The organism is Bacillus paranthracis, assembly GCF_001883995.1.
Lineage (GTDB): Bacteria > Bacillota > Bacilli > Bacillales > Bacillaceae_G > Bacillus_A > Bacillus_A paranthracis.
The window spans coordinates 57,672-113,136 of record NZ_MACE01000074.1 but is presented as its reverse complement, the minus strand read 5'-3'; the positions used below and the strand labels follow the sequence as shown (position 1 = coordinate 113,136).

The following is a 55,465-nucleotide window of genomic DNA, read 5'->3' as shown; positions in this document are numbered from 1 at the left end:
CCCCCACCTCAAATTTCAGCGGAAGCAAAGAAGCTAGGTGGGGGTCTTACTGCCCGTAAAAGCCCGATTGGTGAGGGTTGATTAAAGTTTCACTTTATATAAAAGCATACAGAATTAATATACAAACCGTTTTGTGTATGGTAGATCTCTAGAAATATATATTCTAATTGCTTATCCTTCTTGTATATAGTTACAATTATTCTTTTGAATATAACTAAAACACGAACGTTATTGGTTAGTAATAAAAAAATATTCGATTATTTGTTGACATTGTTTATAAAATATTGTTAATATAGCCATAGAAAGAATAATATATAAGACCTCATATAATCGCGGGGATATGGCCTGCAAGTCTCTACCTAACGACCGTTATTCGTTAGACTATGAGGGAAAGTCACTCGGTATTTTTCTATTCACAAGGGATACGTATGCCTGAGTAGAGCGCTTTCTCTCATAGTAAAAGAGAAAATGTTCTATTTCAGGCTTTTTTTATTTGAATCGGGGGGATTCTAATATGAAATCACTAGTTGGAGTCATAATGGGAAGCACGTCAGACTGGGAAACAATGAAATATGCTTGTGACATTTTAGATGAATTAAATATACCGTATGAGAAAAAAGTTGTATCCGCTCATCGGACTCCGGATTATATGTTTGAATATGCAGAGACGGCTCGTGAACGTGGATTGAAAGTTATTATTGCTGGAGCTGGTGGAGCAGCGCATTTACCAGGAATGGTTGCAGCGAAGACGAATCTTCCTGTCATCGGAGTGCCAGTTCAATCAAAAGCGTTAAACGGCTTAGATTCATTATTATCCATCGTCCAAATGCCAGGAGGGGTTCCAGTTGCAACTGTTGCAATTGGTAAGGCTGGTTCAACAAATGCTGGTTTACTTGCTGCACAAATACTTGGATCATTCCATGATGACATATATGATGCATTAGAATTGAGAAGAGAAGCAATTGAAAAAGATGTGTGCGAAGGTAGTGAGCTAGTATGACGAGAATCATTTTACCTGGAAAAACAATCGGTATTATTGGAGGCGGCCAGCTAGGAAGAATGATGGCATTGGCAGCTAAGGAGATGGGATATAAAATTGCTGTTTTAGATCCTACAAAAAACTCACCATGTGCACAAGTTGCTGATATTGAAATTGTTGCATCATATGACGATTTAAAAGCAATTCAGCATTTAGCGGAGATCAGTGATGTTGTCACATATGAATTTGAGAATATTGATTATAGATGTTTACAATGGCTTGAAAAACATGCTTACTTACCGCAAGGCAGTCAGTTGTTAAGTAAAACACAAAATCGTTTTACAGAAAAGAATGCGATTGAGAAAGCAGGATTACCAGTAGCAACGTATAGATTAGTTCAAAATCAAGATCAGCTTACTGAAGCAATCGCTGAATTATCATATCCTTCCGTCTTAAAAACGACGACAGGCGGATATGATGGGAAAGGGCAAGTTGTTTTAAGAAGTGAGGATGACGTTGATACAGCGCGAGAGCTTGCGAATGCAGCAGAGTGTATTTTAGAGAAATGGGTGCCTTTTGAAAAAGAAGTATCAGTTATCGTAATTCGTAGTGTAAGTGGTGAAACGAAGGTATTTCCGGTAGCGGAAAATATTCATGTAAATAACATTTTGCATGAATCCATCGTTCCGGCTCGCATTACAGAAGAACTTTCTCAAAAAGCTATTGCTTATGCAAAAGTGCTTGCGGATGAACTAGAACTTGTGGGAACACTAGCGGTAGAGATGTTTGCTACAGCTGATGGTGAGATTTACATTAATGAATTGGCGCCAAGACCTCACAATTCAGGACACTATACACAGGATGCATGTGAAACGAGTCAATTCGGCCAACATATTCGAGCAATCTGTAATTTACCTCTTGGAGAAACAAATTTGTTAAAACCAGTTGTCATGGTAAACATTTTAGGCGAACATATAGAAGGGGTCCTAAGACAAGTGAATAGATTAACCGGGTGCTATTTACACTTGTATGGAAAAGAAGAAGCAAAAGCACAGCGGAAAATGGGGCATGTTAATATTTTAAATGATAATATTGAAGTCGCTCTAGAAAAAGCGAAGAGTTTGCATATTTGGGACCATCAAGAACAACTGTTGGAGGGAAAAAGATGATTAGTCGTTATACACGCCCAGAAATGGGTGCAATTTGGACGGAAGAGAACAAATTTAAAGCGTGGTTAGAAGTTGAGATTTTAGCTTGTGAAGCATGGGCTGAGCTTGGCGATATTCCGAAAGAAGATGTTAAGAAAATTCGTGAGCATGCATCATTTGATATTGATCGTATTTATGAAATTGAAAAAGAGACACGTCATGACGTAGTTGCATTCACTCGTGCTGTATCAGAAACACCAGCATTAGGCGAGGAACGTAAATGGATTCATTACGGTTTAACATCTACAGACGTAGTAGATACAGCGTTATCTTACATCTTAAAACAAGCGAATGAAATCATATTAAAAGACTTAGAAAACTTCGTAAGTATTTTAGCTAATAAAGCAAAAGAGCATAAATACACGATCATGATGGGAAGAACACACGGTGTTCATGCAGAACCAACAACATTCGGTTTAAAACTTGGTCTTTGGTATGAAGAAATGAAACGTAACGTAGAGCGTTTCAAACAAGCTGCTAATACAGTTCGTGTTGGTAAATTATCTGGTGCGGTTGGTACATATGCAAATATCGATCCATTCGTAGAAAAGTATGTTTGTGAAAACTTAGGGTTAGAAGCAGCACCAATTTCAACACAAACATTGCAACGTGATCGCCATGCTCATTACATGTCAACACTTGCATTAATCGCAACATCTATTGAAAAGATGGCAGTTGAGATTCGTGGTTTACAAAAGAGTGAAACACGTGAAGTTGAAGAAGCTTTCGCAAAAGGTCAAAAAGGTTCTTCTGCAATGCCGCATAAGCGTAATCCAATTGGATCTGAAAATATGACTGGTTTAGCTCGTGTTATCCGCGGTTATATGATGACAGCTTATGAGAATGTTCCATTATGGCATGAGCGTGATATTTCTCATTCTTCAGCAGAACGCGTAATTTTACCAGATGCTACAATCGCGTTAAATTACATGCTAAATCGCTTTGGTAATATCGTTAAAAACTTAACTGTATACCCAGAGAATATGAAACGCAATATGACAAGAACATACGGCTTAATTTATTCTCAGCGCGTAATGCTTACATTAATCGATAAAGGTATGGTGCGTGAAGAAGCTTACGATATCGTACAACCTAAAGCGATGGAAGCTTGGGAAACACAAGTACAATTTAAAGAGCTTGTAGAAGCTGATGAGCGTATTACGAGCAAGTTAACACAAGAAGAAATTAATGAATGTTTCAACTATGAGCATCATATGCAACACGTTGATACAATCTTTGAACGCCTAGGATTAAACGAAGCGTAAAATTTCATATGGCACAGAATAGAGTCATTCTGTGCCATTCTTTATAAAAACATTATTCACATTTTTCAAACTACAGGGGGCTTGCGAAATGCAAAAGCTAGAATTGCTGTATGAAGGTAAGGCAAAAAGAATTTATCGTACAGAATCAGCAGATATGGTTTGGGTAGAGTACAAAGATAGTGCGACTGCTTTCAATGGGGAGAAAAAAGAGACGATTACAGGAAAAGGTCGTTTGAACAATGAGATTACAACTTTATTGTTCAGAAAGTTACAAGAAGTAGGAATTAAAACACACTTTGTTGAGAAGCTATCTGAAACAGAACAACTTGTTAAAAAAGTGAGTATTATTCCTTTAGAAGTTGTCACAAGAAATGTAATTGCAGGAAGTCTTTCAAAACGATTAGGAATGGAAGAGGGAACTGTACTTGCAGAACCAATCGTAGAATTTTACTTCAAAGATGATGATTTAGGAGATCCGCTTGTAACGGAAGATCATATTCGTGTATTAAACGTTGCATCGCCAGAGCAAGTAAGCGTATTACGAGATATGGCTCTACAAATCAATCAAGTGTTGATTGATCATTTCGCAAGCTGTCGTGTAAGATTAGTAGATTTCAAATTAGAGTTTGGTGTAACGGATGAAGGAGAAATCATTTTAGCAGATGAAATTTCACCAGATACTTGCCGTTTATGGGATGAAACGAGCAATGAGAAGTTTGATAAAGACGTATTCCGTCGTGATCTTGGAAATTTAACAGATGCTTATGAAGAGATTTTAAAACGTTTAGGGGGAATTTCACATGTATAAAGTTAAGGTATATGTAACATTAAGAGAAAGCGTATTAGATCCACAAGGAACAGCAGTAAAAGGAGCACTTCATAGCCTTTCATTCACAGAAGTACAAGATGTTCGAATTGGAAAGTACATGGAACTAACAATTGATAAATCGGTAACTGACTTAGATAGTAAGGTAAAGGAAATGTGTGAAAAACTATTAGCAAACGTTGTAATGGAAGACTTCCGTTATGAAGTTGAGGAGGTTGTCGCACAGTGAAATTTGCCGTAATAGTATTTCCAGGTTCGAACTGTGATGTCGATATGTTCCATGCAATTAAAGATGAGCTTGGCGAAGAAGTAGATTACGTTTGGCACGATACAGAGAATTTAGATGAATATGATGCAATTCTACTACCAGGTGGTTTCTCTTACGGTGACTACTTACGCTGCGGTGCTATTTCTCGCTTTGCGAATGCAATGAAAGCAGTACAGAAAGCTGCTGAGCAAGGAAAGCCAATTTTAGGTGTATGTAATGGATTCCAGATTCTTGTTGAATCAGGATTACTACCAGGAGCATTAATGAGAAATGAAAACTTAAAATTTATGTGTCGAACAGTTCAGTTACGTGTTGAAAATAATGAAACGATGTTTACATCACAATATGAAAAAGATGAAGTAATCAATATTCCAATTGCACATGGTGAGGGGAATTACTATTGTGATGAAGAGACTCTTAAACAATTAGAAGAGAATAATCAAATCGCATTCCGTTACGTAGAAAACCCGAACGGAAGTGTTTCAGATATTGCTGGTATTGTAAACGAAAAAGGAAATGTACTTGGTATGATGCCACACCCAGAGCGTGCTGTAGATGAATTACTTGGCGGTGCTGAAGGGTTAAAAGTCTTTCAATCTATCTTAAAACAGTGGAGGGAAACATATGTCGTTAATGCTTGAACCAAATCCAACACAAATTAAAGAAGAGCGCATATATGCGGAAATGGGGCTAACAGACGAAGAGTTTGCCATGGTTGAAAAGATTTTAGGCCGTCTGCCAAATTATACAGAAACAGGATTATTCTCTGTTATGTGGTCTGAACATTGTAGTTATAAAAATTCAAAACCAGTACTTCGAAAATTCCCAACAACAGGTGAGCGCGTCTTGCAAGGGCCTGGGGAAGGTGCTGGCATTGTAGACATCGGTGATAATCAAGCGGTTGTATTTAAAATGGAAAGTCATAACCACCCTTCTGCTATTGAGCCATATCAAGGAGCAGCAACAGGTGTTGGCGGTATTATTCGTGACGTATTCTCTATGGGAGCACGTCCAGTAGCTCTATTAAACTCACTTCGATTTGGAGAATTACAATCACCACGTGTGAAATACTTATTCGAAGAAGTAGTAGCAGGAATTGCAGGATACGGTAACTGTATCGGTATTCCAACGGTTGGCGGCGAAGTACAGTTTGATCCATGTTATGAAGGAAATCCACTTGTAAATGCAATGTGCGTAGGCTTAATTAACCACGAGGACATTAAAAAAGGGCAAGCGCACGGTGCTGGAAATACAGTAATGTACGTAGGAGCATCAACTGGTCGTGATGGTATCCACGGTGCAACATTCGCATCTGAAGAGTTATCTGAAAGCTCAGAAGCGAAGCGTCCAGCAGTTCAAGTAGGAGATCCATTTATGGAGAAACTTCTTATCGAAGCTTGCTTAGAACTTATTCAATCGGATGCACTTGTTGGAATTCAAGATATGGGTGCAGCTGGTTTAACATCATCTTCTGCAGAAATGGCAAGTAAAGCAGGCATGGGTATTGAAATGTACTTAGATGATGTACCACAGCGTGAAACAGGAATGACACCATATGAAATGATGCTATCTGAATCACAAGAGCGTATGTTAATTGTTGTGAAAAAAGGTAGAGAACAAGAGATAGTAGATTTATTTGAGAAGTATGGTCTTGCAGCCGTTACGATGGGGAAAGTAACGGAAGACAAAATGCTTCGTTTATTCCATAAAGGTGAAATGGTAGCTGAAGTACCAGCAGATGCTCTTGCAGAAGAAGCACCAATTTACCATAAACCATCACAAGAAGCAGCATATTTTGCTGAGTTCCAAGAAATGAAAATGGAAACGCCGAAAGTAGAAAACTATAAAGAAACGTTATTCGCTCTATTACAACAACCGACGATTGCAAGTAAAGAGTGGGTTTATGATCAATATGATTATCAAGTTCGCACAAGCACAGTTGTTACACCAGGTTCAGATGCAGCAGTTGTACGTGTACGCGGTACAGAAAAAGGATTAGCAATGACGACAGATTGTAACTCTCGCTACATTTATTTAGATCCAGAAGTGGGCGGTAAAATTGCAGTAGCAGAGGCAGCACGTAATATCGTATGTTCTGGCGGGGAGCCACTTGCAATTACAGATTGCTTAAACTTCGGTAACCCAGAAAAACCAGAAATCTTCTGGCAAATTGAGAAATCAGTAGATGGTATGAGTGAAGCTTGTCGCACATTACAAACACCAGTTATTGGCGGAAATGTATCAATGTATAACGAACGTAGTGGTGAAGCGGTATATCCAACACCGACAGTTGGGATGGTCGGACTAGTACATGACTTAAAACATGTAACAACACAAGAGTTTAAGCAAGCTGGCGATTTAGTTTATGTTATCGGAGAGACGAAAGCTGAGTTTGGTGGAAGTGAATTACAGAAAATGCTTCACGGCAAAATTTTCGGTCAATCACCAAGTATCGATCTAGACGTAGAATTAAAACGTCAAAAACAAATATTAGCAGCCATTCAAGCTGGCCTTGTTCAATCTGCACATGACGTTGCTGAAGGTGGTTTAGCAGTTGCAATTTCAGAAAGTGCAATTGGTGCTAACGGCTTAGGTGCTACTGTGAAATTAGACGGGGAAGCAACAGCGGCATTATTTGCGGAATCACAATCCCGCTTCGTAATAACTGTAAAACGTGAAAATAAAGAAGCGTTCGAAAAAGCGGTAGAAGCAATTCAAGTTGGAGAAGTAACAAATACAAATGAAGTAACAATTCATAATGAAGAAAATGAAGTATTACTTACAGCAAATGTAGATGAAATGAGAAAGGCTTGGAAAGGGGCAATCCCATGCTTGCTGAAATAAAGGGGTTAAACGAAGAATGTGGCGTTTTCGGAATTTGGGGGCATGAAAATGCGGCACAAGTTTCATACTACGGATTGCACAGTTTACAGCACCGTGGACAAGAAGGCGCAGGCATTGTCGTAAATAATGGAGAAAAAATCGTCGGTCACAAGGGGTTAGGCTTAATATCAGAAGTGTTTTCAAGAGGAGAGCTAGAAGGATTGAACGGAAAATCAGCAATCGGACACGTACGATACGCGACGGCTGGTGGAAGTGAAGTGGCTAACGTTCAACCATTACTATTCCGTTTTTCTGATCATAGTATGGCATTAGCTCATAACGGGAATTTAATTAATGCCAAAATGCTTCGTCGTGAATTAGAGGCAGAGGGAAGTATTTTTCAAACAAGTTCAGATACAGAAGTACTTTTACATCTTATTAAACGTAGTACGAAAGATTCGTTAATTGAAAGTGTAAAAGAAGCTTTAAATAAAGTGAAAGGTGCGTTTGCATATCTTTTACTAACTGGAAATGAAATGATTGTTGCGCTAGATCCAAATGGATTCCGTCCCCTTTCAATTGGAAAGATGGGAGATGCTTACGTTGTAGCATCAGAAACATGTGCTTTTGATGTAGTAGGTGCAACATACATTCGTGATGTAGAACCGGGTGAATTACTTATCATTAATGATGATGGAATTCACGTAGATCGTTTTACAAATGATGTAGAACATGCAATTTGCAGTATGGAATACATTTACTTCGCACGCCCAGATTCAAATATCGCTGGTGTTAATGTCCATGCAGCACGTAAAAACATGGGGAAACGTCTGGCGGCAGAAGCTTCTATTGAAGCTGATGTTGTTACTGGTGTACCAGACTCTAGCATTTCAGCAGCAATTGGTTATGCGGAGGCGACAGGCATTCCATATGAGTTAGGATTAATTAAAAATCGTTACGTTGGACGTACGTTTATTCAACCTTCTCAGGAACTGCGAGAGCAAGGGGTTAAGATGAAGCTTTCAGCAGTAAGAGGTGTGGTTGAGGGGAAACGAGTTGTTATGATTGATGATTCTATCGTACGAGGAACAACGAGTAAACGAATTGTTCGTATGCTTCGCGAGGCTGGAGCGACAGAAGTTCACGTAAGAATAGCTTCACCACCTTTGAAATATCCATGTTTCTATGGCATTGATATTCAAACGAGAAAAGAATTAATTGCAGCAAATCATACGGTAGAAGAAATTCGTGAAATGATCGGTGCAGACTCATTAACATTTTTAAGTGAAGATGGATTAGTAGATGCAATTGGACGTCCATATGAAGGGAAATACGGTGGCCTTTGTATGGCGTACTTCAATGGAGATTATCCAACAGCTCTTTATGATTATGAGCAAGAGCTTTTAGAAAGTATGAAATAAGAAGAAAAAAGCTTCTACTTCTTTTGATGTAGAAGCTAGCTTCTTTCTTAAAACGGCCCGCACAGGATAGGGAGAAATTAAAAGACGAGGTGTAAATAACGATGGCGAATGCATATAAGCAAGCAGGAGTAGATATTGAAGCTGGATATGAAGCGGTATCTCGCATGAAAAAACACGTACAAACAACAATGAGAAAAGAAGTACTAGGCGGTTTAGGCGGTTTTGGAGGTATGTTTGATCTATCAAAATTTGCATTAGAAGAACCTGTATTAGTATCTGGAACAGATGGCGTGGGAACGAAATTGATGCTCGCTTTTATGGCAGATAAACATGACACAATTGGTATTGATGCAGTAGCAATGTGTGTAAATGATATTGTTGTCCAAGGAGCAGAGCCGCTTTTCTTCCTTGATTATATTGCTTGTGGTAAAGCTGAACCTAGTAAAATTGAAAACATCGTCAAAGGTATATCAGAGGGCTGTCGCCAAGCAGGTTGTGCTTTAATTGGTGGAGAAACAGCTGAAATGCCAGGAATGTATTCTACAGAAGAATACGATTTAGCTGGTTTTACAGTTGGGATCGTTGATAAAAAGAAAATTGTAACAGGTGAAAAAATTGAAGCTGGTCACGTATTAATTGGCTTGGCATCTAGCGGTATTCATAGTAACGGTTATTCTTTAGTACGAAAAGTATTACTAGAAGATGGAGAGCTATCTTTAGATCGCATTTACGGACGCTTAGAGCTACCTCTTGGTGAAGAATTATTAAAACCAACGAAAATTTATGTCAAACCTATTTTAGAACTATTGAAGAAATATGAAGTATACGGTATGGCACATATTACAGGTGGCGGATTCATTGAAAATATTCCACGTATGTTACCAGAAGAAATCGGTGCAGAAATTGAATTAGGATCTTGGGAAATTCAGCCGATCTTTAGTTTACTTCAAGAAGTTGGCAAGCTGGAAGAGAAAGAAATGTTCAATATTTTTAACATGGGTATTGGTATGGTAGTAGCGGTGAAGGAAGAAGATGCAAAAGATGTTGTTCGTCTTCTTGAAGAGCAAGGAGAAACTGCTCGTATTATTGGACGCACTGTACAAGGAGCTGGCGTTACTTTTAATGGAGGCACAGCGCTATGAGTAGATTAGCAGTTTTTGCTTCTGGAAGCGGATCTAACTTTCAATCTCTCGTTAATGCAGTAGAAGAAAAAAGATTGGATGCAGAAATTAGTTTATTAGTATGTGATAAACCAGAAGCACGCGCTGTTGGGCGAGCACATTATCATCATATCCCGTGTTTCGCTTTTTCAGCGAAAGCATATGAGTCAAAAGAAGCGTTTGAAAAAGAGATATTAAAGAAGCTAGAAGAGTATGAAATTGATTATGTTATTTTAGCTGGATATATGCGTTTAATTGGACCAACTTTACTAGAAGCTTACGGCGGAAGGATTATTAATATTCATCCATCACTATTACCGAGTTTTCCAGGGAAAGATGCTGTTGGTCAAGCGTTAGAAGCAGGTGTGAAAGTAACTGGAGTAACGATTCATTATGTAGACGCAGGTATGGATACAGGGCCAATTATTGCACAAGAAGCAGTAGTTGTTTCTGAAGGGGATACGAGAGAAAGCTTACAAAAGAAAATTCAACAAGTTGAACATAAATTATACGTAAATACAGTGAATCAAATTGTTCAATCTACGAAAGAACCAACTGTTAACTAACATACAACCAGGGGTGAAGGGTAAATGAAAAAGCGTGCATTAGTAAGTGTTTCAGATAAAACAGGAGTAGTAGAATTTGTTAAAGGTTTACTAGAACAAGGGATCGAAGTTATATCAACAGGTGGTACGAAAAAATTACTAGAAGAAAACGGCTTACAAGTAATCGGTATTTCTGAAGTAACTGGTTTCCCAGAAATTATGGATGGTCGTGTGAAAACATTACATCCAAATATTCATGGTGGTCTATTAGCAGTTCGTGATAATGAAACGCATGTAGCACAAATGAATGAGTTAGGTATAGAGCCAATTGATTTTGTTGTCGTTAACTTATACCCATTCAAAGAAACAATCGCTAAGCCTGATGTAACATTTGCTGATGCAATTGAAAATATTGATATCGGTGGCCCGACAATGATTCGCTCTGCTGCGAAAAATCATAAATTCGTATCTGTAATTGTAGATCCAGTAGATTATGATGTTGTATTAGCTGAATTAAAAGAGAACGGTGAAGTAGCAGAGGAAACAAAACGTAAACTAGCAGCAAAAGTATTCCGTCATACAGCAGCATATGATGCACTAATTTCTAATTACTTAACAGAGCAAATGGGTGAAGAAAGTCCTGAAACATTAACTGTGACATTTGAGAAAAAGCAAGACTTACGTTATGGCGAGAACCCACATCAAAAAGCAACTTTCTATAAAGCGCCATTCGCAGCAACTTCTTCTGTTGCATACGCAGAACAATTACACGGTAAGGAATTATCGTATAACAATATTAATGATGCAGACGCAGCGCTTAGCATCGTGAAAGAATTTACAGAACCAGCAGTAGTAGCGGTAAAACATATGAATCCATGTGGTGTTGGAGTAGGTACGGATATTCATGAAGCATACACACGTGCTTATGAAGCGGATCCAGTATCCATTTTTGGAGGCATTATTGCAGCGAATCGTGAAATTGATAAAGCTACAGCTGAAAAGTTACATGAAATTTTCTTAGAAATTATTATTGCACCTTCTTTCTCAAAAGAAGCTTTGGAAGTATTGCAAAGTAAGAAAAACTTACGTTTACTAACTGTAAATATTGAAAAATCGACAAGCGCGAGCAAAAAACTAACTTCTGTACAAGGTGGCCTTCTCGTTCAAGAGGAAGATACGTTATCATTAGATGAAAGTACAATTTCAATTCCAACAAAACGTGAACCTTCAGAGCAAGAATGGAAAGATTTAAAATTAGCTTGGAAAGTTGTAAAACATGTGAAGTCAAATGCAATTGTTTTAGCGAAAGATGATATGACAATTGGTGTCGGTGCGGGACAGATGAACCGTGTAGGTTCTGCAAAAATCGCAATTACACAAGCTGGTGAAAAAGCACAAGGTAGCGCGCTTGCATCTGATGCTTTCTTCCCAATGCCAGATACATTAGAAGAAGCAGCAAAAGCAGGAATTACAGCAATCATTCAACCAGGCGGATCAATCCGTGATGAAGATTCTATTAAAGTGGCGGATACATATGGGATTGCTATGGTGTTCACTGGCGTACGTCATTTCAAACACTAATAGAGGAAGTTTAAAAAGTCCGGTTAAGATAACCTTCCTTTTTAAACTTTGATTGATATGAAAAAACAAACTAGGAGCATAGCTTCTAGTTTGTACTTATTTAAATATTGGGGGATGAAATATGAATGTTTTAGTAATTGGCCGCGGTGGGCGTGAGCATGCTTTAGCTTGGAAGTTTGCACAATCTGAAAAAGTAGAAAAGGTATATGTAGCACCAGGTAATGAAGGTATGCGTGATGTTGCAACACCAATTGATATTGATGAAAATGATTTTGATGCATTAGTTTTATTTGCGAAAGAGAATCATGTTGAGTTAACTTTCGTTGGACCAGAAATTCCACTTATGAATGGAATTGTTGATCGTTTTAAAGAAGAGGGACTTCGCGTATTTGGTCCGAATCAAGCGGCTGCTGTTATTGAAGGTAGTAAAGCTTTTACAAAAGAGCTTATGAAAAAATATAATATTCCAACTGCAGCGTACGAAACTTTTACAGACTACGAAGAAGCAGTAAAGTACATTGAAAAGGTTGGTGCACCAATTGTTATTAAGGCAGACGGTTTAGCGGCTGGTAAAGGTGTAACGGTAGCAATGACACTTGAAGAGGCATTACAAGCTGTGAAAGAAATGCTGCAAGATGTAAAGTTCGGGGAAGCGAGTAAGAAAGTTGTTATTGAAGAGTTTTTAGATGGACAAGAATTTTCATTAATGGCATTTGTGAATGGAACAACTGTACATCCGATGGTAATTGCACAAGATCATAAACGAGCTTTTGATGGTGATAAAGGTCCAAATACTGGCGGAATGGGTGCATATTCTCCAGTACCACAAATTTCGGAGTCAGCAGTTCAAGAGGCGATTGAAACGGTGTTACATCCAACTGCTAAAGCGATGATCCAAGAAAATCGATCGTTTACAGGAATTTTATATGCGGGACTTATTTTAACAAATGATGGTCCAAAGGTAATTGAATTTAATGCACGTTTTGGCGATCCTGAAACTGAAGTTGTATTACCCCGTTTAGAAAATGATTTAGTGGACGTATGTAACGCTGTATTAGATGAAAGTGAGTTAACGTTACAATGGTCAGAGGAATCGGTAATTGGTGTTGTGCTTGCTTCGAAAGGATACCCGGAAGCATATAAAAAAGGTGAAATTATTAAAGGGCTAGATGCATTGCAAGATGTAATTGTTTTCCATGCGGGTACAGCAATGAAACATGGTGACTTTGTGACAAACGGTGGCCGTGTACTATTTGTTGCTTGTAAGGCGAATAGTTTACAAGAAGCAAAAGATAAAGTATATAAAGAAATCGGTAAAATTGAGAGTGATGGTCTATTTTACCGAAGTGATATAGGATATCGTGCAATTGGGCATGAGATGACGAGAAATTAATATGTGAAAAATCCCGCTGATTCCTCAGCGGGATTTTTTATGCATCTTTATCCTTTTTTAATTTCCCTTTTTGCTTTGCCATTTCTCGAAGTAAATATTCGATGTGTGCATTGACGCTACGAAACTCATCATTCGCCCATTTTTCGATGACTGCGTGTAATTCAGGATCAATACGTAATGGAAAGCTTTTCTTTTTAGCCATAAGGATTTACAACCTTTTAGTATAGGCTTCCTGTATTAATAACTGGTTGCGCACCTTTGTCTGAAACGATGGCAACTAATAAGTTGTTCACCATATTTGCTTTACGCTCGTCATCGAGTTCTAGTACGCCTTCTTCATCTAACATATGGATTGAATCTTTTGCCATCTTCACAGCACCTTCAACAATCTCTTTTCTAGCAGCTAATACTGCTTTTGCTTGTTGACGTTGTAGCATTGCATGGGCAATTTCTGTTGCGTAAGCTAAATGTGTTAAACGAGTTTCTAATACTTCTACGCCAGCAATTTCAAGGCGTGCTTCTAACTCGCGTTTTAATTCTTCAGAGATTTCTTCAGTGTTTCCACGTAACGTAATGCAAGTTTCATCTTGAAAATTGTCATAAGGATATTTCGTTGCAACGTGGCGGATTGCCGTTTCGCTTTGAATTTCTACAAATCGATCATAATGTTCAACGCCGAACATTGCTTTTGCAGAATCAACAACCTTATATACGATAACAGCTGCAATTTCAATTGGGTTGCCGTCGACATCATTTACTTTTAATTTTTTACTATTAAAGTTTTCAACACGTAACGATACAGTTTGACGGAACGCGAACGGAATCGTTAAAAATAAACCGTTTTGACGAATTGTTCCTAAATAATTACCGAAAAACGTAATGACTTTTGCTTGATTTGGCTGAACAATCCCGATACCTGTAGCAAGAACTGCAGCTAAAATAATAGTTAATGCTGCTCCTATGAAAATTTCTTGTACAAGGAAAAATACACCGATAGCGGCTAAAATTAAAATTCCAATAATCCCAAGAAAACCATTAACGTAAAATACTTGTTTTTCTTTCATATGATCGCCTCCTGATATAAAAATGATATCACTTTTATATCATTTTAAGCAAGGGGTTTACACCTAATTTTCTGAATTTTATTGATTATGTATATTTAAATACTTAAAATAAGAATATATGTTCTGTTTCGTGGTAAAATAAAGAAGACTTAACCGCCCACTGCAGCAGCTAAGTCCCTTTGAGAGCATCTTGCATCGTGACAAATGATTCAAAGCGGTTTTGCCAGGATTATATCTTCAATCGCTGACTCAATCTCTTTGTCAGAAGCGTCATAACTTCCATTTGACTGTGGTTTGTCGTGATTGGAGGTTTGATTCGCTTCTTCTTTAGTATGTCCCTTTTTAGCAAAATCCATGCTAGGCATTTTAAATGCCCCCATGTTCATGTATTTTCCGAATTTCCACATTTCAACAATAGGGCAGAAACGAACAATTCCCTCTGCAACTTTCATTGCACCAATCCATAGCAAAATGTTAGACCAAGTGCACCAAGGTTTGCGCACGAGTTTCGTTGCACTACAACCGAAGAGGACAAGTCCGAGTGTAATTCGAATTAGGGCATTTATTGTACCGATATTTTGCTTCATTAGAAAAACACTCCTTTTATGAAAGTTGAAATAGATAATACTATTTCTTTTATTAGTATCCCTTTTGATTTTTCGGATATGTAATCCAACATTTGACGTGGAAAAAGATGTTGGATTGTGCGTGTGTGTAAGTAACTTTTTTTGTTATAATGAAAGAATGCATAAAAGGAACTTCAAAATTAAATCCTCTAGTTTAAAAAATATGGAAGAGGTAATTCCAAACTTAATTCTCCGTTTTAAACAAATATTTAAGATGAAGTTAAAACAATAATGATGAAAATAAACTGTTATTTTAAACAGAAATATATACAACTTGAGAAAAGAAAGGGTGTTTTCATGTACGATATTTCCGGATGGAAACATGTATTTAAGCTTGATCCGAATAAGGAATTAAGTGACGAACATTTAGAAATGATTTGTGAGTCTGGAACAGATGCTGTTATTGTAGGCGGAAGTGATGGGGTGACAATTGATAATGTACTACACATGCTAGTTAGCATTCGTAGATATGCAGTTCCTTGTGTGTTAGAGGTTTCTGATGTGGAAGCAATTACACCAGGATTCGATTTTTATTATATCCCAAGCGTTTTAAATAGCCGAAAGGTGGAATGGGTAACAGGCGTTCATCATGAGGCTTTGAAAGAATTTGGGGATATTATGGATTGGGACGAAATTTTTATGGAAGGATATTGTGTTTTAAATCCTGAAGCGAAAGTAGCCCAGCTTACAGATGCAAAGTGTGATGTAACAGAAGATGATGTAATTGCATACGCGCGTTTAGCAGACAAGCTATTACGTTTACCGATATTTTATTTAGAATATAGCGGTACGTATGGAGATGTTGAACTTGTTAAAAATGTGAAAGCAGAATTGAAACAAGCTAAGTTATATTATGGCGGTGGTATTTCTAATGCTGAACAAGCGAAGGAAATGGCGCAGTATGCTGATACAGTAGTTGTCGGAAATATTATTTATGATGATATAAAAGCAGCGTTAAAAACGGTTAAAGCAGTAAAAGGAGAGTAGGTGCAGGCATATATGAGTATGACAGATAGATTATTAAATGGTTTAAATCCGCAGCAACAAAAAGCAGTACAAACAACGAACGGACCACTTCTATTAATGGCAGGCGCAGGCAGTGGTAAAACACGTGTGTTAACACATCGTATTGCGTATTTACTTGGTGAAAAAGGAGTAGCACCATGGAATGTACTAGCTATTACCTTTACAAATAAAGCCGCTCGTGAAATGCGCGAGCGTATTGATACACTTGTCGGACCAGAAGCTGAAGATATTTGGATTTCTACGTTCCACTCTATGTGTGTACGTATTTTACGACGTGATATCGATCGCATTGGTATTAATCGTAATTTTACAATTTTAGATTCAGGTGATCAGTTAACTGTAGTCAAAAAAATTATGAAAGAGCGCAATATTGATCCGAAGAAATTTGAACCGCGCTCTATTTTAGCTGGTATTAGTAATGCGAAAAATGAATTGTTATCTGCGGATAAATATGCAAAGAAAATTACAATTGCTGATCCATATGAAAAATTAACGAGCGATGTATATACAGAATATCAAAAACGTCTTTTGAAAAATAACTCACTAGACTTTGATGATTTAATTATGACGACGATTCAACTATTTGAACGTGTTCCAGAAGTACTAGAGTTTTATCAGCGTAAATTCCAGTATATTCACGTGGATGAGTATCAAGATACGAACAAAGCGCAGTACCTTCTTGTTAAACATTTAGCAGCACGTTTTAAAAATTTATGTGTTGTAGGTGACTCAGATCAGTCAATTTATCGCTGGCGTGGTGCGGACATTTCCAACATTTTGTCATTCGAAAAAGACTATGAGAATGCGCAAGTTATTCTGTTAGAACAAAATTATCGTTCGTCACAAAATATTTTAAATGCAGCGAATGCGGTTATTGAAAGAAATACGAATCGTAAACCGAAGAAATTATGGACAGATAATGAAGTTGGAAGCAAAATCTCTTACTATCGTGCTGCAACGGAAAAGGACGAAGCATACTTTGTGGCGAAAAAAATTCGCGACGATATTCAAATGGGAAAACGAAAATATACTGATTTTGCAGTGTTATATCGTACAAATGCGCAGTCTCGTATGGTCGAGGAGATTTTCCTGAAATCTAATATTCCTTACAAAATTGTCGGCGGTACGAAGTTCTACGACCGTAAAGAGATTAAAGACATTTTGGCGTATTTACGCTTAATTGGTAATCCAGATGATGAGATTAGTTTCGCACGTATTATTAACGTGCCAAAGCGTGGAATTGGTGCGACTTCTATCGACAAAATTATTAATTACGGTGTACAAAATGGAATTTCATTAACAGCTGTATTCGATGAGATTGAGCATGTTGGAGTAAGTGCAAAGGTTACAAAGGCAGTAAAGGAATTCGCAGGTTTATTACACAACTGGGTAAATATGCAAGAGTATTTATCTGTTACAGAATTGGTAGAAGAAGTTATTGAGAAAACAGGTTATCGCGATATGTTGAAAAATGAGCGTACGTTAGAAGCAGAAGGTCGTCTAGAGAACTTAGATGAGTTTTTATCTGTTACGCAAACATTTGAATCTCAAAGCGAAGATAAGAGTCTTGTTGCATTCTTAACAGACTTAGCACTTGTTGCAGATATTGATCGTGTAGATGAAGACCCAACTGCTGGTGAGGAAGTTATTTTAATGACGATGCATTCAGCGAAAGGATTAGAATTCCCAGTTGTCTTTATTGTTGGTTTAGAGGAAGGAATATTCCCGCATACTCGTTCTCTAATGGAAGAAGATGAAATGCAAGAAGAGCGTCGTCTTGCTTATGTAGGTATTACTCGTGCAGAAGAAGAGTTGTATTTATCTAATGCACAAATGCGTACTTTATTTGGTAGAACAAGTATGAATGCCGCATCTCGATTTATTACAGAAATCCCGACAGAACTAGTGGAATCATTAAATGAAACAGCGCCGAAGCGTGAAACTTCGTTTGGTGCAAAAGGAAGAGTGGCAAGTAGCAGTAAAACGACAACTACAACACGTTCTCGCTCAGCTTTCGCGCGTCCTGCAGCTAAGACGACAGGCGGCGAACAAATCGGCTGGGCAGTAGGCGATAAAGCTTCCCACCAAAAATGGGGAATCGGTACAGTTGTAAGTGTAAAAGGTGAAGGTGATGCAAAAGAATTAGATATTGCGTTCCCAAGCCCAATTGGTGTTAAACGCTTGTTAGCAAAATTTGCACCTGTGACGAAACAATAGGAAAGGAATGAGGATATGTCAAAAGAGATAGCAAAAAAACGTATAGAAGAACTACGTGATTTGTTAAATACATTTAACTATCAATATCACGTGTTAGACAATCCTTCTGTTTCTGATGCGGAGTATGACCGTAATATGCAGGAGCTTATAAAATTAGAAGCAGAGAACCCAGAGTTTATGAGTGAAGATTCTCCCTCCGTTCGCGTTGGGGGAACGGTTCTTGATATATTTGAAAAAGTAACACACAAGTCACCGATGTTAAGTTTAGGAAATGCATTTAACGAAGGAGATTTACGTGATTTTGACCGACGAGTACGTCAAGGAATTGATGATGCGAATGTAAGATATATATGCGAATTAAAAATTGACGGACTTGCAGTTTCACTTCATTATGAAAAAGGACGCTTCATTCAAGGGGCAACACGTGGTGATGGTGTAACAGGTGAAGATATTACTCAAAATTTAAAAACGATTAAAGCAATCCCGCTTCGTTTAAATGAAGAAGTAACGTTAGAAGTACGAGGCGAAGCTTACATGCCGAAGCGTTCATTCGTTAAGTTAAATGAAGAAAAAGAGCAAAATGGTGAAGATGTATTTGCAAATCCGCGTAATGCGGCAGCAGGTTCAATCCGCCAACTTGATCCGAAAATTGCAGCGAAGCGTAACTTATCTATGTTTGTATACGGTCTTGCGAATGTAGAAGAAAAAACAATCCTATCACATAGTGAATCGCTTGATTTCTTAGGTGAACTTGGATTCAAAACAAATCCAAATCGACGCACATGTGAAACAATTGAAGAAGTTATAGCTTATGTAGAAGAATGGCAAGAAAAACGTCCGCATCTTGATTATGAGATTGACGGGATCGTTATAAAAGTAGATGATGTTGCTCTTCAAGAAAGTCTAGGCACTACAGCAAAGAGTCCAAGATGGGCAATTGCTTATAAATTCCCAGCTGAAGAAGTTGTAACAAGATTAACAGGCATTGAATTAAGTGTTGGTCGTACAGGGGTTGTAACACCGACTGCAGAGCTAGAGCCAGTGCGAGTGGCTGGTACGATCGTTCGTCGTGCTTCTTTACATAACGAAGATTTAATTCGTGAAAAAGATATTCGAATTGGTGACTACGTTGTTGTGAAGAAGGCTGGAGATATTATTCCTGAAGTTGTGAATGTTATTTTCGATAAGCGTACTGGTGAGGAAGAAGAATATCATATGCCAACGCATTGCCCAGCGTGTGAGAGTGAACTAGTTCGTTTAGAAGAAGAGGTAGCACTTCGTTGTATAAATCCAACTTGTCCTGCTCAAATTCGAGAAGGGTTAATCCATTTCGTTTCAAGAAATGCAATGAATATTGATGGACTTGGAGAACGTGTCATTACACAACTCTTTGAGGCAGATTATATTCGTACATTTGCTGATTTATATTCGTTGACGAAAGAGCAATTATTACAGCTAGAACGATTTGGAGAAAAATCAGCAACGAATTTAGTACAAGCAATTGAAAATTCTAAAGAAAACTCATTAGAGCGATTATTATTCGGTCTTGGTATTCGCCATGTTGGAGCGAAAGCGGCACGTACATTTGCAGAGCATTTCGAAACGATGGATGCGCTTGTGAAGGCAACGGAAGAAGAACTAAAAGCAATTAATGAAATTGGTGAAAAAATGGCTCAATCCGTAGTAACGTATTTCGATAATGAAGACGTATTAGAGTTATTACAACAATTTAAAGAATACGGCGTGAACATGACATATAAAGGCATGAAAATTGCTGATTTACAAAACGTTGAGTCGTACTTCGCAGGAAAAACTGTCGTTTTAACAGGGAAATTAGAAGTTATGGGACGTAGTGAAGCGAAGAAAAAGATTGAGGCATTAGGTGGAAAAGTAACAGGAAGTGTTAGTAAAAGTACAGATTTAGTTGTTGCAGGTGAAGCGGCAGGTTCGAAATTAGCACAAGCGGAGAAACATAATGTCGAGGTTTGGAATGAAGAGAGGTTCTTACAAGAGCTAAATAAGTAAGAGGTGCAAACTTACCATGAAAAAAATAGCATTAGCGGTATTAAGCCTTGGCCTACTTGTAAGTGGGTGTAGTGCAGGTGCTGATAAAGATGAAAAAGTGGTTGAGAAATCGGGGAAAGCAAAAGAGCAAGCAATCGTCCCGAATTACTCTATTTCGGATGAATATTATAAGACGACTATTCCATTTGAGGGAGGAAACGCACGTGGCTTAGTTGTGCAAGGAGTAAGTAATCGTCTTGATATAGATGAATTTGAAACAGGATTAATGCGTATTGCGAAAGAATCATTTAGTACGAAAGATAATGTTTTCAAAGGCGGAAAATCCCTAACTACTCAGTATATACAGATGCTTGTTAAAAGAAAACGTACAGATGCAGAACAAAAGGAACTAGAAGATACATTAAAAAAAGATGCGGTTAAATTCCCGAACATAGGGTTAAATCCTGCATTAGGTACAGGATCCGAATCATTAGAAGTGAAAAATAAAAAAAATCCAATATATATTTCAAATATTTTAGAGCATGATTATTATGTGAACAAAGGCGAAAAAGATGAGCGTAGTGGCATTGTAGTTGGATTAGCAATGAATTCGGTTCATTATTATGAGGAAGAGCATGGGTACCCGCGTGAGGCTGCAATTTCGAATGAAAAGATGTTAGCTGAAGGGAAAAAAATGGTGCCAGAAATCTTGAAAGTTATGCATCAACAAGATCCTGAGACAAAAAACCTTCCGATAACATTTGCAATTTATCGTCAGGCTCCGAAGTCTTCGCTCGTGCCAGGTAACTTTGTTTCTTATGCGAATGTCGAAAAAGGTAGTGAAACGGTTGAGGATTGGAAACAAATTAATGAGAAATATTATTTGTTCCCATCTGAACAAGCGAAAACAGATAATAAACGTGAGGACTTGGCGAGAGTATCAAACTTCAAGGCAAAATTAAGCGATTATTTCCAAGGTGACTATACAGCTGTTATCGGTACTGGTATGTATAGAGACGATGAATTAAGAGAAATAAAGCTTGATATTCCTGTCCAGTTTAATGGGAAAGCAGAAATAATTGGCTTTACACAATATGTAGCCGGGCTTGTTATGGAATACTTCCCGAATTATATGAAAGTACAAGTAACGATTAAATCTGTAGAACGTCCAGAAGCGATTATTATACGTGAGGCGAAGCAAGATGAGCCGTATGTGAAAATTTTAGATTAAATAGAAGGGCCGTTCCTTTATGGAACGGCTTTTTTTCTTGGGTAATTTTGTTATAATTTAAAATGTTATAAATAATGGGGTAAGGGGTAAAGCGCATGGACGAATTAAGTTTTCAAGTCATTATTTTATTAATCGCATTCGGTTTTTTAGCAGCTTTTATTGATTCAGTTGTTGGCGGTGGAGGGTTAATTTCGCTTCCGGCACTTATGTTTGTTGGTTTACCGCCAGCTTCGGCAATTGCAACGAATAAATTAGCTGCAACGATGGGGACGTTTACGAGTGCAATTTACTTTATTCGATCGGGAAAGGTCGATTTTAAAATTGTAGGAAAGTTAATCCCGTTAACTGTTATAGGAGCAGTAGCAGGTGCTTTAGTAGTAAAGTTTATTCCTCCAGATATTTTACGTCCGTTAGTACTTGTAATGTTGGTATTTATTGCTATTTATATTATTGCGAAAAAGGATTGGGGAAGTGTGTCTACCTATAAGAAGATGACGAAAAGAAAAACATTAATATTTTTCTTTGTTATTTTAATGATAGGGTTTTACGATGGGTTTTTTGGACCAGGGACGGGATCCTTTTTAATTTTTGCATTTTTATTAATTGGTTTGGATTTTATTCAAGCGGCAGCATCTGGAAAACTTTTGAACTTTGTTAGTAATATCGTATCGTTAATCACTTTTTTATTTTTAGACGTAATTCATTTTGAATACGGTATTATTATGGGGTTATCGATGATTTTTGGCGCTTATTTTGGATCGAAGTTTGCAGTTCAAAAAGGTGTTGGATATGTAAGAACTTTATTTTTGTTAGTAACTATTTTATTGATTAGCAAAAACGTTTTGGAATATACTCATATTTTGTAGAGTTATACATTTGTATAACTCTGTTTTTTTATTATATTTTAAAAATTAATTAATTTTTAAAATATAAGTCTAGGAATATTTGAATAAATCTAAATTATCGTGTAGAATAATGTTGTAAAATGTAAACGTTTTTCTAAGGGGAGGCTAAAAATAATGGTAGTAGCATACAAACATGAGCCATTTACAGATTTTTCAGTGGAGGCTAACAAATTAGCGTTTGAAGAAGGTTTAAAGAAAGTAGAATCTTATCTTGGGCAAGACTATCCATTAATTATTGGGGGAGAAAAAATCACTACAGAAGACAAAATTGTTTCTGTAAACCCTGCAAATAAAGAGGAACTTGTTGGTCGTGTTTCAAAAGCAAGCCGTGAGTTAGCTGAAAAAGCAATGCAAGTAGCGGATGAAACATTCCAAACTTGGAGAAAATCAAAGCCAGAAATGCGTGCAGACATTTTATTCCGTGCTGCAGCGATCGTTCGTCGTAGAAAACATGAATTCTCTGCTATTCTTGTAAAAGAAGCAGGTAAACCATGGAATGAGGCAGATGCTGATACAGCAGAAGCAATCGACTTTATGGAATATTATGGTCGTCAAATGTTGAAATTAAAAGACGGAATTCCAGTAGAAAGCCGTCCAATTGAATATAATCGTTTTTCTTACATTCCATTAGGAGTAGGTGTTATCATTTCTCCTTGGAATTTCCCATTCGCAATTATGGCAGGTATGACAACAGCTGCTTTAGTTTCTGGTAACACAGTATTACTAAAACCAGCTAGTACAACTCCTGTAGTAGCAGCGAAATTCATGGAAGTATTAGAAGAAGCTGGCTTACCAGCTGGCGTAGTAAACTTCGTACCAGGTAATGGTTCTGAAGTTGGTGACTACTTAGTAGATCACCCTCGTACACGTTTCATTAGCTTCACTGGATCTCGTGATGTAGGTATCCGTATTTATGAGCGTGCAGCGAAAGTAAACCCAGGCCAAATTTGGTTAAAACGCGTTATCGCTGAAATGGGCGGTAAAGATACAATCGTTGTTGATAAAGAAGCAGATCTTGAATTAGCAGCTAAATCTATCGTTGCATCAGCATTCGGATTCTCAGGACAAAAATGTTCTGCATGTTCTCGTGCAGTAATCCACGAAGATGTATACGATCACGTATTAAATCGTGCTGTTGAATTAACGAAAGAATTAACAGTTGCTAACCCAGCTGTATTAGGTACAAACATGGGTCCTGTTAATGACCAAGCTGCATTTGATAAAGTAATGAGCTATGTTGCAATTGGTAAAGAAGAAGGTAGAATTTTAGCAGGTGGCGAAGGAGACGATTCTAAAGGCTGGTTCATCCAACCAACAATCGTTGCTGACGTTGCAGAAGATGCTCGCCTAATGAAAGAAGAAATCTTCGGACCAGTAGTAGCATTCTGTAAAGCAAAAGACTTTGACCATGCACTTGCAATTGCAAACAATACAGAATACGGTTTAACAGGAGCAGTTATCTCTAACAACCGTGATCATATTGAAAAAGCACGTGAAGACTTCCACGTAGGTAACTTATACTTCAACCGTGGATGTACTGGTGCAATCGTAGGATACCAACCATTCGGTGGCTTTAACATGTCTGGTACAGACTCTAAAGCTGGTGGTCCTGACTACTTAGCGCTTCACATGCAAGCAAAAACTACTTCTGAAACTTTATAAGAAATAGTAGAAGAGATCTTCGCAGTCTGCGAAGATCTCTTTTTTTTTGAAAAACTTTCTATATGTGGAGTAAGATAGGTGTCAGTAGAAAAACTGATTAAGTATTAAGGTTTATTTCAGTAAAATAAGGTATATTATATTTGTTGAATAGATTCTCTTTAAAGAGAAGAAAAGTAGGTGAACAAAGTGGGAAAATATCAATTGGATTACAAAGGTCAGGTAGCTGTCGCAAAGTTCCATGAAAAACAGACGCCTGTCAAATTTGATAAAAAGCAGCAAATTGAAAAATTGCGTGCGGAGTATTTGAAAAAGAAACAAAAACAAACAGATAAATAATAGGGGAAACTAGTTCGAATTTAAAATGCTATATATTACCATTCGGCAAATAGAACTAGCTAAACCCTATTCATATCGGGATAAACATGTAAATAGAAATAAAACAATGAGAAAAGTTGACTTATTAGTCACATTTTTTTGTATTCATTTTAAGGATTTCCTGTATAATACAATTTGAAAGAAAATCTATGGTTTGACAAGAAACACTCTTTTCGGTTTTGCTCACTGAAGAGAGTGTTTTTTTGTAGCTAAAAACTCCTCTGTACTCATTACATTTGCATATACGCCATTTAAACTAGCTAAAATTGTATTATGAATATAAACAGCTGGTATCGTAGCATTCTTAAAAGAAAGATCTTTTGTCGCACAAGCATCATGTATAACAGTACATTGCAAGCCGAAATCAAAGGCAGCCCGTACGGTAGCATCAATACACATATGAGTCATCATCCCGCATATGACGAGGTGCTCAATATTTAAACGTTGTAATTGCTCTAGAAGATCGGTTTCGCGAAAACTATTTGGATAATGTTTGAGTATAACGGTTTCTTCTTTAAGTGGGCGTACGCTTTCATGAATATGTACACCTTCTGTATTGGGTAGGAAAAAAGTAGCGTCCTCTTTTATTGCTACATGTTGGATATGAAAAATAGGTTCGTTTTTCGTTCTAAAGAATTGTAATAGCTGACTAGCATATTCGCTTGCTTCTACTGGATTACGCAATTCCATTTTTCCATGTGGAAAATAATCATTTTGAATATCAACGAGTAAAAGAGCTGTTTTCATATATTTACCTTCCTCCAATTTCATATTCAAATAATGGTATTCAATTAGTAGAGAAGATTATCCTTTTAAAAAATATGCAAGAGGAGAATTTTACATAACTTTAAAGATTACTATTTTTTCTTGAATTTTTCATCTGAAAATTTTAATAAAGAAATAATTAATATTTTTCTAAAAAATGTATTGACTCTTATTATTCTGAGTTCTATAATGAGAATTAATTAAACGACAATTAAATCGATACATTCTTATCCAGAGAGGTGGAGGGACTGGCCCTACGATACCTCAGCAACGGGTTTTATAATACCGTGCTAACTCCAGCAAGCCTTATAAAAGGCTTGGAAGATGAGAAGATGTGAACGAGTACATATAAGTGCTCTCCTTCTTATCTTTATGGTTGATAAGAAGGAGAGCACTTTTTATTTTACCTCGAAAGCTCTACTTCAAGTTTTTACAGCATATAGGAGGGGAAAAAATGATTTCTTTTAACAATGTAAGTAAAGTATATGAATCAGGTGGGCAATCTGTTCATGCGGTGGAGGATGTAACGTTATCGGTTGAAAAAGGCGAAATTTTTGGCATTATCGGTTTTAGTGGAGCTGGAAAGAGTACGTTATTACGCCTAGTAAACATGTTAGAGAGACCAACGTCAGGAACGATTTCGATAGATGATAAAGATATTACATCATTATCGACGAAAGAATTACGGAAGCTAAGACAAAGAATCGGGATGATTTTTCAAAGCTTTAATTTATTTAATTCAAGAACAGTGTTTGGGAATATTGCTTATCCATTAAAGTTAGCGAAAGTACCAAAGAATGAGATAAAAGAAAGAGTAAATGAACTGCTGAAGTTTGTAGGGTTAGAAGATAAGGCAAACAATTACCCAGAGCAGCTATCAGGCGGACAAAAGCAGCGTGTAGGTATCGCTAGAGCACTTGCAACATCACCAGATATTCTTATATGTGATGAGGCAACATCAGCTTTAGATCCAGAAACAACGACAGAAATTCTAAACTTATTAAAGAAAGTAAATCGAGAATATAATTTAACAATTCTTCTTATTACACATGAAATGCATGTTGTGAAAGAAATTTGTCACCGTGTAGCTGTAATGGAAAAAGGAAAAGTTATTGAAGAAGGAAAACTGTTTGATGTTTTCACACAACCAAAAACAACGACGACTCAAAACTTTGTACGTTCTGTTATTAATGATCATTTACCGGAAAGTGTTTTAGCGAAAATTCAAAATGGTGGTCAGATTTATCGCCTAACATTTACTGGTGAGGAAACAGGACAGCCGGTACTATCATATATCGCAAAAAACTATAATGTCGATGTAAATGTACTGTACGGAAATATTATTGAACTTCAAAATGTGCTATTTGGAAATCTTCTTGTAGAATTGCAAGGTGAACAGAGGGAAATTCAAAAAGCATTACAACATCTAAGACTGCAAGTGCAGCTGAAGGAGGTAGAAGCTCATGCGAGTTGATTGGAGTATATTTTGGCCGCGCATATTAGATGCGACGGGGGATACCCTCTTAATGGTAATTGTAACCCTTATATTCGCTACAATTCTTGGTATACCTCTAGGTTTACTTTTATATGTAACGAGAAAAGGAAACTTTTTAGAAAATAAATGGGTCTTTTCTATTCTTAATATTATCATTAATACAATTCGTCCAATTCCATTCATCATATTCTTAGTAGCTTTAAGCCCGCTAACAAGAAGTGTTATCGGAACGACAATTGGAACGGCGGCAGCAATTTTTCCAATGACGTTAGTTGCATCAATTGGTATCGCTAGAATGGTTGAAACAAATCTTGTTTCTGTTCCGAAAGGGGTAATTGAAGCAGCGCAAGCGATGGGTGCTTCACCAATTAGAATTGTTTTTGAAATCCTTGTACCAGAAGCGTTAGCACCATTAATTTTAGGTGTTACATTTATGACAGTTGGTTTAATTGAATTTTCTGCAGTTGCTGGGCTTGTCGGTGGTGGCGGCCTTGGTGATTTAGCAATGACATATGGTTATCAACGTTTTGATACATCAGTTATGTTCGTAACGGTCGTTTTACTTATCATTCTTGTACAGTTAGCTCAAAACTTAGGAAACTACTTTGCGAAAGTCTTTTTACGCAGATCATAAAAGGAAGAGGGGGAAAAGAGAATGAAGAAGATTTTAGCATTTGCATTATCAGCGATTGTAGGGGTTTCAGCATTAAGCGGCTGCTCAAGTGGAGACACAGGGGCAGGAGCGAAAGAAAAAGTAGTTCGCGTCGGTGTAACTGGAACGGATGGAGACGCTTGGGAAATTTTGAAGAGGAAAGCTGAAAAAGAAGGAATTAAAATTAAACTGGTTGAGTTCTCTGATTACACAACGCCAAATAAAGCGTTAGCTGATGGAGATATTGAATTAAATTCATTCCAGCATATTGCATTCTTAGAGCAATTTAAAAAGGAGCATAAGCTAGATATTACAGCTGTTGGTACAACGCAAATTGCACCAATGGGTTTATACTCTGAAAAACATAAGAAAGCAAATGAAATTCCAGATGGTTCAGAAATTGCGATTCCAAATGATCCGACGAACCAAGCACGTGCATTAAAACTTCTTGATGCAGCTGGGTTATTAAAGCTTAAAAAAGACTTTGGTCTATTTGGAGATCCAAGCGGCATTGCTGAAAATCCGAAGAAGTTAAAAATTACACCGGTTATCGCACAGCAAACACCTCGTGTATTAAAAGATGTAGCAGCTTCAGTTATTAATAACGGTGTTGCTGGTCAAGCTGGATTAGATCCAGCGAAGGATCCAATTTTCTTAGAAGATCCAAAGAATGAAAATGCGAAGCCATATATTAATATTTTCGCAGCTCGTACGAAAGATAAAGATGATCCAACACTGAAAAAAGTAATTGAATTATATCATTCAAAAGAAGTAACAGATGCAATTAAGAAAGAAACAAATGATGGTTCAATTTCAGTAGATCTTTCACTTGATGAGCTTGAAAAAATCGTAAAATAATGATTGGGTTTAATGGACTAACAGAAGGAACCCCTCCGCTGTTAGTTCGTTCAACATATAATCTACTTAACAAACAAAACAACCCTAATTCTGTACCTTCCAATTCTGTATAACATAGAATCCAATGTTTGTTAAGTAGAGTAATGGACCAGGAGTTTTCCTGGTCTTTTTTATGAATGAAAGTAGCTAGCGAATAGTAAGGTAATCCAAATTATAATAGGATAAGAAAATAAGCTGAAAGCGAGTGTAATTAAGAATTTATTTTTATGAATTAAGTGTTTTTGGGATAAAAAAAAGAAAATAGAAAAGATGGCAATGAAAACTGCGGATATTACGCCAGGGTTATAAGAACGGTAAATGAAAAACAAAATAATATGTTGAACAGAGTTGAAGAAAATTGCCCCTTGTATAAAAATAATCCAGTATATAGAAGACAAGATGTTTATTTGATATAGAAAGACGATAAGTAAAACAAAGAGAGTCAATATAGAAATCGCAATGGAAAATTGTTGGCTAGTTATAAAAGTAATTGAAAATTGATTAGCAAGATATTGTGGCATTTGGAAAGATTCTTCAAGGTTATGAATGAAAAATAAAAAGGGAATTAGCCAGATTGTAAGAGGAGTAAAGTGTCTTGCAGAAAATGTTTTTATCAATTTACATCAGCTCCAATAAAGGGATAGAAAGCCTATAGGAAAAGGCCTTCTACAAGGATATAATTATTCAATTACAATACTTTTTAAATTGCTATTATGTTGTGGTTGTTCGGGAGCATAAGAAGATAGTTCCTCTTGCAAAATATTTAGTACTTGCTGAGCTTGTTGCTGGATTGGAGTAGGTAGCTCTTCTAATATATGCATCCCGACTTTTATTTTTGTGCGAATTATTTTTCGTAGTAGTTCCTCATGCATGCACTACACCTCCAAACCGAATGTTTAGTACATCATCTTCAAACTTAGCTCCTTGAATAGAAAGGTGCGTTAACGTTTTTGGCAGGGTGATATTTCGTTTTGCAGAACCAGCCCGAATAATAAGTTCATCGCCTTTTTGATTTAATGCAAGTTCACTTTTGTTAGAGAAGGGAATGGACAGAACGAAAATATATTCATCGCCATCTTTTTTTACATATTGAGTGCGACCGTTAAATTTTACTTCAGTAGGACAATAATCTTTTTTAAATAAAGCATCTCCAACGCGTTCTAACATAGGTAAGCCAACAACTTCTTGTTCAAACATTGGAGCTTCGTAAATAGGAAGCGGATCAAAGCTATTTTGAATTAATGTTTTATATTTCTTTTGAGTATCTTTCCAAGCTTGAAAATAAGGATCGATGACAGTGTTAGGGATGACGCGGTTAATCATAATCGCATCTACGTTATAATCGTATAAATTTAAATACGTAAAGCTACGCTGAGCCTCTTTAATAACCATTTTTTCGGGATTTACAACGATGCGGATACTTGTTACGTCTCGGTTTGATAAAATATCTCTCATTTCTCCAAGTTGTTCAAGTGTATTTGTTAATTCGTCCATAATATCATCGGTTGGAAGGGGGACACCAAGAAGTGGTTGCGCTACAGGACGAACAACTTTTAAAACTTTTCTTTTAATAGGGAAGAGTTTTTCCATCCACCAGCCGAGCATGTCTGGAAAACTGAGCATGGCTAATGTTTCTCCTGTTGGGGCACAATCAATGATAATAACATCATATGTGTTTTGTTTATAATAATCGAGTACACGAAGTAAGCTAATTAAATCTTCCATACCAGGAAACATCGTTAACTCTTCTGTTGTAATATCATCAGCTGCTTTGGAAGTGAAGAGTAGTGTAATATATTTCTGTAATTTCCCCCAGCCTTTTTCCATTTCATAAATCGTATTAATTTCTTGTGCCCATAGGTTTTCACGAATTTCTAATGGTTCAGAAGATAGTTTTATACCAAATGAATCTCCTAAACTATGAGCTGGGTCTGTGCTCATTACTAAAGTTTTTAATCCTTGTTTTGCGCTTTGAAGTGCAGTTGCCGCTGAAATGCTAGTTTTTCCTACGCCGCCTTTACCTGTATACAAAATAATTCTCATCATTCATATCCCCTTTGTTTCGAGTATCGAATATTACGAGTGGCGAAATAAACAATTGAATAAAAACCCAGCTAGGGTTTTATTCAATCGGAATGTTTTTCATTTTAGGTGTAGAAACTTTTTCTTCTGTTTTTTGTTGTGATGTAGCAATGTGATTCATAATCTTTTGGAAGATCTGTAGTAAAAATGCTTTTTCTTCTTCCGATAATGCTTCTGTTACTAGGCTAAAGTAATGGGCTGCATTTTGTTTTACTTCTTGAACGAGTATTACGCCGTTTTCTGTTAAACGAATTAATACAATACGTCGGTCATTTTCATCACGGTAGCGTTCAATATATCCCTTTTTTACAAGGCGATTTACAACACCTGTCGTTGTACTCATTGGTATATCAAGAAGATCAGCAATTTTCGTCATTGTAATATCTGTATTTCGTTCCATCCAAAGTAAACAAAATACTTCTGTTTTAGAAAGTGTTAAATCTAGGCTTACCCATTCTTCAGGATAGAAAAGTTTCTTGGCGTTATCTAGCAGTAAGTCTAAAAAATGTTCATATTGCAACAATTAATTCCACTCCCGTATATTTCGAGGTTCGTAATATTTATTTTTATTTTATGTAGAATAGAAATAATTGTCAATGATTTTAATTGTTTTTTTCAGATTAGGCAGAAAACTTTCTTTAAAATAGTATTCTTTTATGATAGATTTATAAATATAAAACTAGAATTTACATAAAAATCCATCATGGTAAATATACTTATCTATAATGGATGTACTGCTAACGAGGGGGAGAACGATGAGAAGACGTAATACGCAAGCGTTCACGTTTTTAGCATGGACTTCATTTGTTTGTGCGCTTTCAGGTATGCTAATTGGTATTTATACGCTAGATGAAACGCTTAGTGTAAAAGGATACTATTTAATTGGAACATTATTTTTAACGATGTCTTGTTTTGTATTACAAAAAACAATTCGTGATAATGAAGAAGATAACGAGAGATTTCCGAAAAATAAACCGTTAGATAAAGAGTAAATCGTAAAGAAAGGCGTTTGCCTTTCTTTTTTTATGTAAAAATGGTGTAAGTACCGTGTGTTGACTTGCTTGAAGTACTGAAAATTTGGTATCATCAATAGTATTGTAGATTGAACGATATATTATGGAGGTGGCCTAGCCGTGTCAAGAATTTCCGTTGAGAATGTAAAGCACGTAGCACATTTAGCACGTCTTGCAATTACTGATCAAGAAGCAGAAAAATTTCAAAAACAACTAGATGCAATTGTTACTTTTGCAGAACAGTTAAATGAATTAGATACAACAAACGTAAAACCAACAACTCATGTATTAACTATGAAAAATGTTATGCGTGAAGATGTACCAGAAAAAGGTTTACCAGTAGAAGAAGTATTAAAAAATGCACCGGATCACAAAGATAATCAAATCCGTGTTCCAGCAGTATTAGAATAGAGGAGGGGAATTTCGATGTCATTATTTGATCATTCAGTATCAGAGTTACATAAGAAGTTAAACAACAAAGAAATTTCCGTTACGGATTTAGTAGAAGAATCTTATAAACGTATTGCGGATGTTGAAGATAACGTAAAAGCTTTTCTTACATTAGATGAAGAAAATGCACGCGCGAAAGCGAAAGAATTAGATGCAAAGATTGGTGCTGAAGATAATGGTTTATTATTCGGTATGCCAATCGGTGTAAAAGATAACATTGTAACTAACGGTCTTCGTACAACTTGTGCGAGCAAAATGTTAGCAAACTTCGATCCAATTTATGATGCGACAGTTGTGCAAAAGCTAAAAGCTGCTGACACAATTACAATCGGTAAATTAAATATGGACGAGTTCGCAATGGGTTCTTCAAATGAAAACTCAGGTTTCTACGCTACGAAAAATCCATGGAACTTAGATTACGTTCCAGGCGGATCTAGTGGTGGTTCTGCAGCAGCTGTAGCAGCAGGAGAAGTATTATTCTCTCTAGGTTCTGATACGGGTGGTTCTATCCGTCAACCAGCTGCATATTGCGGCGTTGTAGGTTTAAAACCAACCTACGGACGCGTATCTCGTTACGGATTAGTAGCATTTGCATCTTCACTTGACCAAATCGGACCGATTACACGTACAGTAGAAGACAATGCATACTTATTACAAGCTATTTCAGGTCTTGACCGTATGGATGCAACTTCTGCTAACGTTGAAGTAGGAAACTACTTAGCTGGTTTAACAGGCGACGTTAAAGGTTTACGCATTGCTGTACCGAAAGAATACTTAGGAGAAGGTGTTGGCGAAGAAGCTCGTGAGTCAGTACTAGCTGCTTTAAAAGTATTAGAAGGTATGGGCGCAACTTGGGAGGAAGTGTCTCTTCCACACTCTAAATACGCTCTAGCAACGTATTACTTATTATCTTCTTCTGAAGCATCAGCTAACCTTTCACGCTTTGATGGCGTACGTTATGGTGTTCGTTCTGATAATGTGAATAACTTAATGGATCTTTACAAAAACACACGTAGCGAAGGCTTCGGTGATGAAGTAAAACGTCGTATTATGCTTGGTACATTTGCTCTTAGCTCTGGTTACTATGATGCATATTACAAAAAAGCACAACAAGTACGTACATTAATTAAAAACGACTTTGAAAATGTATTTGCTAACTACGATGTTATTATTGGACCAACAACGCCAACTCCGGCATTTAAAGTGGGCGAAAAAGTTGATGATCCAATGACAATGTATGCAAATGACATTTTAACAATCCCAGTAAACTTAGCAGGCGTTCCAGCGATTTCTGTTCCATGTGGATTCGGTGCTAACAACATGCCACTTGGTTTACAAATTATTGGTAAACACTTCGATGAAGCGACAATTTACCGCGTTGCACATGCGTTTGAGCAAGCAACAGACCATCATACAAAAAAAGCAAGTCTGTAAGGAGGCGAGCATAGATGAATTTAGAAACAATTATTGGTTTAGAGGTTCACGTTGAGTTAAAAACAAATTCGAAAATTTTCTCTGCGAGTCCAACAGAATTCGGAGCGGAACCAAATACACAAACAAGTGTAATTGACTTAGGATACCCAGGAGTACTTCCTACTTTAAATAAAGAAGCAGTTAACTTTGCAATGAAAGCTGCAATGGCATTAAACTGTGAAATCGCAACAGAAACAAAGTTTGACCGTAAAAACTATTTCTATCCAGATAATCCGAAAGCTTACCAAATCTCTCAGTTTGATAAGCCAATTGGTGAAAATGGTTGGATTGAAATCGAAGTAGACGGTAAAAAGAAACGTATCGGTATTACACGTCTTCATTTAGAAGAAGATGCTGGTAAATCAACGCATACAGCTGACGGCTCATTAGTAGACTACAACCGTCAAGGTATGCCTTTAATTGAGATCGTATCTGAGCCAGATATGCGTACGCCAGAAGAAGCATATGCATACTTAGAGAAGTTAAAATCAATCATTCAATACACTGGCGTATCTGATTGTAAGATGGAAGAAGGTTCCTTGCGTTGTGATGCGAACATTTCCCTTCGTCCAGTTGGACAAGAGAAGTTCGGTACAAAAGCGGAACTGAAAAACTTAAACTCTTTCACTTACGTACAAAAAGGTCTTGAGTTTGAGCAAGCTCGCCAAGAAAAAGAATTATTATCTGGTGGTATCATCCAACAAGAAACACGTCGTTATGATGAAGCAACGAAGAAAACAATCTTAATGCGTGTGAAAGAAGGATCTGATGATTACCGTTACTTCCCAGAGCCGGACTTAGTTGAACTTTACATCGACGATGAGTGGAAAGAAGCAGTTCGTGCTTCTATTCCAGAACTTCCAGATGCACGTAAAGCTCGCTATGTTGCAGAATTAGGCTTACCAGCTTATGATGCACACGTATTAACATTAACGAAAGAAATGTCTGATTTCTTTGAAGCAACTGTTGCAGACGGTGCTGATGCGAAATTAACATCAAACTGGTTAATGGGTGAAGTACTTGCATACCTAAACAAACAACAAAAAGAATTAAAAGACGTTGCATTAACGCCTGCTGGTTTATCTAAAATGGTTCAATTAATTGAAAAAGGTACAATTTCTTCTAAAATTGCGAAGAAAGTATTTAACGAATTAATTGAAAAAGGTGGAGACCCAGAAGAAATCGTTAAAGCGAAAGGCCTTGTTCAAATTTCTGACGAGGGTACACTTCGTAAAGTTGTAACAGAAATTCTTGATAATAATGAGCAATCTATCGAAGACTTTAAAAACGGTAAAGACCGTGCAATTGGCTTCTTAGTTGGTCAAATTATGAAAGCTACAAAAGGGCAAGCAAATCCACCGCTTGTTAACAAAATCTTACTTGAAGAGATTAATAAGCGATAATAGTAGTAACTTTTAAAGATTAAGCAGAAAAACACCCGTACATGGGTGTTTTTCTAGGTTAATCAAACGTTTGTTTAAATGAGAGAAAATTATTTAAACAAACGTTTGATTAACTGTCAAAAGTGGAAAAATGTTTGTATAGCAACTATGGTATGATAGTTGCAAAAAGGTGGGAATAATGATAAATCTAGAAATAGAGGTTTTTTCATCTCATGAAATAATAGATAATTATTATTCGTTATATGTAAATTGTTGTGAGGAAATAGATGGACATAAATTTTTTGTCAAATAAAACAAAACCATTGAAATGAATATTTACTTTTGATGGGCTACACGAATCGGGTTCTTACTGCCTGTTTGAGCGAGATAAAAGAAGGATAGGAAGATGAGAGGAGGTAGGCACGGGAATACTGAATAGAAGTTCGGTATGTTCTTTTTTGATACATAAAGAAATTTCCTGTGCTAATAAATGATGAAGCGAGCAAGAATTATTTATAATCCTACTTCTGGGCGTGAGCTATTTAAGAAGAGCTTACCAGAAGTATTACAAAAATTAGAACAAGCTGGATATGAAGCATCTTGTCATGCGACAACGGGTCCTGGAGACGCAACTGTGGCGGCGAGGCAAGCTGTAGAGCGTAAATTTGATGTTGTTATTGCGGCTGGTGGTGACGGCACGTTAAATGAAGTCGTAAACGGTCTAGTTGGTCATGAATTCCGTCCGAAGTTTGGAATTATTCCAGTTGGAACGACAAATGACTTTGCACGTGCAATCGGTGTACCTCGTTCTATTGAAGAGGCAGCGGATATTATTTGTGAAGGAAAAACTGTGCCATTAGACCTTGGTAGAGCAAACGATACATATTTTATTAACATCGCTGGTGGCGGTCGTATTACAGAATTAACATATGAAGTACCAAGTAAGCTAAAGACTGTATTAGGACAACTTGCTTATTATTTAAAAGGTATCGAAATGCTACCATCACTACATCCAACATACGTTGAAATTGAGTATGATGGAAAATTACTACAAGAAGAAATTACGATGTTTTTAATTACGAATACTCGTTCAGTGGGTGGCTTTGAAAAGGTAGCACCATATGCATCGATTAACGATGGCTTATTTGATTTATTAGTGCTGAAAAAAGGTTCGATTGCCGACTTAATTAAAGCTGCAACACAAGCGCAGCGTGGTGAACATATTAACAATCCAAAAGTACTATACACACAAGCGAACCGAATTAAAGTGCATTCACCAGATAAACTAATGATTAATTTAGATGGTGAATATGGTGGAGATGCACCGATGGAATTCGAAAATATGTATCATTGTCTGGAACTATTTGTTCCTGAACATCAAGAGGATGCCCTGTAAAGGCATCCTTTTTTATTTATACATATATGAACGTGTCCAAGGAATGGAATCACTAATCCCTTTTGTAAATACAAATTGATGTAAATCAATGTTACCAGTATAAAACGAAGCTGCACAAGCATTTAAATACAAGCGCCACATACGAATAAATCGCTCATCTTTTGTTTTACGTATTTCATCTAGTGTATTTTCAAAGTTTTCTGCCCAGTGTTGAAGTGTTTTACCGTAATGTCTGCGCAAACTTTCAACATCAACTATAAAGAAATGCTGATTAGTTATGTTAGTAATTAATTCATTAACGGCGGGGACGTATCCACCAGGAAATATATATTTCTCAATCCAACTATTAGTAGCGCCCTCTGTAGGAGAAGTAATACAGTGAAGAACGGAAATACCACCATCATTGAGTAATGCATTGACCGTTTCAAAGTACTCTGTAATGTGATCTTTCCCGACATGTTCAATCATACCTACACTAACAATTTTATCAAACTTTCGCTCGTGAATATCACGATAATCGAGTAAATTTACTTCAACTAAATCTGTGAGATTTTCTTTTTCGATTCTTTCTAGAGTTTTTGCATATTGTTCTTCACTTAATGTGACTCCCGTTGCTTTCACACCATATTGTTTTGCGGCAGCTGTAATGAGTTCACCCCATCCGCAACCAATGTCTAGCAAAGTATCTCCTTTTTGAAGGTTTAACTTTTTTAAAATATGATTTACTTTATTATGTTGAGCAGCTGTTAAGGAATCGGTTTCATTTTGGAAATATGCACAAGAGTATGTCATTGTTTCATCTAGCCATAATTTATAAAAATCGTTCCCAATATCATAATGATGGGCGATATCTTCTTTATTTTTTCGTTTTGAAAAATTCCATCTGCTTGTAAAGTATTGTAATTTGTTATTACCTAAAAAACTGTCTTTGTTTTTATAAATAGACTCAATCGCTTTTTCAAGGTTACCCTCTATTTCAATATCTCCATTCATATAAGCTTCACCAAATGCGATGGAGGGATCTTTTATTATCTCTTTTTTGGCAAGAGGTTTGTGGAATGTAATATGAAATTGAGGATTCCCTTCACCGTACTGTACAGTGTTTCCATCCCAAAGTGTAATTTGAACAGGATCTAAAAACAGATTTTCTAATGTTTTCTTATAAAATATTTCTTCAACCATATATAAACATCTCCTACTTAAAAAAAGAATTAGGAAACTATCATGATAGTTAATGAGGTTAAGTAATTAGCTAATTTTCAATAAGATGAGAGTAATTTTACGCTTCTGTTACGTAATAGTCAAACAATCCGATTTGTATTGTAAATTGGAAGTTAGTTTGATTTTCATGGTATTTTTACAATTCGTTTATTTTATATCCATACTTTATTGATACACTGGAGGAGATAAGAGACGAGAGGTGGGGTGTTATGGAGAAAGTAAAAGCAATACTATTTGATAAAGATGGGACATTAATGGATTTTCATTCAATTTGGATAAAAGTGGCTGAAGAACTTGTGGCTGAATGTATAAAATTATACCAACTGCCACAATCAATGCAGCCGACTTTATTAAAAGAAATCGGTGTGGATGGGGTATTTGTTCACCCACGTAGCGCAATAGCGGCAGGAACAAGTCTTGATGTGGCAAAGGGGCTTTGTAAGTATATTACGTCATCTAAAGAAGAGGAAATGCATGAATGGGTAAGTGAAAAACTGTTTGCCCTTATGTACGAGCATCGTTCTTACATGAAAATGACGGCAGATTTACCGAGAATTTTACAAAGCTTAAAGGATAGAGGATTTATTTTAGGTGTTGTCACGGCGGATGATTTTGCACCGACAGAATTATTTTTAAAACAGTATCAATTAGAGTCTTTTTTTGATTATGTTGTAGCTTCAGATACATTTCCAGCACAAAAACCAGATAAAAGAATTGTAGAATCCTTTTGTGAGAGGTTTCATTTAGAGGCATGTGAAGTAGCGGTCGTTGGGGATACACCGACTGATTTATATTTAGCGAAAAATAGCGGTGATTGCTATGCAATTGGAGTACTATCTGGTACAGGAGATCGTCAAACATTAGAACCACTTGCTGATTTAGTAGTACAGTCTGTTGGGGACCTTATTTCTCATTCAGGTGAGTTTGTTTGGGAAAAAGGAAAGTCTAATGTGTAAGAAAAATAAGTCTATAAAGACTCTTAATGAGTCTTTATAGACTTATTTTTTTATGGCGAAATAGATGAATACTAGAAAAGAATATTGGCATACATTTTGCAATGAAAAGAGAAAACAATGTAAAGAAAAGGATGGGGTACGTAATGAATATAAAAAAATTTGCTAAAGTAAATGAACAAATTCCTGGACCGAAAGCAGCGTCTTTACTAGAACGCCGCCAAAATATAGTACCAAAAGGAGTAAGTAACGGCATCCCAACGTTTGTACAATCTGCAAATGGTGCTCTTGTTACTGATGTTGATGGTAATCAGTACATTGATTTCGCTGGAGCGATAGGAACAATTAACGTAGGACATTGTCACCCAGCTGTTAAAGAAGCGCTCCATAAACAAGTAGATCAATACATTCATACTGGCTTTAATGTCATGATGTATGAGCCATATATTGAATTAGCAGAAAAGCTTGCGGCATTAGCGCCGGGAAGTTTTGATAAGCAAGTACTATTTTTAAATAGTGGTGCAGAAGCAGTTGAGAATGCGGTGAAAATCGCTCGTAAATATACAAAAAGACCTGGTATTATTGCATTTTCTAAAGGTTTCCATGGACGCACATTAATGACAATGACGATGACAAGTAAAGTAAAACCATATAAGTTTGGATTTGGTCCATTTGCACCTGAAGTCTATAAAGCACCATTCCCGTACGAATATCGCCGCCCAGAAGGATTAACGGGAGAGCAGTACGATAACTTTATGATTGAAGAGTTTAAGAATTTCTTCGTATCAGAAGTAGCACCAGAAACGATTGCAGCCGTTGTAATGGAACCTGTTCAAGGGGAAGGTGGATTTATCGTCCCAAGTAAGAAGTTTGTGCAAGAAGTACGCAATATTTGTTCAGAACACGGCATCTTATTTGTAGCGGATGAAATTCAAACTGGATTTAGCCGTACAGGAAAATATTTCGCCATTGATCATTATGATGTCGTTCCGGATTTAATTACGGTATCTAAATCATTGGGTGCTGGTGTACCGATTAGTGGTGTTATTGGGCGCAAAGAAATTATGAATGAGTCTGCACCAGGAGAACTTGGTGGAACGTATGCAGGAAGCCCGCTAGGATGTGCGGCAGCATTAGCAGTACTTGATGTAATAGAAAAAGAGAATTTAAATGATAGAGCGATAGAATTAGGAAAAGTCGTAATGAACCGATTCGAAGAGATGAAAAATAAATATAATTGCATCGGTGATGTGCGCGGTTTAGGAGCAATGTGTGCATTTGAGCTCGTTCAAGATCGTAAGACGAAAGCACCTGATAAAACGTTAACAGCTAATTTATGCGCAGAAGCAAATAAACGCGGCTTACTTCTACTATCAGCAGGAACATACGGTAATGTTATTCGTGTGCTAATGCCATTAGTGATTACAGATGAGCAACTGGAAGAAGGATTAACAATCATTGAAGAATCGTTGCAAGTCTGTTATGAGAAAGCAAATATTGCTCGTGTTTAAAAGTTAAATAATAAAACAGCAAACATTCTAGCTGACTCTATATAAAATGCAGAAAATTCGCTTTATAATAAAGGTAGTGAAGTGAATCGACGGATTGGAAGTTAGGGGTGGCTAGGATGGTTGCAGAAAAGGAACGAGTGTTAATGGATTTACAAGATGTATTTGAATATGCGTTTGACGAAATTTTTGTGACTGACGAAAAGGGAATCGTTGTACGTGTAAATAGTACATGTGAAAGGCACTATCAATTGGCTGCAAAAGAGTTAGTAGGTAAACATGTAAAAGAATTGCAGAAAGATGGTATCTTTTATCCATCAGCAACGTTAGAAGTAATTGAAAAAAAGAGGCCAATCGAACTCGTTCAGACGACAAAATCAGGAGAGTATTTACACGTTCGTACAAGGCCTGTTTTTGATGAAGAGGGCAATTTAAGAAGAGTAATTAGTTACTCTCGTGATCTTACAGAACTCTATCAATTACGTCAAAAGGTAGAAGAAATGGATAATCAGTTAAAAACATATAAAAAAGAATTAAGAGAAACATATGAACATGAAGGACTTATTTTTAAAAGTATCGCTATGCAAAAAATAGTCGAGACAATCAAGAAAGTATCCGTGGTAGATAGTACGGTTCTCGTTTTAGGTGAGACAGGAGTAGGAAAGAGTCGATTGGTGCGTCATTTACATGAAGTGAGTAACCGGAAGAATGAAAGTTTCTATGAAATTAACTGTGCGGCATTGCCGACAAATTTAATTGAATCAGAGCTTTTTGGATACTCAGGCGGATCCTTTACAGGTGCGAATCGTGAAGGAAAAAAGGGACTATTAGAATCAGCGCATAAAGGAACGCTATTCTTAGATGAAATTGGCGAAATGCCGCTTGAAACTCAAGCAAAGCTTTTGCAAGTGTTGCAAGAAAAAACGTTTCGCCCTATAGGCGGAAGAGAATTAAAAAAGGTGGACGTTAGAATTGTAGCGGCAACAAATAGAGATTTAAGTATGATGGTGAAACAAGGAACATTTCGGAAAGATTTATATTATCGTCTGAATGTCATTCCCATTGTAATCCCACCACTACGGGAAAGAACAGAAGACATTTTGCCACTTATTTATCATTATTTACAACACTTTAATGAGAAATATGGTAGAAATGTAAAATTAGCGCCTAGCACATTACAAATGTTTGTTGGTTACCCGTGGGAGGGAAATAATAGAGAGATTGAAAATGTGATTGAGCGAATTGTTATAACTGCCGATGATATCGTTACGATAGAAGATTTACCAATAGCGATGCAAGAATCAACGGTTGAACAGTCCGGTCAAAGTCTCTATAAAATGTTAGAAGAAGTAGAACGGAATATTATTTTGAAAGCATATAAAACATATGGATCGAGTTATAAAGTAGCCGAGTTTTTAAAAATAAGTCAATCTGCTGCGACTAGGAAAATAAAGAAACTTATAGAGGAGGAAGAGAATATTGGATAAAAAAGCGACGTTTGTAAATGTAGAGAAAAAGGCGATGTATATAAATGGTGAGTGGATTACATTGCAAGAGCAAATCGAAGTAAATAATCCAGCAACGAAGGAAATATTTGCGACTGTACCAAAGGGCGGGGTAACAGAGGCAAAGCAAGCTGTTGATGCTGCGCATGAAGCTTTTAAATTATGGTCTAAGTTAACAGCGGCAGATCGTGCAGCGAAATTAAAAAAATGGTTCACACTTATTGAGGAAAATAAAGAAGAGATTGCAGCGATCATGACGAAAGAACAAGGAAAGCCCTTTGCAGAAGCGCTTGGTGAAGTGAATTATGCAAATAGTTTTGTTGAATGGTATGCAGAAGAAGGAAAACGCATATATGGTGAAATGATTCCTGCTTCTCATCCGAATAAACGTATTTTAGTCATGAAGCAACCAGTTGGTGTTATGGCAGCTATTACGCCTTGGAACTTCCCAGCTGCTATGATTACGAGAAAGGTAGCTCCGGCGCTTGCAGCAGGATGTACAGCGGTTGTAAAACCTGCAAGTCAAACGCCGTTAACTGCGTTAAAATTAGCTGAATTAGCTCATGAAGCAGACATTCCAAAAGGCGTAATAAATATTGTAACAGGCAGTGCGAAAGCAATTGCTGATACGTGGATGGAAGATGGGCGTGTTCGAAAAGTGTCCTTTACAGGGTCAACGGAAATTGGGAAAGAGTTAATGGCTAGTGCGGCACAAACGATGAAAAAGGTTTCACTTGAGTTAGGCGGTCACGCACCGTTTATTGTTATGAATGATGCAGACTTAGATAAAGCAGTAGAGGCAGTAATCGGTTCGAAATTCCGTAACGCAGGACAAACGTGTATATGTACAAACCGAGTATTTGTTCAGGAAGAAGTGTATGAAGCGTTTGTAGAGAAGTTTCAAAAGGCAGTAGGGCAGTTAAAAGTAGGGGACGGTTTCAGTGACGGAACGACTGTAGGACCACTTATTGACGAGAATGCAGTTTCAAAAGTACAAGAACATATTGAAGATGCTATTCAAAAAGGTGGAACAGTTTTATATGGTGGCCAAAAGGTTACAGAGCTAGATGGACACTTTATTCAACCAACTGTAATTGGATTAGCGAATGATACGATGCTTTGTATGAATGAAGAAACATTTGGGCCAGTTGCACCTGTTGCGAAATTTAAAACGGTTGAAGAAGTAATTGAACGTGCAAACAATACGCCATACGGTTTAGCAGCGTACATTTTCACGAAAGACATTAGCCAAGCATTCCAAATTAGTGAAGCACTAGAGTATGGTATTATCGGTTTAAATGATGGCCTCCCATCAGTTGCACAAGCGCCGTTCGGTGGCTTTAAAGAGAGTGGCATTGGTCGTGAAGGAGGTCATTTCGGTATCGAGGAATATTTAGAAATTAAATATATTTCATTAGGACTATAAGTAGTATACTAGAATCTCTATAAGGTAACAGAGAAGGAGATTCTAGTATGGTATATTGGTTATTATTACTTGTAACAATTATTTTTGAAGTAGCTGGAACAATTGCGATGAAGTTATCAAACGGTTTAACAAAGCTCATTCCAAGTGTACTTATTTTTGTATTTTACGGAATTTGTTTCAGCGTGTTCGCCATCGTTGTAAAAAAGATTCATTTAAGTATTGCTTATGCAATTTGGTCTGGTGTTGGGACGTTACTTATTACGATTATTAGTGTGTACTTTTTTAAAGAGCACATTAGCCTATTCCAAGCATTTTGTATTCTTTTCATCGTGTTAGGAGTAATTGGGCTTAAGGTTTCATCTGCATCATAAAAGGCTATCTTCCAGTGTGGAAGATAGCCTTTTGCTTTTATTAAAACGCCCAATTACCTTTACGGAAGATTGGTTCATGTCTGCCATCAGCTGTAATGCCGTCGATATCAAGCTCAGCTGATCCAATCATGAAATCTTCGTGTGTAATACTAGCGTTTGCGCCATTTTCAGCAAGTTCTTCTTTAGACATCGTTTTTCCGCCAACTAAGTTAAATGCATAAGCATTTCCGATTGCAAGGTGGCAAGATGCGTTTTCATCAAATAGCGTGTTGTAGAATAAAATATTTGTGTTTGAAATTGGTGAATCATGAGGTACTAAAGCTACTTCTCCTAAGAAGTGAGAACCTTCATCTGTTTCTACTAAATGTTTTAAAGCTTCTTCTCCAACTTCAGCTTTATAATCTACGATACGTCCGTTTTCAAATGTTAACGTGAAGTTATCGATAATGTTACCTGCAAATGCTAACGGTTTTGTACTAGATACTTGGCCATTTACACCTGTTTTAAGTGGCATTGTAAACACTTCTTCAGTTGGAATGTTCGCCATAAATGGTACGTTCTTTTCATTTAAGCTACCAGCACCAGCCCATACATGTTTTTCTGGAAGTTCGATCGTTAAATCTGTTCCAGGACCTGTATAGTGAAGAGCTTTATAATGCTTTTCGTTTAAGTAATCAACTTTTGTATGTAATGTTTTATCGTGTTCTTTCCATGCTTCCACAGGATTTTCTAAATCAGCACGAGTAGCTTTGAAAATAGCATCCCATAGTTTTGCTTCTTGTTCTTCTGGTGCAACGTCAGGGAATACTTTCGCAGCCCATTCTTTCGTAGGAACAGAAATGACACACCAGCTTACTTTATCAGCTTGTACGTAATCACGGTATACTTTCATTGCTTCACCAGCTACTTTATGAGCTGTTGCGATACGCGTTGGTTCTACACCTTTTAATAAATCAGGGTTTTCTGCATAAATAGACATAAATGCAGCGCCTTCTTTTGCTAATTCTTCACGAGCGTGTGCTTTCCAAGATGGGAACTCAGCGAATGCTTCTTCAGGAGCTAGATCGAACTTTAAGCGTGTTAACGTCTCATCATTCCAATCCACATATACGTGTTTTGCACCAGATTTATATGCTTTTTCTGTAACGAGGCGTACAAATTGTACAGCTTCAAGAGGTGCGCTAATTGATAATGTTTGTCCTGGTTGAATATTAACACCAACATTGACTGCAAGGGCAGCATATTTCTCTAACGTTTGTTCAAATGACATATGTATAATCTCCTTTAATTTGAAAGATTTCTTACTATATATAATACAAGAAAATTCAAAAAATATATATAAATATAGCGTAAAAAGAGAGCTCAAAATATATTGAGCCCTCATCGTTATTTAATCGAAGAAGCAAATTGTTCTACGGTCGTCGTATGGTGTATGCGAACACGCTTCATTTTTAACAATTCATCGGGTTCACCTTTTGTAATGAATTTTCCGGGTTTTGTTGTCGTCGCAAATTGATAATATTTCTTCGTTTCTGCAACGACTTTATCATCTACATGACCGAATGGATAAGCCACTGCGATAACGGGCTTACCTGTTATTTTTTCTAACTTTTCTTTTGATCCTTTTAATTCCTCTTCATAGTTTGTAATTTTCGGTAAGTCTGCATGCGTCGCTGTATGAGATTGCACTGAGAAAATGCCGGAATCGACCATTTCTTTTATTTCAGAAGTAGACAGTGATCCTTCTACATCAACGTTATCAACAATCATATATTCTGTTGCTGTTGGTTTAAATGTATCGTCTTTTAGCTTTTGTAAAACATGGAATGCATTCATATTATTTTTCATACCGTCATCAAATGTAACAAAGATAGGTTTATTTACTTTATTAATATCACCCCAACGTTCAAAAGTTAGTAATGTATAGCCGTTGTCTTTTAAATATTTCATTTGGGCTTCAAAGTTAGCAGGTGAGACGAATAAATCTTTAATGCCTTGTCCGTGATAATCATCGATTGCATGATACATAAGAACGGGAACCTTTTGTTCGAAAGTAATAGCAGCTTTTGTGAGTGGGATGCTTTTCCCATCTTCTTTTATGCCTATTGCTTCAATTTGGAACTCACCACGTTTTCCTTCAAATTCTTTTATATCAAAAGGAAGTGTAAACTGTTTCTCTTTTTCTTTAGAAGAAAAAGATTTAGTGTGTTCCTTTCCATCAGCAGTACGCCAAATTTTATATTGTACTTCAGTTAAAGTATCTTTTATATCTGTTATATGAATAGTAGTATTTGTAGATTCGTGTGTAATGGGCTGATAAGAAATTTTACCTTGTTCTTGCACAGTTTCTGTTTGTTTCTTAACTTCTTGAACCCTTTTCTCTTTTTTAGGTTCCTGGTTTACATTGCTAGTATTACAACCTGCTAGAATGGCAGATGTGCATAAAGCGATTGCTGCATATTTTCTCATAAAATCACCTTCTATTGTGTATTATGTTGCATATTTACATTAAAATCCCCACCGCTGTAAGAGAGGTGGGGACATACCCTTGTTCATCATAGCATTTGGAGAAAATGTATGGAATGAGAAAAGTAACAATAGATAAAAAAATCACCTTACTTCAACGAGTAAGGTGATTTTTTATTAAATAAACAATCCAGCGATTGTCGCAGATAAAATAGAAGCAAGTGTTGATGCAAATAGCATTTTCCAACCAAATTTAGAAACAACGCTTCCTTGTTTTTCAGAAAGGGCACGGATTGTACCAACGATTGCACCAATTTGGCTAATACTTGCGAAGCTAATTAAGAATACTGTAACGATTCCAACTGTACGTGGAGATAATGTTGCTGCAACACCTTTTAAATCAAGTATTGCTACAAACTCGTTTAATACAATCTTCGTACCCATAATACCACCAGCTGGGATAATATCTTGAGTTGGAATACCCATTAAGAACGCGAATGGGGCAAGTATATAACCGAAGATTTGTTGTAACGTAACAGCATATCCCATTGCACCTGAAGCGGCACTAATTACGTAGTTTACAACTTCCATCACACCGATGAAGGCGATCATTAATGCGGCAACGATACCAGCTACTTTTAAACCGTCAAGCGCACCGTTAATCATTGCGCCGATAAAGCTGTCCCCGAATAAAGTACGATCAAATTTCTGAACTACTTCGTCTTCTTTTTTCGTATCAACAGGTGTTAATAACGAACAAACGATTAAGCTTGAGAATAAGTTTAACGGAAGAGCTGCTAGTACATATTTCGCATCTAACATCATTACGTATGATGCTGTAACAGAGGCAGAAACTGAACTCATTGCAGAACAACAAATGATAAACATACGGTTTTTATTGAAATGTTGTAAATCATTTTTAATAACGATTAACGCTTCACTTGAACCAAAGAATACAGAGTTTACTGCGTGGAATGATTCAACGCGTGGTAAACCAGTAATTTTTGAAATGGCACCGCCGACAACGCGAACGATGAATGGTAAAACCCCTAAATAACTAAAGATAGAAAGTAGTGCTGAGAAAAATACGATAATTAATAGTACGTTTAAGAAAAAGACAAAATCTCTTTGAATCCCATTAAAGAGAAAATCGACACCTGTCGTACCAAGTTTAATTAGTTTGTTGAAAACTTTACCAATGAAAATAATGATTTGTTGACCAATCTTTGTGCCAAACATAAACCAACCGATTAAAATTTGAAAACCAATCATAATAGCAATTGCACGGAAGTTGATTTTACTTTTGTTGTTTGACAAAGCAAAACATAAACCTAAAACGACAAGAATACCGATAATGCTCATTACATATTGCATGTAGTTGCCCCTTTCAGAAGTTCGTATAAAGTTTGTACATAAAACGCTCGTTATATTACTAAAAATAAAACAAGGAGGTTTTATGTCATACGTAAGATGTCTGACCTTTTAGAAAAATAAAAATAAAAAAAGACCCATATGGATTCACTTTCATCTATGAGAGAAAGCTAATCAATATGAGTCCTTTTTGCACATGGGCTAATATTCATTAGTTTTCCCCATAGTCCAGCAATTTAAGGTTGCCGGGTAGAAACTCTCGATCCATATTATCGAGTATATATGAGGTAACATCGTCCGTATTAAATTAGTAGTAGCGTAACATTAATGGAGAACTATCGTCAATAGCTTTTTTTCTTCCAATAGAAATAGACCATATAAGTATGATAAAATGTAACGCAGTGTTATGAAAAAGAGAGGTCGGAAAATGAGTACAAAAATGACGCCACCAGTTGAAAAAAACGAGTTTATAGATGTAGTATTTGAAGATTTAACACATGATGGTGCCGGTGTTGCGAAAGTAAAAGGCTATCCTATTTTCGTTAAAAACGGATTACCAGGTGAAGAAGCACAAATTAAAATTATTAAAGTAAAGAAAAACTTCGCATTCGGTCGTTTAATGAAGCTTCATACAGAGAGCCCATATCGTAAAGATGCAGAATGCCCAGTGTACAATCAATGCGGCGGTTGTCAGCTTCAGCATTTAACATATGAAGGACAATTACAAGCGAAAGAAAAACAAGTACGCGACGTTATGCAGCGCATCGGCGGATTAGGTGATGTTCCTGTTCATCCTGTACTTGGCATGAAAACCCCGTGGGTATACCGTAATAAAGCACAAGTGCCAATTGGAGAACGTGAAGGCGGACTTGTAGCTGGTTTCTATCGTCAAGGAACGCATGACATCATTAATATGGAATCATGTTTAATTCAGGCGGAAGAAAACGATACATTAATCCAAGAAGTAAAACGTATTTGTGAAAAGCACGGTATTTCAGCGTACAACGAAGAGCGTAACAAAGGAACACTTCGCCACGTAATGGCTCGTTACGGACAAGTAACAAGGGAGATTATGCTTGTCTTCATTACTCGTACAGCAGAACTGCCAAACAAAAAAGCAATCATTGAAGAAATTGCTACGAAATTCCCAGAAGTAAAATCAATTGTTCAAAACGTAAACCCGAAACGTACAAACGTAATCTTCGGAGACAAAACGACAGTACTGTACGGATCAGAATATATTTATGACTTTATCGGTGACATTAAATTTGCGATTTCAGCACGTTCATTCTATCAAGTAAACCCAGAACAAACGAAAGTGCTGTACGATAAAACGTTAGAATACGCAAAATTAGATGGTAACGAAACAGTAATTGATGCCTATTGTGGAATTGGATCAATCTCCTTATTCCTAGCACAAAAAGCGAAAAAAGTGTACGGCGTTGAAATCGTCCCGGAAGCGATCGAAGACGCAAACCGAAACGCAGCGCTAAACAATATGACAAACGCTGAATTTGGTGTAGGAGAAGCAGAAGTAGTCATTCCAAAATGGTATAAAGAAGGCGTAATCGCTGATACAATGGTCGTAGATCCACCGCGTAAAGGTTGCGATGAGGCACTATTAAACACAATCATCGACATGAAACCAAAACGCGTTGTATACGTATCATGTAACCCAGCAACATTAGCACGTGACTTAAAAGTACTAGAAGAAGGCGGATATAAAACGCAGGAAGTACAACCTGTTGATATGTTCCCGCATACGACTCATGTAGAGTGTGTAGCTTGGCTTAAGTTGGTATAATAGGAAAGCAGTTGATATAGGAAAATCTATACCATCTGCTTTTTGGTTTATTGAGAGTTTGAAATTGTATTCATAGTGAGAGGATTTGAATTTGAAATGATAGATAATTTTTGGCGTGATTTACCACGACCATTTTTCGTACTTGCACCAATGGAAGATGTGACAGACGTTGTTTTCCGTCACGTAGTAAGTGAAGCTGGTCGTCCAGATGTATTCTTCACAGAGTTCACAAACTCAGATAGCTATTGTCATCCAGAAGGTATGAAAAGCGTACGTGGTCGTTTAATTTTTACAGAAGATGAACAGCCAATGGTGGCACATATTTGGGGAGATAATCCTGAATATTTCCGTCAAATGAGTATTGGTATGGCAGAGTTAGGATTTAAAGGTATTGATATTAATATGGGTTGCCCTGTGCCAAACGTAGCATCAAGAGGAAAAGGTAGTGGCCTTATCTTGCGTCCAGACGTTGCGGCAGAACTTATTCAAGCTGCAAAAGCGGGCGGATTACCTGTCAGCGTAAAAACAAGACTTGGCTTTAAAGAGTTAAGCGAGTGGGAAGATTGGTTAACGCACATTTTCAAACAAGATATTGCAAACCTTTCTATTCACTTACGTACAAGAGAAGAGATGAGCCAAGTAGATGCACACTGGGAGCTAATTCCGGAGATTAAAAAATTACGTGATCGTATTGCACCAAATACGCTCCTAACGATAAACGGAGACATTCCTGACCGTAAAACTGGGCTGGAACTTGCTGAAAAATACGGCATTGATGGCGTAATGATTGGACGAGGAATCTTTAAAAATCCATTTGCTTTCGAAAAAGAACCAAGAGAGCATAGCAGTAAAGAACATCTAGATCTTTTAAGACTACAACTTGATCTTCAAGATCAATATGCAGAAGTACTGCCACGCTCCATAACAGGATTACATCGCTTCTTCAAAATTTATGTAAAAGGATTCCCTGGGGCTGCTGAACTACGAAATCAATTGATGAGCACGAAATCGACTGATGAAGTGCGTGGGTTGCTTGATAAGTTTGAGGCGAGTGTTAATGTGGTAGAAGGTAGTGAGACGGTGTAACTGTTGAAAGTTAGAGGGGCTGGAGTGTAGTAATTTTATTAGTGTAAGGTGAACCGTATCATAAGTAAGTGAGGTATTCTATATAAAACAAGGGTAAGAAAAGAATACAAGAGAAAATGGTAGGTTGATCTTGACTTTCACTGATATTAGCATGTTTATTTTATCCCGCTATTTGCGGGCAGTAAAACTCCCACCTCAAAATTCTGCTAGTGCAAAGAGGTTAGGTTGGATTCAGGCTGATAATAAGTGGGGGGATGAATCACCCCTCACTTATTAAAGTTGCACTTTATTACGCCTATAATTGGAGGCTATGCAAATGTTAAGTGATCAAACGAGATATTCTAGGCTCGCGAATATAACCAAAATAATAAATACAAAATTAGAACTACGTGAAGTATTGCAGCGTGTAACAATGGCGATATCAGAGGAGATTGTTAGGTGTGACGCTGTTGGAATTTATTTACCTGAAGAAGATGGAACATTTAGAGGGTTTGCAGGAAAACCAGAGACCATAAATGGCGTAACGCTCGATACTCAAGTAATTGACCCTGAAGTAGACTTACTGGCAAAAGAAGTTATTGAAACTAAAAAAAACATCTATATTCCTGATACCTCAAAGGATCATCGACCGGATCCGAGACCAGTCGATGCGTTCAAAATTAAGTCTTTATTAGCTCTGCCTATCTCATTTGGGCAAGAGTTATTTGGTCTTGTTTTTTTATTTGATTATGGAGTTCCAATGAACTTAACAGATTCAGAAATTCAAAGTGTTGAAGCTTATGTAAACATGGCGGCGGTCGCCATTCAAAACGCAAAAAATTTAACCCAAAAAGAAAATCTTATTGCCGAGAAGCAGCTGTTACTAAATGTTACCCGTGATTTATCAATGTGTTCCTCAATACAGGAGAGTTCTGATAAATGCTTTTTTTACTTAGGACAGATTTTAGAGAGTAAAAACATGGCTGCCCACCTTTTAGATCCGCTAGACAAAACAACGATTAAGACAACGGAGTTAAGCTCGGGCTGTGATTGGATAGAAGCAGATTGGATGGAGAAAAGCTATGAAGCCAAGATTCAAGAGATTATTCGAACAAAACATATAGATAGTAAGGGTTTACTGATGATTCCATTGGTTTCAATGGGAGAAGTATTAGGGGTAATCGTCGTTGGCAAAGAGGAAAAAACTCATAATTACGATGATTCCCGAATTCAACTGGCAAAATCTATCGTTGATGCTACAGCCCCTACGTTTTCAAACTTGTTATATATGGATCAACTTGAAAGCATGGTGGAAGAACGAACGAGAGAACTGGCTGCTGCTAATGAAAAAGTCACAAGTGTGATTGAAAGTATTACGGATGGATTCTTGACTTTGAATAATAAATGGGAATTTACTTATGTAAATAAACATCAACATTTCCCACAAAGAAAAACAGCAAAAGACGTATTAGGTAAGAATATATGGGAGGTCTTCCCAAGTAGCGTAGATACAGTTATATATAAGGAGCTTCATCGTGTAATGTCAGAGCGAACTACAGTTCATTTTGAATTTTTTTCTACCTCTGATGAATATTGGCATGAAGTTATTGCATATCCGTATGATGATGGTATTTGTTGTATTTGTAAAAACATAACAGAAAAAAAACAATATGAGCAGGAATTGAAAAGGTTATCCAACATAGAGTTAATAGGGCAAATGGCAGCAGGTATCAGCCACGAGATTAGAAATCCAATGACAACAATACGAGGATTTTTGCAGTTATTAAAAGAAGAGAATAACTATGAGAAACATAATAACTACTTTAATTTAATGGTTGAAGAACTTGACCGTGCCAATTCTATTATTACTGAATTTCTCTCAATAGGTAATACAAAGAAATCAGATTTGCAGATGTTAGATTTAAACTCAATTATCCACGATATTATTCCTTTAATAAAGATAGATACGCATAATCAAAATAAATATATTCAAGTCGATACAAATGACGTTCCAGCATTACTTTTAAATCGTAATGAGATACGGCAATTATTAATGAACCTATACCGTAATGGCTTAGAAGCGATGAGTACAGGGAAAACTCTAACCATTAGCACCTATAAGGAAGGGCAAAATTGTGTGGTGCTTGCAGTGCGGGATGAAGGGAAAGGTATCAGCCCTGAAGTATTAGAGAAACTGGGGACTCCATTTTACACAACCAAAGATAATGGAACTGGATTGGGATTAGGCGTATGTTATGCCATTGCTACCCGTCATAATGCAAAAATAGAAATTCAAACAGGATCGGAAGGCACTACCTTTTTTGTTAAATTTAATTATGAAAATAATAAAAAATAATCTTATTTAGATTAGTTACGGTAAACTGTATTACAAATAAAAAGTTAAAAATAATCAACATTTCAGGAGGAAACCCAATGGCAATGAGCAATAACGATATATTAAAAAGAGTAAGATATGCTTTAGATATAAAAGATATAGATATGGTAGAAATTTTTAAACTTGGCGGAATGGAAGTAACGAAAGAAGACGTAGTTGATATGCTTACAAAAATAAAGAGAGCGCCTCAGCACGAACCTGAAAACCCTGATGTGGAAGAAGATGAGTACGTAAAAACATGCGATATGATGATGTTAGAGGCATTTTTAAATGGATTTATTACTTTAAAAAGAGGTAAGCAAGATCCGAAACCAGGGCAACCGGCACCTGTACAAAGCAAAGAAAGTGCGAATAACCTTCTTCTAAAGAAAATGAAAATAGCACTATCTTTAACGAGTGAGGATGTACTTGATATATTAGATAGCGTAGGCGTTACGGTGACTAAGGGAGAACTAGGCGCTCTATTAAGAAAAAAAGGCCATAAAAATTACAAAGAGTGCGGCGATAGATACGCAAGGAATTTCATTAAAGGATTAGCTGTAAAGTATAGAGGATAATGATTCCGTTAAAGCGGTAAATGATATAATAGGTAGAGTAGGACGTTTGTATCCTACTCCTTTTTATTTGTAAAAATAATATGCTAGGTGATGAAATGGTACATACATATTTAGACGAAACAATTAATTTTCATATAACTTATAAAAAGAAAAAATCGGTGCGTTTTTTGGTGGATTCTTACGGGAATGTTGAGGTGCAAGCTCCAAAAGGGACACCTTTTGAATATTTAATCCAGTTGCTAGAAGAGAAGTGGGATTGGATTCAGACAACACGTAAGGAAATGGCGGAGCGAGCGCGTGGACCACAGGAAAAGGATTATGATCAAGGAGAAGGCTTTTTGTATTTAGGAAGTACGTATCCGATACAAATTTCTCAAGATACAAATATTACGCAAGACAATGCAGTGTTTGAAGGAGATAAGCTACATATTTATGTGAAAGATCTTAAAGATGAGAAAATACAGCAAGCTTTAAAACGATTTTACTATAAGCAGTGTAAGTCATTAGTAGAGAAGAGTATTAAAGCACATCAAAGTAACTTTAAAACAAAACCGCGTTCTATTCGTATTACAGATAGTAGTCGTACGTGGGGCACTTGCGATTCAAATTTACAGCTAACATTCAATTGGAAGCTAGCGATGGCACCACAGCGAGTAATTGATTATGTAGTTGTTCATGAAATGTGCCATATGGTTCATTTAAATCATGATCGCTCTTTTTGGCGCCTTGTCGGGAAGATCATGCCTGATTATAAGGAAATGGAGAATTGGTTAGCGTTATCTAGTTGGAAGATGACGGTTTAGTGGTGCACTTATTGTCAATCTTTGTCGGTAAGTCGATATATTTTGGAAATCGCTGATATATTTGGAGTTGCGCCGATATATTTTGGAAATCGCTGATATATTTGAAGTTGCAATCGATATGTTCAAGGAAGAGAAAGCAAAAGGAGATGTCACAGCAGACATCTCCTTTTTTCTAGCGTAGCAATTATCGCCCAAACTTCACAACAAAATCTCCATCCACCTTCTCCATCTCATACCCGCGATACCCCTCCGAAAGCAACGCCTGTTGTCCACCAGCATTGTTCATTGGAATGCTCTTAATATCCGTCCAATCTCGTTCTTTAACTCCGCGCAATTCCTTCACAAAAACATACCGCATACTACCACCATACTTCTCCTTCAGCGCAGCAATCTCCATCCCTTGCGCAAACTTATCCTTCAAACTTGGAATGTTAAAAGGGGCAACGGTGCAGCAAACGTAGTCGTATTTGCTATCTTCTTTTTGTAATTCATCCATGATGACTGTCGCTAATATTTTTTGCATACCATTTCCACGCCAGTTCGGATGAACGTTTGAGATTTCTTGATAGATGACGCGGTGCAGTTCCCTTTCTGGTATGCCAATATCGAGTCCTAAATGTTCATCGTCGATAGGAGGGACGAGTAGGGCGCGAAATGCGATGAGTTCGTTTTCGATAAAAGCACCGATCATCATGCCGTTTCCTTCTAGAATGTATTGAAATTCTTCTTGGGAGAGTGGTTGTAGACGACTTTTATCTTCTAGTGCTTCAACTACAACGTTTTGTAGTAATAAAATTTGTTCGATGTGCTCTAGTGATAGTAATGTAACGTGAAATAGCTCGTTATTTTGTTTTAATCTGCCCTCGTATAGAACTGTCATGCGTTAGCCCTCCTTTAGCGTACACTGTCTTGAAAGACGGTGAGTTCTCGTAGTGTATCTTCATTTATTTCGATACCTAGTCCTGGCTGTTCGTTTAAGTGAATAAATGGTACGTCGTAATGTAAGTTTCCGATGTCCTTCGTGAATTTTAATGGACCTGTAAGTTCAACGCTCGTAATAATTTTTTTCGAGAAAGCGACATGGAATCCCGCGGAAGAGGCAACGGATGATTCGACCATGGATCCAACTTGGCATTCAATACCTGCCATTTCAGCTTGATGAGCAAGTTTTACAGCTGGATATATGCCGCCGCATTTCATTAGTTTTATGTTTACTTTATCAGCAGCGTCTAATTTAATAATTTGGCGCATTTCACGAGAGCTCTTTAATCCTTCATCAATCATAAGTGGAAGATCTGTTTTCGAACGAATGTGAGCCATTGCGTCAATATCGTCTGCGATGACAGGCTGTTCAATCCAGTCGATGTTTACATGACTTAATGAACGAAGTGCTGTTAATGTGTTTGCACTATTTTTCCACCCCTGGTTTACATCAACACGAATTGCGATGTTATTTCCTACACGCTCACGTACTGCTTCAATTCGTTTTACATCTTCTTTTACATTTGTACCGACTTTCATTTTGAAAGATTGGTAACCTTTTTGAATCATGGAAGCAGCTTCTTCAGCCATTTCTTCTGGATCTGCGATACTTAATACGTGAGTGATAGGAAATTCTTCATGGTATCGTCCACCAATTAATTGATATACAGGTTGATTTAATTTTTTACCCATTATATCAAAACAAGCAATATCAATCGCAGCTTTTGCAGTAGGAACACCGTAAATTGTATTGTCCATCATATCGTGTATTTTCTCGATATTCATTGGATTTTTCCCGATAAGAGCAGGTGCTAGTGTATGCTTTAAAGTATGGAAAGTACTTTCCCAAGATTC

The 55,465-nt window shown here is 37.0% G+C and carries 51 protein-coding genes and 3 riboswitches (1 of these 54 running past the window's edge); of the genes, 37 read left to right on the top strand and 14 right to left on the bottom strand.

All coding sequences use genetic code 11. The features are described 5' to 3' along the window. The first annotated feature begins 302 nt into the window (after positions 1 to 302). Positions 303 to 404, top strand: a riboswitch (purine riboswitch). A 110-nt stretch (positions 405 to 514) separates the two neighbouring features. The 12 genes from purE to purD all read left to right on the top strand — a co-directional run bounded on the left by purE (position 515) and on the right by purD (position 13,469). After that, positions 515 to 1,000 carry a 5-(carboxyamino)imidazole ribonucleotide mutase gene (gene purE, locus BAQ46_RS25435; protein WP_071743037.1) on the top strand — a complete coding sequence of 162 codons (486 nt, stop codon included), beginning with the start codon at positions 515 to 517 and terminating at the stop codon, positions 998 to 1,000. Continuing rightward, positions 997 to 2,148 carry a 5-(carboxyamino)imidazole ribonucleotide synthase gene (gene purK / locus BAQ46_RS25430; protein ID WP_061130644.1) on the top strand — a complete coding sequence of 384 codons (1,152 nt, stop codon included), beginning with the start codon at positions 997 to 999 and terminating at the stop codon, positions 2,146 to 2,148. The genes purE and purK overlap by 4 nt, the downstream gene beginning before the upstream one ends. After that, positions 2,145 to 3,452 carry an adenylosuccinate lyase gene (gene purB / locus BAQ46_RS25425; protein WP_000625677.1) on the top strand — a complete coding sequence of 436 codons (1,308 nt, stop codon included), beginning with the start codon at positions 2,145 to 2,147 and terminating at the stop codon, positions 3,450 to 3,452. Before purK ends, purB begins: the two co-directional genes overlap by 4 nt. A gap of 88 nt (positions 3,453 to 3,540) precedes the next feature. Beyond that, positions 3,541 to 4,260, top strand: coding sequence for a phosphoribosylaminoimidazolesuccinocarboxamide synthase (purC, locus tag BAQ46_RS25420; protein ID WP_001170542.1), 720 nt, complete (start codon positions 3,541 to 3,543; stop codon positions 4,258 to 4,260). Beyond that, positions 4,253 to 4,507, top strand: a complete 255-nt coding sequence (gene purS, locus BAQ46_RS25415; RefSeq protein ID WP_000278826.1) for a phosphoribosylformylglycinamidine synthase subunit PurS — start codon at positions 4,253 to 4,255, stop codon at positions 4,505 to 4,507. The genes purC and purS overlap by 8 nt, the downstream gene beginning before the upstream one ends. After that, positions 4,504 to 5,187, top strand: coding sequence for a phosphoribosylformylglycinamidine synthase subunit PurQ (gene purQ, locus BAQ46_RS25410; RefSeq protein WP_000666779.1), 684 nt, complete (start codon positions 4,504 to 4,506; stop codon positions 5,185 to 5,187). Before purS ends, purQ begins: the two co-directional genes overlap by 4 nt. After that, positions 5,171 to 7,390, top strand: coding sequence for a phosphoribosylformylglycinamidine synthase II (purL, locus tag BAQ46_RS25405; protein ID WP_000055582.1), 2,220 nt, complete (start codon positions 5,171 to 5,173; stop codon positions 7,388 to 7,390). The genes purQ and purL overlap by 17 nt, the downstream gene beginning before the upstream one ends. After that, positions 7,375 to 8,790: an amidophosphoribosyltransferase gene (gene purF, locus BAQ46_RS25400; protein WP_071743035.1), complete on the top strand. Its 1,416-nt coding sequence runs from the start codon at positions 7,375 to 7,377 to the stop codon at positions 8,788 to 8,790. The genes purL and purF overlap by 16 nt, the downstream gene beginning before the upstream one ends. Positions 8,791 to 8,891: 101 nt before the next feature. After that, complete coding sequence (gene purM, locus BAQ46_RS25395) at positions 8,892 to 9,932, top strand: phosphoribosylformylglycinamidine cyclo-ligase (protein ID WP_001262431.1); 1,041 nt, start codon at positions 8,892 to 8,894, stop codon at positions 9,930 to 9,932. Further along, positions 9,929 to 10,516 (top strand): phosphoribosylglycinamide formyltransferase, encoded by a 588-nt coding sequence (gene purN / locus BAQ46_RS25390; RefSeq protein ID WP_000088580.1) that lies wholly within the window; start codon positions 9,929 to 9,931, stop codon positions 10,514 to 10,516. Before purM ends, purN begins: the two co-directional genes overlap by 4 nt. Positions 10,517 to 10,540: 24 nt before the next feature. Continuing rightward, complete coding sequence (gene purH, locus BAQ46_RS25385) at positions 10,541 to 12,076, top strand: bifunctional phosphoribosylaminoimidazolecarboxamide formyltransferase/IMP cyclohydrolase (protein WP_000745403.1); 1,536 nt, start codon at positions 10,541 to 10,543, stop codon at positions 12,074 to 12,076. A 121-nt stretch (positions 12,077 to 12,197) separates the two neighbouring features. After that, positions 12,198 to 13,469, top strand: coding sequence for a phosphoribosylamine--glycine ligase (purD, locus tag BAQ46_RS25380; RefSeq protein ID WP_001101951.1), 1,272 nt, complete (start codon positions 12,198 to 12,200; stop codon positions 13,467 to 13,469). Between the two features lie 37 nt (positions 13,470 to 13,506). On the opposite strand, the gene BAQ46_RS25375 is transcribed toward purD, so the two are convergent. The 3 genes from BAQ46_RS25375 to BAQ46_RS25365 all read right to left on the bottom strand — a co-directional run bounded on the left by BAQ46_RS25375 (position 13,507) and on the right by BAQ46_RS25365 (position 15,120). Next, positions 13,507 to 13,671 carry a type II toxin-antitoxin system antitoxin gene (locus BAQ46_RS25375; protein WP_001085171.1) on the bottom strand — a complete coding sequence of 55 codons (165 nt, stop codon included), beginning with the start codon at positions 13,669 to 13,671 and terminating at the stop codon, positions 13,507 to 13,509. 16 nt (positions 13,672 to 13,687) lie between these two features. After that, a complete protein-coding gene (locus BAQ46_RS25370) occupies positions 13,688 to 14,533 on the bottom strand; it encodes an SPFH domain-containing protein (protein WP_000660683.1) in 846 nt (281 codons plus the stop codon). A 209-nt stretch (positions 14,534 to 14,742) separates the two neighbouring features. Beyond that, positions 14,743 to 15,120, bottom strand: a complete 378-nt coding sequence (locus BAQ46_RS25365; protein ID WP_000812349.1) for a YgaP family membrane protein — start codon at positions 15,118 to 15,120, stop codon at positions 14,743 to 14,745. Positions 15,121 to 15,456: 336 nt separating this feature from the next. On the opposite strand from BAQ46_RS25365, the gene pcrB reads away from it, so the two are divergent. The 7 genes from pcrB to BAQ46_RS30460 all read left to right on the top strand — a co-directional run bounded on the left by pcrB (position 15,457) and on the right by BAQ46_RS30460 (position 24,540). Next, positions 15,457 to 16,146: a heptaprenylglyceryl phosphate synthase gene (gene pcrB / locus BAQ46_RS25355; RefSeq protein ID WP_000272090.1), complete on the top strand. Its 690-nt coding sequence runs from the start codon at positions 15,457 to 15,459 to the stop codon at positions 16,144 to 16,146. A 12-nt stretch (positions 16,147 to 16,158) separates the two neighbouring features. Next, on the top strand, positions 16,159 to 18,402 hold the full coding sequence (gene pcrA, locus BAQ46_RS25350; RefSeq protein WP_071743039.1) for a DNA helicase PcrA: 2,244 nt from the start codon (positions 16,159 to 16,161) through the stop codon (positions 18,400 to 18,402). Positions 18,403 to 18,417: 15 nt separating this feature from the next. Next, entirely contained in the window at positions 18,418 to 20,427 is a 2,010-nt protein-coding gene (ligA, locus tag BAQ46_RS25345) for an NAD-dependent DNA ligase LigA (protein WP_000031446.1), read from the top strand. A 16-nt stretch (positions 20,428 to 20,443) separates the two neighbouring features. Next, positions 20,444 to 21,637 carry a CamS family sex pheromone protein gene (locus BAQ46_RS25340; RefSeq protein WP_000717039.1) on the top strand — a complete coding sequence of 398 codons (1,194 nt, stop codon included), beginning with the start codon at positions 20,444 to 20,446 and terminating at the stop codon, positions 21,635 to 21,637. 95 nt (positions 21,638 to 21,732) lie between these two features. Beyond that, a complete protein-coding gene (locus BAQ46_RS25335; protein WP_000343966.1) occupies positions 21,733 to 22,503 on the top strand; it encodes a TSUP family transporter in 771 nt (256 codons plus the stop codon). Positions 22,504 to 22,656: 153 nt separating this feature from the next. Further along, a complete protein-coding gene (pruA, locus tag BAQ46_RS25330) occupies positions 22,657 to 24,204 on the top strand; it encodes an L-glutamate gamma-semialdehyde dehydrogenase (RefSeq protein ID WP_000259550.1) in 1,548 nt (515 codons plus the stop codon). Positions 24,205 to 24,381: 177 nt separating this feature from the next. Continuing rightward, positions 24,382 to 24,540, top strand: a complete 159-nt coding sequence (locus tag BAQ46_RS30460) for a hypothetical protein (RefSeq protein WP_001045034.1) — start codon at positions 24,382 to 24,384, stop codon at positions 24,538 to 24,540. Between the two features lie 222 nt (positions 24,541 to 24,762). Here the strand turns inward: BAQ46_RS30460 and BAQ46_RS25320 are convergent, their stop codons facing one another. Further along, positions 24,763 to 25,326 carry a cysteine hydrolase family protein gene (locus BAQ46_RS25320; RefSeq protein ID WP_000844901.1) on the bottom strand — a complete coding sequence of 188 codons (564 nt, stop codon included), beginning with the start codon at positions 25,324 to 25,326 and terminating at the stop codon, positions 24,763 to 24,765. Positions 25,327 to 25,568: 242 nt separating this feature from the next. Beyond that, positions 25,569 to 25,675, top strand: a riboswitch (SAM riboswitch). A 123-nt stretch (positions 25,676 to 25,798) separates the two neighbouring features. Between BAQ46_RS25320 and BAQ46_RS25310 the strand changes: the two genes are divergently transcribed. From BAQ46_RS25310 to BAQ46_RS25300, 3 genes are read left to right on the top strand one after another with little or no spacing between them, the layout of a single operon-like run. Then, a complete protein-coding gene (locus BAQ46_RS25310) occupies positions 25,799 to 26,818 on the top strand; it encodes a methionine ABC transporter ATP-binding protein (protein WP_001992420.1) in 1,020 nt (339 codons plus the stop codon). Then, a complete protein-coding gene (locus tag BAQ46_RS25305; RefSeq protein ID WP_001261859.1) occupies positions 26,808 to 27,473 on the top strand; it encodes a methionine ABC transporter permease in 666 nt (221 codons plus the stop codon). Before BAQ46_RS25310 ends, BAQ46_RS25305 begins: the two co-directional genes overlap by 11 nt. Before the next feature lie 21 nt (positions 27,474 to 27,494). Beyond that, entirely contained in the window at positions 27,495 to 28,349 is an 855-nt protein-coding gene (locus tag BAQ46_RS25300; protein ID WP_000721603.1) for a MetQ/NlpA family ABC transporter substrate-binding protein, read from the top strand. Between the two features lie 170 nt (positions 28,350 to 28,519). On the opposite strand, the gene BAQ46_RS25295 is transcribed toward BAQ46_RS25300, so the two are convergent. The 4 genes from BAQ46_RS25295 to BAQ46_RS25280 all read right to left on the bottom strand — a co-directional run bounded on the left by BAQ46_RS25295 (position 28,520) and on the right by BAQ46_RS25280 (position 30,993). Beyond that, positions 28,520 to 29,005, bottom strand: coding sequence for an HXXEE domain-containing protein (locus BAQ46_RS25295; protein ID WP_071743031.1), 486 nt, complete (start codon positions 29,003 to 29,005; stop codon positions 28,520 to 28,522). A gap of 63 nt (positions 29,006 to 29,068) precedes the next feature. Further along, on the bottom strand, positions 29,069 to 29,260 hold the full coding sequence (locus tag BAQ46_RS25290) for a DUF3926 domain-containing protein (protein WP_071743029.1): 192 nt from the start codon (positions 29,258 to 29,260) through the stop codon (positions 29,069 to 29,071). Further along, a complete protein-coding gene (locus BAQ46_RS25285; RefSeq protein WP_076873992.1) occupies positions 29,253 to 30,434 on the bottom strand; it encodes an ArsA family ATPase in 1,182 nt (393 codons plus the stop codon). Before BAQ46_RS25285 ends, BAQ46_RS25290 begins: the two co-directional genes overlap by 8 nt. Positions 30,435 to 30,510: 76 nt before the next feature. After that, the gene (locus tag BAQ46_RS25280; RefSeq protein WP_000942473.1) at positions 30,511 to 30,993 is read right to left on the bottom strand and encodes a MarR family winged helix-turn-helix transcriptional regulator; all 483 of its coding nucleotides are present in this window, start codon (positions 30,991 to 30,993) and stop codon (positions 30,511 to 30,513) included. Positions 30,994 to 31,225: 232 nt separating this feature from the next. On the opposite strand from BAQ46_RS25280, the gene BAQ46_RS25275 reads away from it, so the two are divergent. The 5 genes from BAQ46_RS25275 to BAQ46_RS25255 all read left to right on the top strand — a co-directional run bounded on the left by BAQ46_RS25275 (position 31,226) and on the right by BAQ46_RS25255 (position 36,184). Beyond that, the gene (locus tag BAQ46_RS25275; RefSeq protein ID WP_001254393.1) at positions 31,226 to 31,462 is read left to right on the top strand and encodes a YiaA/YiaB family inner membrane protein; all 237 of its coding nucleotides are present in this window, start codon (positions 31,226 to 31,228) and stop codon (positions 31,460 to 31,462) included. Between the two features lie 141 nt (positions 31,463 to 31,603). After that, on the top strand, positions 31,604 to 31,894 hold the full coding sequence (gatC, locus tag BAQ46_RS25270) for an Asp-tRNA(Asn)/Glu-tRNA(Gln) amidotransferase subunit GatC (protein WP_000087000.1): 291 nt from the start codon (positions 31,604 to 31,606) through the stop codon (positions 31,892 to 31,894). Positions 31,895 to 31,909: 15 nt separating this feature from the next. After that, the gene (gatA, locus tag BAQ46_RS25265; RefSeq protein ID WP_000051445.1) at positions 31,910 to 33,367 is read left to right on the top strand and encodes an Asp-tRNA(Asn)/Glu-tRNA(Gln) amidotransferase subunit GatA; all 1,458 of its coding nucleotides are present in this window, start codon (positions 31,910 to 31,912) and stop codon (positions 33,365 to 33,367) included. Positions 33,368 to 33,381: 14 nt separating this feature from the next. After that, positions 33,382 to 34,809, top strand: a complete 1,428-nt coding sequence (gatB, locus tag BAQ46_RS25260; RefSeq protein WP_001047674.1) for an Asp-tRNA(Asn)/Glu-tRNA(Gln) amidotransferase subunit GatB — start codon at positions 33,382 to 33,384, stop codon at positions 34,807 to 34,809. Between the two features lie 469 nt (positions 34,810 to 35,278). Further along, positions 35,279 to 36,184, top strand: coding sequence for a diacylglycerol kinase (locus BAQ46_RS25255; RefSeq protein ID WP_000977677.1), 906 nt, complete (start codon positions 35,279 to 35,281; stop codon positions 36,182 to 36,184). A 12-nt stretch (positions 36,185 to 36,196) separates the two neighbouring features. On the opposite strand, the gene BAQ46_RS25250 is transcribed toward BAQ46_RS25255, so the two are convergent. Beyond that, the gene (locus BAQ46_RS25250; RefSeq protein WP_071743025.1) at positions 36,197 to 37,366 is read right to left on the bottom strand and encodes an SAM-dependent methyltransferase; all 1,170 of its coding nucleotides are present in this window, start codon (positions 37,364 to 37,366) and stop codon (positions 36,197 to 36,199) included. A gap of 248 nt (positions 37,367 to 37,614) precedes the next feature. On the opposite strand from BAQ46_RS25250, the gene BAQ46_RS25245 reads away from it, so the two are divergent. The 5 genes from BAQ46_RS25245 to BAQ46_RS25225 all read left to right on the top strand — a co-directional run bounded on the left by BAQ46_RS25245 (position 37,615) and on the right by BAQ46_RS25225 (position 43,168). Further along, a complete protein-coding gene (locus BAQ46_RS25245; RefSeq protein WP_000416637.1) occupies positions 37,615 to 38,361 on the top strand; it encodes an HAD family hydrolase in 747 nt (248 codons plus the stop codon). Positions 38,362 to 38,504: 143 nt separating this feature from the next. Continuing rightward, the gene (gene gabT, locus BAQ46_RS25240) at positions 38,505 to 39,869 is read left to right on the top strand and encodes a 4-aminobutyrate--2-oxoglutarate transaminase (protein ID WP_071743023.1); all 1,365 of its coding nucleotides are present in this window, start codon (positions 38,505 to 38,507) and stop codon (positions 39,867 to 39,869) included. 116 nt (positions 39,870 to 39,985) lie between these two features. Continuing rightward, complete coding sequence (locus tag BAQ46_RS25235) at positions 39,986 to 41,353, top strand: sigma-54 interaction domain-containing protein (RefSeq protein WP_000225164.1); 1,368 nt, start codon at positions 39,986 to 39,988, stop codon at positions 41,351 to 41,353. After that, positions 41,346 to 42,797 carry an NADP-dependent succinate-semialdehyde dehydrogenase gene (gene gabD / locus BAQ46_RS25230; protein ID WP_061130637.1) on the top strand — a complete coding sequence of 484 codons (1,452 nt, stop codon included), beginning with the start codon at positions 41,346 to 41,348 and terminating at the stop codon, positions 42,795 to 42,797. The genes BAQ46_RS25235 and gabD overlap by 8 nt, the downstream gene beginning before the upstream one ends. Before the next feature lie 47 nt (positions 42,798 to 42,844). After that, positions 42,845 to 43,168 (top strand): DMT family transporter, encoded by a 324-nt coding sequence (locus BAQ46_RS25225; protein ID WP_000263254.1) that lies wholly within the window; start codon positions 42,845 to 42,847, stop codon positions 43,166 to 43,168. 40 nt (positions 43,169 to 43,208) lie between these two features. On the opposite strand, the gene BAQ46_RS25220 is transcribed toward BAQ46_RS25225, so the two are convergent. The 3 genes from BAQ46_RS25220 to BAQ46_RS25210 form a co-directional block, all read right to left on the bottom strand. Continuing rightward, a complete protein-coding gene (locus BAQ46_RS25220; RefSeq protein ID WP_000007360.1) occupies positions 43,209 to 44,438 on the bottom strand; it encodes an aminopeptidase in 1,230 nt (409 codons plus the stop codon). 116 nt (positions 44,439 to 44,554) lie between these two features. Then, positions 44,555 to 45,637 carry a polysaccharide deacetylase family protein gene (locus BAQ46_RS25215; RefSeq protein WP_071743021.1) on the bottom strand — a complete coding sequence of 361 codons (1,083 nt, stop codon included), beginning with the start codon at positions 45,635 to 45,637 and terminating at the stop codon, positions 44,555 to 44,557. Between the two features lie 174 nt (positions 45,638 to 45,811). Then, complete coding sequence (locus BAQ46_RS25210; protein ID WP_001200498.1) at positions 45,812 to 47,008, bottom strand: NupC/NupG family nucleoside CNT transporter; 1,197 nt, start codon at positions 47,006 to 47,008, stop codon at positions 45,812 to 45,814. Positions 47,009 to 47,209: 201 nt separating this feature from the next. After that, a riboswitch (purine riboswitch) is annotated at positions 47,210 to 47,311 on the bottom strand. Between the two features lie 121 nt (positions 47,312 to 47,432). Here BAQ46_RS25210 and rlmD point away from each other — a divergent pair. The 5 genes from rlmD (at position 47,433) to BAQ46_RS25185 (ending at position 53,629) form a co-directional block, all read left to right on the top strand. Continuing rightward, the gene (rlmD, locus tag BAQ46_RS25205; protein ID WP_071743019.1) at positions 47,433 to 48,809 is read left to right on the top strand and encodes a 23S rRNA (uracil(1939)-C(5))-methyltransferase RlmD; all 1,377 of its coding nucleotides are present in this window, start codon (positions 47,433 to 47,435) and stop codon (positions 48,807 to 48,809) included. A gap of 96 nt (positions 48,810 to 48,905) precedes the next feature. Next, positions 48,906 to 49,895: a tRNA dihydrouridine synthase gene (locus tag BAQ46_RS25200; protein ID WP_000566691.1), complete on the top strand. Its 990-nt coding sequence runs from the start codon at positions 48,906 to 48,908 to the stop codon at positions 49,893 to 49,895. 316 nt (positions 49,896 to 50,211) lie between these two features. Beyond that, on the top strand, positions 50,212 to 52,230 hold the full coding sequence (locus tag BAQ46_RS25195; RefSeq protein WP_071743018.1) for an ATP-binding protein: 2,019 nt from the start codon (positions 50,212 to 50,214) through the stop codon (positions 52,228 to 52,230). Between the two features lie 77 nt (positions 52,231 to 52,307). Beyond that, positions 52,308 to 52,826, top strand: coding sequence for a YehS family protein (locus BAQ46_RS25190; protein WP_001251709.1), 519 nt, complete (start codon positions 52,308 to 52,310; stop codon positions 52,824 to 52,826). A 95-nt stretch (positions 52,827 to 52,921) separates the two neighbouring features. Beyond that, positions 52,922 to 53,629, top strand: coding sequence for a M48 family metallopeptidase (locus BAQ46_RS25185; RefSeq protein ID WP_071743016.1), 708 nt, complete (start codon positions 52,922 to 52,924; stop codon positions 53,627 to 53,629). Positions 53,630 to 53,813: 184 nt separating this feature from the next. On the opposite strand, the gene BAQ46_RS25180 is transcribed toward BAQ46_RS25185, so the two are convergent. Together BAQ46_RS25180 and BAQ46_RS25175 are read right to left on the bottom strand one after the other, a co-directional pair. Continuing rightward, positions 53,814 to 54,509 carry an N-acetyltransferase gene (locus BAQ46_RS25180; protein ID WP_061130631.1) on the bottom strand — a complete coding sequence of 232 codons (696 nt, stop codon included), beginning with the start codon at positions 54,507 to 54,509 and terminating at the stop codon, positions 53,814 to 53,816. Between the two features lie 14 nt (positions 54,510 to 54,523). Next, positions 54,524 to 55,465: the 3' portion of a mandelate racemase/muconate lactonizing enzyme family protein gene (locus BAQ46_RS25175; protein ID WP_071743014.1), read on the bottom strand. 168 nt of this gene lie beyond the right edge of the window; the window shows 942 of its 1,110 coding nt (coding positions 169-1,110); its start codon lies off the right edge, out of view; it ends in the stop codon at positions 54,524 to 54,526.

What these genes read in the sequence shown, in the direction of transcription:
- BAQ46_RS25310 (WP_001992420.1), top strand. Translation starts at nt 25,799, where the DNA reads ATGATTTCTTTTAACAATGTAAGTAAAGTATATGAATCAGGTGGGCAA.
- BAQ46_RS25335 (WP_000343966.1), top strand. Translation starts at nt 21,733, where the DNA reads ATGGACGAATTAAGTTTTCAAGTCATTATTTTATTAATCGCATTCGGT.
- BAQ46_RS25290 (WP_071743029.1), bottom strand. Translation starts at nt 29,260, where the DNA reads ATGCATGAGGAACTACTACGAAAAATAATTCGCACAAAAATAAAAGTC.
- purN (WP_000088580.1), top strand. Translation starts at nt 9,929, where the DNA reads ATGAGTAGATTAGCAGTTTTTGCTTCTGGAAGCGGATCTAACTTTCAA.
- BAQ46_RS25245 (WP_000416637.1), top strand. Translation starts at nt 37,615, where the DNA reads ATGGAGAAAGTAAAAGCAATACTATTTGATAAAGATGGGACATTAATG.
- BAQ46_RS25235 (WP_000225164.1), top strand. Translation starts at nt 39,986, where the DNA reads ATGGTTGCAGAAAAGGAACGAGTGTTAATGGATTTACAAGATGTATTT.
- purS (WP_000278826.1), top strand. Translation starts at nt 4,253, where the DNA reads ATGTATAAAGTTAAGGTATATGTAACATTAAGAGAAAGCGTATTAGAT.
- BAQ46_RS25320 (WP_000844901.1), bottom strand. Translation starts at nt 25,326, where the DNA reads ATGAAAACAGCTCTTTTACTCGTTGATATTCAAAATGATTATTTTCCA.
- purL (WP_000055582.1), top strand. Translation starts at nt 5,171, where the DNA reads ATGTCGTTAATGCTTGAACCAAATCCAACACAAATTAAAGAAGAGCGC.
- purE (WP_071743037.1), top strand. Translation starts at nt 515, where the DNA reads ATGAAATCACTAGTTGGAGTCATAATGGGAAGCACGTCAGACTGGGAA.
- gatA (WP_000051445.1), top strand. Translation starts at nt 31,910, where the DNA reads ATGTCATTATTTGATCATTCAGTATCAGAGTTACATAAGAAGTTAAAC.
- BAQ46_RS25305 (WP_001261859.1), top strand. Translation starts at nt 26,808, where the DNA reads ATGCGAGTTGATTGGAGTATATTTTGGCCGCGCATATTAGATGCGACG.
- BAQ46_RS25250 (WP_071743025.1), bottom strand. Translation starts at nt 37,366, where the DNA reads ATGGTTGAAGAAATATTTTATAAGAAAACATTAGAAAATCTGTTTTTA.
- purF (WP_071743035.1), top strand. Translation starts at nt 7,375, where the DNA reads ATGCTTGCTGAAATAAAGGGGTTAAACGAAGAATGTGGCGTTTTCGGA.
- BAQ46_RS25200 (WP_000566691.1), top strand. Translation starts at nt 48,906, where the DNA reads ATGATAGATAATTTTTGGCGTGATTTACCACGACCATTTTTCGTACTT.
- BAQ46_RS25275 (WP_001254393.1), top strand. Translation starts at nt 31,226, where the DNA reads ATGAGAAGACGTAATACGCAAGCGTTCACGTTTTTAGCATGGACTTCA.
- gatB (WP_001047674.1), top strand. Translation starts at nt 33,382, where the DNA reads ATGAATTTAGAAACAATTATTGGTTTAGAGGTTCACGTTGAGTTAAAA.
- BAQ46_RS25180 (WP_061130631.1), bottom strand. Translation starts at nt 54,509, where the DNA reads ATGACAGTTCTATACGAGGGCAGATTAAAACAAAATAACGAGCTATTT.
- BAQ46_RS25370 (WP_000660683.1), bottom strand. Translation starts at nt 14,533, where the DNA reads ATGAAAGAAAAACAAGTATTTTACGTTAATGGTTTTCTTGGGATTATT.
- BAQ46_RS25285 (WP_076873992.1), bottom strand. Translation starts at nt 30,434, where the DNA reads ATGATGAGAATTATTTTGTATACAGGTAAAGGCGGCGTAGGAAAAACT.
- ligA (WP_000031446.1), top strand. Translation starts at nt 18,418, where the DNA reads ATGTCAAAAGAGATAGCAAAAAAACGTATAGAAGAACTACGTGATTTG.
- BAQ46_RS25220 (WP_000007360.1), bottom strand. Translation starts at nt 44,438, where the DNA reads ATGTCATTTGAACAAACGTTAGAGAAATATGCTGCCCTTGCAGTCAAT.
- BAQ46_RS25190 (WP_001251709.1), top strand. Translation starts at nt 52,308, where the DNA reads ATGGCAATGAGCAATAACGATATATTAAAAAGAGTAAGATATGCTTTA.
- BAQ46_RS25195 (WP_071743018.1), top strand. Translation starts at nt 50,212, where the DNA reads ATGTTAAGTGATCAAACGAGATATTCTAGGCTCGCGAATATAACCAAA.
- BAQ46_RS25375 (WP_001085171.1), bottom strand. Translation starts at nt 13,671, where the DNA reads ATGGCTAAAAAGAAAAGCTTTCCATTACGTATTGATCCTGAATTACAC.
- purB (WP_000625677.1), top strand. Translation starts at nt 2,145, where the DNA reads ATGATTAGTCGTTATACACGCCCAGAAATGGGTGCAATTTGGACGGAA.
- rlmD (WP_071743019.1), top strand. Translation starts at nt 47,433, where the DNA reads ATGAGTACAAAAATGACGCCACCAGTTGAAAAAAACGAGTTTATAGAT.
- BAQ46_RS25255 (WP_000977677.1), top strand. Translation starts at nt 35,279, where the DNA reads ATGATGAAGCGAGCAAGAATTATTTATAATCCTACTTCTGGGCGTGAG.
- pcrA (WP_071743039.1), top strand. Translation starts at nt 16,159, where the DNA reads ATGAGTATGACAGATAGATTATTAAATGGTTTAAATCCGCAGCAACAA.
- BAQ46_RS25365 (WP_000812349.1), bottom strand. Translation starts at nt 15,120, where the DNA reads ATGAAGCAAAATATCGGTACAATAAATGCCCTAATTCGAATTACACTC.
- purM (WP_001262431.1), top strand. Translation starts at nt 8,892, where the DNA reads ATGGCGAATGCATATAAGCAAGCAGGAGTAGATATTGAAGCTGGATAT.
- BAQ46_RS25210 (WP_001200498.1), bottom strand. Translation starts at nt 47,008, where the DNA reads ATGCAATATGTAATGAGCATTATCGGTATTCTTGTCGTTTTAGGTTTA.
- BAQ46_RS25300 (WP_000721603.1), top strand. Translation starts at nt 27,495, where the DNA reads ATGAAGAAGATTTTAGCATTTGCATTATCAGCGATTGTAGGGGTTTCA.
- BAQ46_RS25215 (WP_071743021.1), bottom strand. Translation starts at nt 45,637, where the DNA reads ATGAGAAAATATGCAGCAATCGCTTTATGCACATCTGCCATTCTAGCA.
- BAQ46_RS25340 (WP_000717039.1), top strand. Translation starts at nt 20,444, where the DNA reads ATGAAAAAAATAGCATTAGCGGTATTAAGCCTTGGCCTACTTGTAAGT.
- purC (WP_001170542.1), top strand. Translation starts at nt 3,541, where the DNA reads ATGCAAAAGCTAGAATTGCTGTATGAAGGTAAGGCAAAAAGAATTTAT.
- BAQ46_RS25185 (WP_071743016.1), top strand. Translation starts at nt 52,922, where the DNA reads ATGGTACATACATATTTAGACGAAACAATTAATTTTCATATAACTTAT.
- BAQ46_RS25225 (WP_000263254.1), top strand. Translation starts at nt 42,845, where the DNA reads ATGGTATATTGGTTATTATTACTTGTAACAATTATTTTTGAAGTAGCT.
- purD (WP_001101951.1), top strand. Translation starts at nt 12,198, where the DNA reads ATGAATGTTTTAGTAATTGGCCGCGGTGGGCGTGAGCATGCTTTAGCT.
- purK (WP_061130644.1), top strand. Translation starts at nt 997, where the DNA reads ATGACGAGAATCATTTTACCTGGAAAAACAATCGGTATTATTGGAGGC.
- pruA (WP_000259550.1), top strand. Translation starts at nt 22,657, where the DNA reads ATGGTAGTAGCATACAAACATGAGCCATTTACAGATTTTTCAGTGGAG.
- gabT (WP_071743023.1), top strand. Translation starts at nt 38,505, where the DNA reads ATGAATATAAAAAAATTTGCTAAAGTAAATGAACAAATTCCTGGACCG.
- purH (WP_000745403.1), top strand. Translation starts at nt 10,541, where the DNA reads ATGAAAAAGCGTGCATTAGTAAGTGTTTCAGATAAAACAGGAGTAGTA.
- pcrB (WP_000272090.1), top strand. Translation starts at nt 15,457, where the DNA reads ATGTACGATATTTCCGGATGGAAACATGTATTTAAGCTTGATCCGAAT.